Source organism: Nocardiopsis alborubida (assembly GCF_012396365.1).
Taxonomy (GTDB): Bacteria; Actinomycetota; Actinomycetes; order Streptosporangiales; family Streptosporangiaceae; genus Nocardiopsis; species Nocardiopsis alborubida.
In genome coordinates this window covers 109,920-167,022 of record NZ_JAAXPG010000016.1, presented here as the reverse complement: position 1 = coordinate 167,022, position 57,103 = coordinate 109,920, and the positions used below count along the sequence as shown (strand labels likewise).

Below are 57,103 nucleotides of genomic sequence, written 5' to 3'. Positions count from 1 at the left end.
TCCTGGCCCGGGCCCTGGCCCGGAACTCCTTCCCCGCGGCCGTGGTCGTGCGCACCCGCGCCTCGGCCGAGGACGTCGTACGCCTTCCGGCCGAGGCGCGCAGGGCCATGCCCGGCATGCTCGCCGCGCTGGTCGCCGGGGCCGTCGCCCGGGCCCGCCCCAGCGCGCTGTTCTCCAGCGGCGGCGACGTCACCTCCGCCCTGCTCGCCGCCCTGGACGTGCGGGCCCTGGACGTGGGCGGCGAACTCGTCCCGCTGGCCGTGCACGGCCGTCTGGACGGCGGGCCGCTGGAGGGCACCCCGATCATCACCAAGGGAGGACTGGTCGGGGATCAGGACACCATCGCGCGCTGCCTGGCGCGGCTGCGCGACACGGTCAACGACAGGCTGCGCGGGGTGTCCGCGCGGATCCCGAGCGGGAGAAGAGAAGATGACTGAACGCCCGACCCTGGCCGTCACCGTCGGAGACCCCGTCGGCATCGGCCCCGAGATCACCGTGCGCACCCTGGCCGAGGTGGGCGCCACCGCCCCCGCGCGCGGAGTGGTCGTCGCCGACCCCGCCGTGCTGCGCCGCGCGGCCACCGTCCTGGGCCTGGACGTGCGGGTGCGCGCCGTGTCCTCCTGGGACCTGCCGCCGGAGCAGGAGGGGGTGGTCGACTGCTTCGACACCGGCGAACTCGGCGACACCGAACTGGAGTGGGGCAGGGTCGACGCGCGCGCGGGGGCCGCGGCGGTCCGCGCGATCGAGGTGGCCACGCGGGCGGCGATGGAGCGGCGCGTGGACGGGATCGTCACCGGGCCCATCAACAAGGAGGCCATCTGGGCTTCGGGGAGCCGCCACCTCGGCCACACCGAGATGCTCGGCGAGCTGACCGGCGTCACCCGCCAGAACACCATGTTCGTGGTGCGCGGCAAGAAGATCTTCTTCGCCACCCGGCACGTCTCGCTGCGCGGCGCGCTGGACAGGATCAACGAGGAGCAGCAGGTGGGGGCGATCACCGAGGCGCTCACCGCGCTGCGCGTGTTCGGCCACGACGAGCCGACCCTGGCGGTGGCGGCGATCAACCCGCACGGCGGCGAGAACGGCGCCTTCGGCGACGAGGAGATCCGCCACCTGGCCCCGGCCGTGGAGCGGACGCGCGCCTCGGGCGCGAACGTGGTCGGACCGGTCCCGGCGGACTCGGTCTTCCACCGCCTGCTGACCGGCCACTACGACGGGGTGCTCTCGCAGTACCACGACCAGGGCCACATCGCGGCCAAGACCTTCGACTTCGACGGGACGATCTCGGTGACGGTGGGCCTGCCGGTCCTGCGCACGTCGGTGGACCACGGCACCGCCTTCGACATCGCGGGCCGGGGGGCGGCCGACCACGGCACCATGCGCTCGGCCTTCCTGTACGGGGCCGACTTCGCCCGCTTCGCCGACCGCATCCGCGCCGAGTACGGGAGCTGACCGCGGGCGGGGCGCCCGTCGTCCGTCCGTGTGTGGGGCGCGGACGGACGACGGGTCGGCCCCGGCCTCAGCCGTTCCCGACCGTGGCGGGGGAGAGCGACGGGCTCCGCCCGGACGGTCCGGAGCCGCCGCGCGGCGCGGCTCCGCGGAGTCCGGCCGCCGCGCGGACGAGTGAGGCGACCGCCCGGGAGCGGCTGCTCGACGGCCACGCGATCACCGTGGTGGCCTCCGGCGCGTCGACGACGGGCACCGCGACGTGTTCGGGCCACTGCCAGGCGCGGCTGGAGGCGGGGATGACGAGCAGCGTCCTGCCGAGCGCCACGAGCTGGGCGAGCTGTGACTGGGTGCGCACCTCCGGCCCGGGACCGTCCGGGTAGGTCCCGTCGAGCCGGGGCCACCGGGCGATCGGCAGGTCCGGCACGTCGCCGACCTCCGCCAGCGTGAGCTGGTCGCGTGCGGCGAGCGGGTGTCCGGCGGGAAGGATCGCGACCTGGCCCTCGACGAGGAGTTCCTCGGTGTCGAACCCGGTGAGGTCGTCGAAGGGGCGGTGCATGAGCGCCACGTCGGCGCTCCCGTCGCGGAGCAGCCCCGCCTGCTCGCCGACCTCGCACAGGAGGACCTCGACCGGTGCCGCGCCGGGCACGCTCCCCGCCGCGTCGAGGAGCCTGCGCAGCAGCTCATGGGACGCCCCGGCCTTCGTCACGAGCACCAGCGGCCGCTTCGGGTCCCCGGCGCGTCGCGTCCGGCGCGCGGCGGCCGCGACCGCGTCGAGGGCGGATCCGGCCTCCCGGAGCAGCACCCCGCCGGCGTCGGTGAGCGCCACGCCGCGGCTGTCGCGGTCGAGGAGCCGGACGCCGAGCCGACGCTCCAGCTGGCGGATCGCGCGCGAGAGCGGGGGCTGCGCGATACCGAGCCGGTCGGCGGCGCGCCCGAAGTGCAGCTCCTCGGCGACGGCGACGAAGTACCGGAGCTCGCGGGTTTCGAGATCGTCCACACGAGCAGCCTACTGACCGATACCCGGGGGGTATCGCGGCGGACCGAGCCGGTATTGGACGGTATGTGCACGCTCCCACGAGCATGGACCTCGTGAACGACACGAAGACCGCGCTGGTCACCGGCGCGAACAAGGGAATCGGTTTCGCCATCGCCGAGGGCCTGGGGAAGAGGGGCTTCACGGTCGCGGTGGGAGCCCGCGACGACACCAGGCGAGGAGAGGCCGTCGAGCGCCTGCGCGCAGAGGGGGTCGACGCGTTCGGGGTCGCCCTCGACGTCACCTCCGACGACAGCGTCGCCGCCGCGGCGGCGACGGTCGAGGAGAGGGCGGGGCGGCTCGACGTTCTCGTCAACAACGCGGGCATCTCCGGCCGGACCGACGGTGGCGCGCAGGATCCGACCACGCTCGACCTCGACGTCGTCCGCACCGTCCTCGACACGAACGTGTTCGGGGTCGTGCGGGTGACGAACGCGATGCTCCCGCTGCTCAGCCGCGCGGACTCGCCGCGCATCGTCAACATGTCGAGCAACATGGGCTCGTTGACGCTGCGGACCGGCCCGGTCATGGCCGCGTACGCGCCGTCGAAGACCCTGCTCAACAGCGTCACGGCACAGTACGCCCGCCGGTTCGCCGACACGAACGTCATCGTGAACGCCGCCTGCCCGGGCTACGTGGCGACCGACTTCACCGGGTTCAACGCGCCTCGGTCGCCCGAGCAGGGCGCGGCGGTCGCGATCCGGCTCGCCACCCTGCCCGACGACGGGCCGCGCGGCGGCTTCTTCGACGACGAGGGCGCCGTCCCCTGGTGACCCGGGGCGGGCGGCGTGCGGGCGGGAGCTAGACGCCCAGGCCCGACATCAGGTCGGCGAAGGGGACCGGCTCCTCGTAGGGGTCCCCGGCCGCGGGGGAGTGGTCCGCGGCCAGCGCCGCGAGCTGGCGCCCGGCGCGCTCGACGCGCCGGGTCAGCTCGCGGCCGCCGCCCTCGCCCGAGCCCCAGTCCTCCGAGGCCGCGTACACGCCGGTGGGCGCGACCACCGAGCGGGTGTGGGCGAACATCGGCCGCAGCGCGTGCTCCAGCACCAGCGAGTGGCGCGGGCTGCCCCCGGTCGCGCCGATCAGCACCGGCGTGCCGTCCAGGTCCTCGGGGTCGACCACGTCGAAGAAGGACTTGAACAGGCCGCTGTAGGAGGCGTTGAACACGGGGGTCACCGCGATGATCCCGTCGGCTCCGGCGACGTCCTCCAGTACACCGCGCAGCTCACCGGTGGGCACCCGGGTGGTCATCGCGTTGACGATGTCGTGCGCCACCTCGCGCAGCTCCACGGTGCGGGTGCGGACCTCGTCGCCGCGTTCGCGCAGCGACGCCTCGACGGCGGCGGTCAGCCGGTCGGCGAGTAGGCGGGTCGAGGAGGGCGTGCTCATCCCGGCCGAGACGGTCACCAGTGTGCGGGTCGCCATCTGTCCCCCTAGCAAAAAGCTTCTTGAGAAGTAGTTTATTGGCGAAACTACCAGAGGAACGGCGGGCCCGTCACGGCTATTCCCGGCGGGCGCCGTGGCGGGGTGGGAAGTGCGCGCTTCCACTGCGGCGCAGGGGTTCGCCGAGGCCGCAGGACATACCGAACACTGTTCTTTACGGGGTGTTTACATGTGAAGCGACGGCGGTTATTCTCATGGGAGCGCTCCCGAGTGTTTTGGGTCACATGCGACCCGGGTCGCACGCGGGAGCGCGAGCGTCCACGTCCCCCCAGTCCATCCCACCCCCGCGCTCCTGTTTTGGGAGCGCTCCCACTCATGCGGACATCCCCCCGCGTCGCGACACCCTCCCCGGAGAACGACGTGCCCCTCGCACCACCCGCACCACCCGGATTCCACGCAACAGTCGGCGGCCCCCGTCCCGACACTCTCGTCCCTCCGGCACAACCGCCGACCATTCCCCGGTCCTCTTCCACGCGGTCAGGGCCGCGGAGGAGTCGGCGTAGGAGAGCCGTCGCTGCTCGGCGTGCCAAGCGTTGGTGCGTTCGGCCAGAGCACGGTCGTGGACCAGGCGCACGCACCCGAACGTGCGCGACGGCTCAGCCGCCTGCGCGCCGGTCGGGTGGAAGCGGTACCGAAACGCCCGCTTCACGCTCTTCCTGGTCATGGCACACACCGCAGCGACCGCCCTGCGGCCGCGTGGGTCGAATCCAACAGAGAGCGACAGGAAGGAGAGGGTGCATCCTCCCCGCCCCGAAGGATGGGGTGTCCACGCCCGGCGAACAGATGAGCGGAAACCTGCGCGTCCCGGACGGGCGTCCGGACGCGCGGCGCGGTCCCGCCGCGACACCGGCCCTGGCCATGGGTGCCGCATCGGCCGCGGCCGTGTCCGCCCCCGCTGGCGCCGCGGCCGGTTGCGGGGTCGACCACCAGCCCAACGACGACGGTGCGCTGCCCGACGCTCCGATCCCGGGGCACCCGTTCTCCGCGCAGTTCCAGGAGTTGCTGGCCAACGCCCACCCGCCCGTCCAGTAGGACCGGCGGCCGCCACAGGCGGTGCGGTGAGTGTGGGAGGGACCGTCCGACACGGGCGGGCGCCTCCGCTCCGCGCTGCGCCCCAAGGTCTCCCGGGGCGGTCCGGCCCGCCCCGGGGCCCCGGGAACTTAACGAGTAGTCACCACGGTTGCACCCGTTGTCTCCGTGTGTCGTGGATGTTAACTTCGCCCCACGATGCCTGGGAGCGCTCCCGCAAGGTGTGCGCAAAACAGGCGTCCGAATTCCGGAAAACCACCGGACGCACACCGGCCCGACCCTGGGCAACGAGCCGCAGGTCACAGCGTCGTACCCGGCTCCCTCCCCCCACACCCGCACTCCGGTCCCGCCGACTCCCCCTCGGAGAGCTCCGCCCCGACGCCGTCCTCCGGCGAGCGGGGCCCGCGGCGGGGAACGGAGAACCTGTCCGAGGAGGACACGTGACCACCCCCCGCCCCGGCCCGCGCCGCACGGCGCGCTGGCGCAGACCCGCGCCCGCGCTCCTCGGCGCGGTGCTCCTAGCCGCCCTCCTTCCGGCCGCGCCCGCGCAGGCCGCACCGATTTGCTCCGTCGACTACCAGCTCAACGACTGGGGCTCGGGCTTCACCGCCGAGGTCTCGGTCACCAACGAGGCCGAGTCCGTCTCCAACTGGACGCTGGGCTGGGACTTCTCCGGCAACCAGAGCATCAGCAACAGCTGGAACGCGCAGGTCTCCCAGAGCGGCAGCTCCGTGACCGCCAGCGGCCCCTCCTGGGCGTCCGGCCTCGCCTCCGGACAGACCGCGACGTTCGGCTTCCAGGCCACCTACAGCGGCGCCAACGAGGTACCCACGGAGTTCACCCTCAACGGTCTGGACTGCGCGGGCGAGGACGAGGAGCCCGAACCCGAGGACCCGACCCTGGTCGTGGACCCCGACTCGGTCACCCTGGAGCCCGGCGGCGAGGCCGCCTTCGACGTGGCCCTGTCCGAGGCGCCCGCCGAGGACGTCGCCGTCAGCGTGGAGCGCACCTCCGGCAGTGAGACCCTGTCGGTGGCCTCGGGAGCCTCGCTGACCTTCGGCGACGCCGACTGGGACACCGCCCAGGAGGTGACGGTCGCCTCCTCCGGCGACGGCTCCGGCGAACCCGCCCAGGCCGAGTTCACCGTCTCCGCCGAGGGCTACGACCCCGTGGTGGTCACCGTGCGTGAACTCTCCGGCGCCGCCAACGCCTACGAGGAGGAGTTCCTCACCCAGTACGACAAGATCAAGGACCCCGACAGCGGCTACTTCCGCGAGTTCGACGGCCTCCTCGTGCCGTACCACTCGGTGGAGACCCTGATCGTGGAGGCGCCCGACCACGGCCACGCCACCACCTCCGAGGCCTACAGCTACTACCTGTGGCTGGAGGCGACCTACGGCAGGATCACCGGCGACTGGGAGCCCTTCAACTCCGCGTGGGAGTCCATGGAGGCCTTCATCATCCCGGGCACGGCCGACCAGCCCACGAACGGCTCCTACGACCCGTCGGCCCCGGCGACCTACATCCCCGAGTCGCTCGACCCGAGCGACTACCCGATGGCGCTGGACGACTCGGTCGAGGCGGGACAGGACCCGCTCGCCCAGGAGCTGAGCAGCACCTACGGCACCGACGAGGTCTACGGCATGCACTGGCTGCTGGACGTGGACAACACCTACGGCTACGGGTTCTGCGGCGACGGCACCGACGACGCCCCCGCCTACATCAACACCTTCCAGCGCGGCTCCAACGAGTCGGTCTGGGAGACCGTGCCGCACCCGTCCTGCGAGACCTTCGAGCACGGCGGCGAGAACGGGTTCCTCGACCTGTTCACCGACGACGACAACTACTCCGAGCAGTGGCGCTACACCAACGCCCCCGACGCCGACGCGCGGGCCGTGCAGGTGGCCTACCTGGCGCACCAGTGGGCCTCGGAGCAGGGCAACGAGGGCGCGATCGCCGAGAACGTCTCCAACGCGGCGATGATGGGCGACTACCTGCGCTACGCCATGTTCGACAAGTACTTCAAGGAGATCGGCGACTGCGTCGACCCCCAGTCCTGCCCGCCCGGATCGGGCAAGGACTCCGCGCACTACCTCATGGCCTGGTACTACTCCTGGGGCGGCGCGCTGGAGAGCGCCGAGTACCCCTGGGCCTGGCGCATCGGCGGATCCTCCGCCCACCAGGGCTACCAGAACGTGATGGCGGCCTACGCGCTCTCGGAGGTGTCCGCGCTCCAGCCGGAGTCGGCCACCGGAACCGAGGACTGGGGTACCAGCCTCGACCGCCAGCTGGAGTTCCTGGAGTGGCTCCAGTCCTCCGACGGCGGCATCGCGGGCGGCGCGACCAACAGCTGGGAGGGCACCTACGCCCAGCCGCCCTCGGGCACGCCCACCTTCCACGGCATGTTCTACGACGAGAAGCCCGTCTGGCACGACCCGCCGTCCAACCGCTGGTTCGGCTTCCAGGTCTGGGACATGGAGCGGGTCGCCGAGTACTACCGCATCACCGGCGACGAGCGCGCCGGGGGCATCCTGGACGACTGGATCCCCTGGGCGATCGCCAACACCACCGTCGGCGAGAACGGCGAGTTCGCCATCCCCGCCGACATGGAGTGGAGCGGCCAGCCCGACACCTGGACCGGCGAGTCCACGGGCAACCCCGACCTGAGGGTCGAGGTCGTCTCGCACGGACAGGACGTCGGCATCGCCGCGGGCCTGGCCAAGACCCTCATGCACTACGCCGCCGCCACCGGTGACACCGAGTCCCGCGCGATGGCCGAGGGCCTGCTCGACGCCCTCCTGGCCAACCAGGACGACCTGGGCGTCGCCGTTCCCGAGACGCGGGCCGACTACGCCCGCTTCGACGACGAGTTCGGCGCCCCCGACGGCGGCCTCTACATCCCCGGGGGATGGACCGGCCAGATGCCCAACGGGGACCCGGTCAACTCCGACTCCACGTTCCTGTCGATCCGGTCCTTCTACGAGGACGACCCGAACTGGCCCCAGGTCGAGGAGTACCTCAACGGGGGGCCGGTGCCCGAGTTCACCTACCACCGCTTCTGGGCGCAGGTGGACGTGGCCACAGCCCTCGCCACCCACGGCGAGTTGTTCGGCGACGGCGCCTGACCGGCCGTAGCCGCACGGGGGCGGGCGCCGCCGGCGCCCGCCCCCGACCCCCACAGAAGAAAGGAGCACCATGTCGGTCACCAAGGGGCGAAGACGGCTCCGGGGAGGGGCCGCGGCCGCGGTCGCCCTCGCCCTCAGCCTCGTCACAGGCGGTCTGACCGCCGCCGCCCACGCCGAGGACACCGCGCTCACGGCGCAGGAGGCGGCCCGGGCCCAGCAGGCCACCCTGCGCGAACTCGCCGACCAGCGCGGATTGCGCATGGGTACCGCGGTCGCGCCGCAGCACCTGAACCAGGCGGCCTACGCGCAGACCGCCGCGACCGAGTTCAACTCCGTCACCCACGAGAACGACCTCAAGTGGGAGACCGTCCAGCCCCAGCCCGGGCAGTTCAACTGGACCAACGCCGACCGCATCGTGGACTTCGCCCAGCAGAACGACCAGCTGGTCCACGGCCACACGCTGGTGTGGCACAGCCAGCTGCCCCCGTGGGTGAGGGACGGCACCTTCACCGAGGACCAGCTGCTGGACGTCATGGACACCCACATCAGCACCACCGTGGGGCGCTACCGCGACGACATCGCCACCTGGGACGTGGTCAACGAGCCGATCGGGGACGACGCCCGGTTCCGCGACTCGGTCTTCTACCGGACGCTGGGGGAGGACTTCATCGCGGAGGCCTTCCGGATGGCCGACCGGGCCGACCCCGACGCCCGCCTGTTCATCAACGACTACAACATCGACGGGATCAACGCCAAGAGCGACGCCTACTACGACCTGGTCCGGGACCTGCTGGCGCAGGGCGTGCCGATCGACGGCATCGGCTTCCAGGGCCACCTCATCGCGGGACAGGTCCCCTCCAGCATCCAGCAGAACATCCAGCGCTTCGTCGACCTGGGCCTGGAGGTGATGATCACCGAGCTGGACATCCGCATCCAGATGCCCGCCACCCAGCAGAAGCTGGAGCAGCAGGCCAGGGACTACGACCAGGTGGTCAACGCCTGCTACGCGGTCGACGGTTGCTCGGGCGTGATCGTGTGGGGCGTCACCGACGCCCACTCCTGGGTTCCCGGTACCTTCCCGGGCCAGGGCGCGGCGCTGCCCATCGACGAGAACTACCAGCCCAAGCCCGCCTACTGGTCGATCCACGAGGCGCTCGGCGGCGACCCCGGACCCGGTCCCGATCCGGACCCGACCGATCCGCCGTCAGGTGAGTGTGAGGCGGAGTATGTGGTGACCAACCAGTGGCAGGGGGGTTTCCAGGCGCAGGTGACGGTGACGGCGGGTGCTGCTCTGTCGGGGTGGACCGTGGAGTGGACCTTCGGTAGCGGTGAGAGTGTCTCGCACGCCTGGAACGCGTCGGTGTCCGGTAGCGGCGGCAGTGTGACCGCGACCGATGTGGGTTACAACGGCGCGCTGGCGGCGGGGCAGTCGACCTCCTTCGGGTTCGTCGGCAACTCCAGCGGCGGTGTCTCGACGCCCGAGCTCACGTGCAGCGGCTCCTGATCGGCGGCTGACCCCGTCCGCGGGGAGGACCGGAACCGAACGACACTGACGCGACCGCCCCGGAACAGGCCGCGCCTGTGTCAGGACCGGGCGCCGGGGGACCGCAGCCGCCGACCCCCGGCGCCCACCCGGTCCCCGCCCGCGAGGGCGGGAACCCCGCAACACGACAACGTTGTCCGCCCTTCTACCTGGAGCCCCCCATGGTCAAACGCCTGCTGATCGCCCTCGGGTCGGTCATCACCCTGGTGGCCGCACTGCTCGTGCACTCGCTGCCCGCGCACGCCGACACCGGCTTCCGCGTCAGTGACGGCCGCCTCGTCGACGCCGCCGGAAACGACTTCGTCATCCGCGGCGTCAGCCACGCCCACACCTGGTACACCCAGGAGACCCAGTCGTTCGCCGACATCAAGTCCCTGGGCGCCAACGCCGTCCGCGTCGTGCTCAGCAGCGGCCAGCGCTGGACGGAGAACACCGCCGCCGACGTGGCCAACGTCGTCGACGAGTGCAAGACCAACCGGCTGATCTGCGTCCTGGAGGTGCACGACACCACCGGCTACGGCGAACAGGCCGGGGCCGCCACACTCGACCAGGCCGTCGACTACTGGCTGCGCGTCCAGGAGGCCGTCGAGGGCGAGGAGGACCACGTCCTCGTCAACATCGGCAACGAGCCCTACGGCAACGACGCCGCGACCAACCAGAACTGGGCCTCCGACACCAGCGACGCCATCAACCGCCTGCGCGACGCGGGCTTCGACCACACCCTGGTCGTGGACGCGCCGAACTGGGGCCAGGACTGGGCGGGTGTCATGCGCGACAACGCCCAGTCGGTCTTCGACTCCGACCCCGACGCCAACACGGTCTTCTCCGTGCACATGTACGGCGTCTACCAGCAGGAGTCGACGGTCGTCTCCTACCTGGAGCACTTCGTCGACGCGGGCCTGCCGCTGATCGTCGGCGAGTTCGGCCACGACCACTCCGACGGCAACCCCGACGAGGACGCCATCATGTCCCACACCGAGCGCCTGGGGCTGGGGTACATCGGCTGGTCCTGGAGCGGCAACGGCAGTCCCGTGGAGTACCTGGACATGGTGGAGGGCTTCGACGTCAACAGCCTGACCCCCTGGGGCGAGCGCATCTTCAACGGCCCCGACGGCATCGCCGCCACCGCCGAGGAAGCCCCGGTCTACGGCGGCGCCCCCGAACCGACCGACCCGCCCACCGAGGAGCCCACCGACCCGCCGACCGAGGAGCCCACGGATCCGCCGTCGGGTGAGTGTGAGGCGGAGTATGTGGTGACCAACCAGTGGCAGGGGGGTTTCCAGGCGCAGGTGACGGTGACGGCGGGTGCTGCTCTGTCGGGGTGGACCGTGGAGTGGACCTTCGGTAGCGGTGAGAGTGTCTCGCACGCCTGGAACGCGTCGGTGTCCGGTAGCGGCGGCAGTGTGACCGCGACCGATGTGGGTTACAACGGCGCGCTGGCGGCGGGGCAGTCGACCTCCTTCGGGTTCGTCGGCAACTCCGGCGGCGGTGTCTCGACGCCCGAGCTCACGTGCAGCGGCTCCTGACCTGTCCGCGCCTTCGGTAACTCCGTGCCCCTAACCCAGTGCCCCCTAACCCAGTGCCCCCCAACCTAGTGACCCGACGCACCCGCTGGTCCCGCTGAGGGAACAGACGACCCACCCCCGGCCGCACCGACCCGGTGCGGCCGGGCACCCCCCACAGAGATTGGAGTGGCCCATGCGGTCACGCAGCACCCTCGCCATGGCCGTGGCGCTCGGCGGCCTCGCCGTCGGCACCACCGTCGTCGCACTGCCCGACACGGCCCAGGCCCACGGCGCGTTCACCTATCCGGCCAGCCGCACCTACGCCTGCTTCCAGGACGCCACCGGCGGCAGCAGCGGCGGCGCGCTCCAGCCGACCAACGACGCCTGCGCCGACGCGCTGGCCGAGGGCGGCAACTACCCGTTCTGGAACTGGTTCGGCAACCTCATCAGCAACTCCGACGGACGCCACCAGGAGTTCGTGGCCGACGGCGAGCTGTGCGGCCCCACCGACAGCTTCTCGTCCTTCAACGCGGTCCGCGCCGACTGGCCGACCACCGAACTGCCCGCCAACACGACGGTGGAGTTCCACCACAACGCCTGGGCCGCGCACCCGGGCACCTTCTACACCTACGTCACCGAGGACGGGTTCGATCCGGCGACCGACGCGCTGACCTGGGACTCCCTGGAGCTCATCGACGAGGTCACCGACCCGCCGCTGCGCAGCGGCGGCGTCGCCGGAGCCGAGTACTACTGGGACGTGGACCTGCCCGACAAGGAGGGCCAGCACATCATCTACGTGGTGTGGGAGCGCTCCGACAGCCCCGAGGCGTTCTACAACTGCTCCGACGTGGTCTTCGAGGGGGGCACGGGCGGCAACCCGGACCCGGACCCCGAGCCGGAGCCCGAGCCCGAGCCCGAGCCCGAGCCCGAGCCGGAGCCCGAGCCGGAGCCCGAGCCGGAGCCCGAGCCGGAGCCCACGGACCCGCCGCAGGGCGAGTACTGCACGGCCGAGTACACCGTCCTCAACGAGTGGCAGGGCGGCTTCCAGGCCGAGGTCGAGGTCACCGCGGGAGAGAACGGGACCGACGGCTGGATGGTGGACTGGGTGTACGCCAACGGCCAGGCGGTCAGCAGCGCCTGGAACGCCTCGCTCGTCAACCACGGCGCCCACTTCGAGGCCACGAACGCCGCGCACAACGGCTCGCTCGCGGCCGGGGAGAGCACCAGCTTCGGGTTCACCGCCACCTCGGGGAACGTGAACATCGAGCCCCAGGTGTCCTGCCAGGAGCCGTGACCTGACCATCCCGGAGGGACCGCTGCCCCCCACATGAGGGCCGCAGAGGCCCGCGCGGTCCCGGCGCCACGGTACCGAACAGCGTTCGGTACCGTGGCGCCATGGACACCGCGAAGATCTACACCTCCTGCCAGGAGCGCATGCTCGCGCTCGCCGACGACCTGAGCGCGGAGCAGCTCGCCACCCCCGTTCCCGCCCTGCCCGCGTGGACCGTCCAGCAGACCTACGCCCACCTGGCCGGGCTCTGCGCCGACGTGCCCGCGGAACGGGTCACGCCCCCGGCGGACGACGCCGTCACCGCCCGCCAGGTGGCCGAGCGCGAGCACCTGGACATCGCCGGGCTCTGCGCGGCCTGGCGCGAGGACACCCCGGCGCTGCTGGAGGTCTTCGCCACCCGGACCAGGGCCCGCTACTCCCTGCCCGCGGTCGACGTGTGGCACCACGAGAACGACGTCCGGGGCGCCCTGGGGATGCCGGCCCAGACCGGGCACGCCGACGAACTGGCCGCCTTCGTCCTGGGTGCGACGGCCCGCGCGTGGTCCCCGGACCTGCCCGGAGTGCGCGTGGCGGCGACGGACACCGGCCAGGAATGGGTCTTCGGCGAGCGGGCCGACCTGGAGTGGTCGGCCACGGCCTTCGAGCTGCTGCGCGCCGCCACCGGCCGCCGCAGCGCCGCCCAGACGCGCGCCATGGACTGGAGCGGCGACCCCTCGGGCGTCCTGCACCGGTTGTCGGCCTTCCCCTTCCCGAAGGTGGACCTGCGGGTCTGACGGGAGGCGGGCCACACACCGGGTCGGGACCGCTGGCGGACGGTGGCGGCCGCCGGTCAGGGCCGGTACGGGATCCGGTCGACGGCCCGCACCTCGCCCAGCGTGGACCACTCGTTGCGGCCCAGCCGCGCCAGCGGGCGCAGCAGGGTCGCCTCGGGGTGCCCGTCCACCAGCACCGACTCGTCCACGGCCACCCGCACCACCCGTCCGAACACCACCGTCGAGTCGCCCAGGCCCACCGTCGAGTGCAGCACGCACTCCAGCGCCACCGGAGAGCCCGCCACCCGGGGCGGGCGCACCGACGCGCTGGGCTCGCGCCCGATCCCCAGCGCGTCGAACTCGCTCACCTCCGGCGGGTAGGAGGTGCCGCTGGCGTTGACCTGTTCCTGCATGGGCTCCGGGGCCAGGTTGACCACGAACTCGCCGGTCTCCTCCGCGTTGCGCAGCGAGTCCTTGCGTCGCACCGAGGTGAACTGCACGATCGGCGGCTGGGTGCACGCGACGGTGAAGAAGGAGTGCGGAGCCAGGTTGTCCACGCCCGCCTCGGACGTGGTGGAGACCCACGCGATCGGGCGCGGCAGGATCACGGCCGTCATCAGCTGGTAGAACGCTCGTCCGGGCAGGTCATCCGGTGTCCATTCGGTACGCATCGGTATCGATTATCCCGGCCCGGGGCGAGCGGGCCGCACCATCCGGGCGGCGCGGCGGGTGTGATGCCCCGGACGCGGTGCCCCCGCACGCGGGCGCGGCCCCCACCGGGCCGCGCCCGCGCGCCCGGCTCAGGCCGTGCGGTCGAACTCCGCCTGGCGCGGGGCCCCGGCCCGGCGCCACTCCATGCGCGCCCAGGGCAGGCGCAGCTCGGAGGTGCCGGTGACGTCCAGCGGCTTGAGGTCCTCCACCGCCTCGGCCTCCCGGTGGCGGGAGAACACCGACTCGGTGTAGCGGTGGCCGGTGTCGGCCGCGACGAACACCACCGTCCGGCCGGGGGAGAGCCCCAGTTCCCACCGGGCGGCCAGGTAGGCGGCGCCGCTGGAGAGTCCCGCGAACACGGCGTGCCGCCGGAGCAGGTCGACCGTCCCGGCCAGGGCCGCCGTGAAACCCGTCCAGTGCACGGTGTCGTAGAGGGTGTGGTCGACGTTGCCGAAGGGTATGGCGCTGCCGATCCCCGCGATGATGATGTCCCGGTCGGGCACGCCGTCGCTGGCGAAGGTGACGCTCCCGAACGGCTGCACCCCCACCAGGCGGGTCTCCGGATCGGCCTCGCGCAGGTAGGTGCCCAGCGCGCCGGTGGACACGCCGGTTCCCACACCCCCCACGAGCGTGAGGTCCGCGCCCGCCGTCTCCCGTCGGATCATCTCGGCGACCTCGCGGTAGCCCAGGTAGTGGACGGGGTCGTGGTACTGGCGCATCCAGTGGTGGTCCGGGTGGGCGGCCAGGACCTCCCGGACGCGGCGCACCCGGCGGTTCTGGTCCAGGCGCAGGTCGTCGCTGGGCTCCATCTGCTCCAGGCGCACGCCCAGGACCTCCAGCTGTACGCGCAGGGTGCGGTCCACGGTGGTGGAACCGATGATGTGGCAGCGCAGTCCGTACCGGTGGCAGGCCAGTGCCAGCGCGTGTGCGTAGACGCCGCTGGAGCTGTCCACCACGGTGTCGCCGGGGCGGACGGCGCCGGTCTCGACGAGGTGGCGGACGGCGGCCACGGCCGAGAGGGCCTTGAGGGTCTCGAACCGCAGGCACAGCAGTCCGCCGCCCAGGTCGATGAGGTCGGGGCGGCCGATCGCGTCGGAGGCGTGCTCGTCCACGGTCGTTCTCCTTACTGGTGGCTGGGGCGGGCGCGCGCATCGGAACGCGACGGTGCACGCGCCCGCCCGGGGAGGAGGTGTCGTGGGTGTTCAGGCCGCCGGGGTCGCCCGGTAGCGGTAGAGCCTCGTGGGGTCGGCGCTGAACTGGGAGAAGGGGAAGGGCTCGGCGGAGACTCCGTCGACTCCGCGGCCGAGGAAGGCGCGTGCCACCGCGCTCGCGCTCTGGGCGTAGACGTACAGGGGGACGCCGCGCTCCCGGCACCGTGCCAGGATCGGGTCGAAGGTGCCGTTGCCGAGGGTCATGCCGGTGGCCACGACGGCGTCGGCCGCGTCGACCACCTCCTCCATGGACTCCGAGACGGGGTCGCCCCACCGGGTGGTACGCAGGTTGAGGTCGCAGGGCAGGCACTCGCCGCCGCGTTCGCGGATGGCGGCCACGAGGGGGTTGACGACGCCGATCAGCGCGATCCGCGCGCCCTCGGTGATGGGGACGAGGGAGGCGACGGCGGCGTCCCGGGCCTCCGCGCGCTGTTCGGGCGTCCCGGCCGGCAGGGTGACCGGCTCGGCCCGGGGGTCCTCGCTGTGCGGAGCGGTGCGGGCGAGGTGGGCGTCCAGGGCGGCCACCCGCAGGGGGAGGGGGCCCCGCGTGAGCAGTTCGGCCAGCGGGGCTCCCGAGGCCTCGCGGCACAGGTCCGGCGGGATCTGCCCGTCCTCGAAGGCGCAGGCCCCGAAGGCCCCGCCGACGCGGACGGCGACGTAGTGGTTGAGGTAGGTGGTGTCGCCCCCGGCCAGGCGGGTGCCGTGGTGGAGCCAGAAGACGCTGGTGGCCACGGTGTCGCCGACCTGGTCGGCGGCGTCGCGGAGGAGGTCGTCGAGGGTCATCTCGCGGTCTCCTCCCGGAAGCGGAACAGGTAGGTCAGGACCCCGTCGCCCCAGTCGTGCCGGTGGTGCACCTCGCCCCGGAAACCGGTGGCCTCCGCGTGCCCGACGATGCGGCGCAGGTCGGCGGTGTTGGAGGCGATGAGGAAGACCTCCGCGCCGGGGGCCAGGAGCGGGCGCTCGGCCAGCTGGCTGAAGAACTTCTCCGTGACCGGCGCGCCCACGCACACGTTGCGCACGACGTCGGGGTCGGTGCTGACCGCCTGGCTGACCGCGGGCGGGTTGAAGGTGACCACGTCGACCTCGGTCCCGTCCGGAAAGCCCTCGAACATGTCGCCGGTCACCGGGACGAGCTCGGTGGCGGTGCGCCCCTGGAGCAGATGCGCGAAGTTGCGGGCGGCGGCCTCGACGCTGGGGGCGTGGACGTCGGCGGCGTGGACCCGGTCGGCGCCGCGGGCCCCGGCGGCGACGGCCTCCACGCCCAGGCCCACGCCCATGGCGGCGTAGCGCCGTCCGCGCACGTCGATGTCGTCCTCCAGGATGCGCTGGTGGACCATCCTGCTGGTCCCGCCGGGGAGGAAGACGCCGGGCGGCACCTCGAACTCCCATCCGTTCCACGTGTAGGAGCGGGTGGTGTGCAGGTCCTTTCTCGGCGGATTGACGGCGAGGATCTGTTCGGCGGGCAGCGGTGGGGGCAGTTGGTCCACGAGGGAGCGGTCCACGGTCGTCCTTCCAAGGGGATCGGGAGTAACACGGGACACCAACGGGGAGCGCCGGACGTTCTGAGTACCGGAGTCCGCGCGCTATTGTAGATAAAACGATAACCATTGTCATTAGCGGGGTCGGAGTTCGCGTCCCCGGGGTGTGTCCGGTGGACACCGCCCGTCGGGGCGGGCCCTCCCGCGGACGCGCCCGGGCGGGGGCGGCGTCAGCGCGCCCCGCCGGTGACCACCCGCGGAGAGGACGTGGAGAGACGTGGCCCACACCCAGCAGACCGGCGCCGGGCCCACGGCCCCACCGCGCGCGCACGTGCTCTCGGACCCCGCCTTCCTGCGCCTGTGGTCGGGGAGCACCGCCTCGGGGCTGGCCACGTGGGCCATGCCGTTCATCCTCGGCCTGGCCGTCCTGGACGGAACGCTCACCGCCATGGGGCTCGGCCTGCTCCTGGCCACCCGTACCGGCGGGTTCCTCCTCGCGCTGCCGCTCGGCGGCCTGCTGGCCGACCGGCTCTCCCGCCGCGCGGTGGTGCTGTGGGCCGGGATCCTCGCGGCGGCGGCCACGCCGCTGGTCGCCGCGGGGGTGGCGACCGGCGCCCTCGCGCTCGCGGCCGTCGCCGCGGCGGCCGTGGGCGCGGGCCAGGGCGCCTGCAGGCCCGCCTTCCAGGCGCTGACCGCCGAGGTCGTGGACGAGCCGCGGCGCCAGCGCGCCAACGCGGCGCTCACCATCTCCGTGCGGGTCACCACCCTGGTCGCCCCGGGGGCGACGGCGCTGCTCTCCACGGTCCTGGGCGTGGACGCCCTCCTCCTGGTCACCGCCGGGCTGTGGGCGGTCGCCGCCCTGGCACCGCCCAGGGGTCGGGCCGCGCCCGCCCCGGCGGCGGTGCCCGCGCGCGGCCCCTCCCTGGTCGCCGACTTCCGCGAGGGGCTGCGCGAGGCCCGGCGCCACACGTGGTTCCTCGCGGGGCTGGGCGCCCTGACGGCGGTGATCGCCACCGGGTACTCCGCCACGGGCGTGCTGCTCCCCGTGGTCAGCCGCGACACGTACGGCACCGAGGCGGTGCTGGCGGGCGCGCTGACCGCCTACACCGGCGGCGCACTGGCCGGGGCGCTGCTGATCGGGCGCTGGCGCCCCTCCTCCCAGGGGTGGATCGCACTGGCGGGCCTGGCCCTGTACGGCCTCGCGCCGCTGAGCCTGCTCCTCCCGGTGGGCCCGTGGACGGTGTTCGCCGCCTACGCCTTGGCCGGAGTCGGGATCGAACTGTTCAACGTCCCCTGGTTCACCGCCGCCCAGCGCGAGGTCGCGCCCGACAAGCTCGCCCGCGTCTCCTCCCTGGACTTCCTCTTCTCCTACGGTCTGGCCCCGGTCGGACTCGCGCTGATCGCTCCGGCGACCCAGGCCTTCGGCGCGGAGGCGGTCCTCGCCGTGTGCGCCGCCCTCTGCTTCCTGGCTCCGGGAGCCGCGGCGCTCGCCCCCGGCGCACGCCACTTCGCCATGGGGGACCGGAGGGTCCCCCGAGCGGCCTGACCGGAAGGGGCCCGGCGGAGCGGGAACCCGGCGCCGGAACCGCGTCGGCGTCCTCCCCGGCCACGTGCGTCACCGGCCCGGACGCGTGGCCGGACCGGGTACCGGGCATAGAGGGCGCATGGAACTGATCACGGTGGAGGACGTCCGCGCCGCCCGGGAGCGCCTGCACGGGGAGGTGGTGCCCACCCCGCTGACGGCGGGCCCCGCCGGAGGGCCGCCGTTCCTGCTCAAGCCCGAGAGCCTCCAGCCCACCGGGGCCTTCAAGCTCCGCGGCGCCACCAACGCCGTCGCCCTGCTCGACCCCGCCCAGCGCCGGAGCGGCGTGGTGACCCACTCCTCGGGCAACCACGGCCAGGCACTCGCCCACGCCGCCGCCCGGCACGGGGTGCCCTGCACCGTCGTCGTCCCCGAGGGCGCGCCCGAGGTGAAGGTGGACCGCATGCGCGCCCTCGGTGCACGCATCGTCATGGTCGCCCCCCAACAGCGGGAGGCCACCGCCCTGCGGCTCCGGGACGAGGAGGCGCTCGCCCTCGTCCCGCCCTTCGACGACCCGCACGTCATCGCGGGACAGGGCACCGTCGGCCTGGAGATCCTGGAGCAGTCGCCCGAGGTCACGACCGTCGTCGTGCCCGTCGGCGGAGGCGGACTGGCCTCGGGGGTGGCCACCGCCGCGCTGGCCGCCGGAGACTCGCGCCGCGTCCGCGTCGTGGGGGTGGAACCGGAGCTGGCCGCGGACGCCGCCGAGAGCCTGCGCGCAGGGAGCCTGGTCACCTGGCCGCCCGAGCGCACCCACCGCACCATGGCCGACGGGGTGCGCGTGTGCCTGTCCGAGCTGACCTTCGCCCACCTGCGCGCCCGCCTGGACGAAGTCGTCACCGTGACGGAGGAGGAGATCGCCCGCGCCGTCGCGGCCCTCGCCCACGGGGCGCGCCTGGTCGCCGAACCCAGCGGGGCCCTGGCCGCCGCCGCGGTCCTGGCGGGCCGTGTGCCCACCGTTCCCGGCCGCCCGCAGGAGACGGTCGCGGTCGTCTCGGGGGGCAACGCCGACCCGGAGCTGTTCGCCCGCCTGGTGGCGTGAGCGGTGCGACCGGACCGGGCGGACGCCGTCACCGGAGGCAGGGGCCGGAGGCACCTCCCTCCGCGCGGGCGGAGCCGGCCTCAGATGCGGGAGCCCCCGCCGCTGGCGGGCCCGCTCCCGTTCACCCTGTCCCGCTCGTCCGCCCGCGCCGTGACGGGTCCGCCGCGCCCCGCGGAGGTGCGCGCGGCACGGTCCTCGCGGCGGCGCATGGCCATGTCCGACAGGGCGGCCAGCCCGAAGGCGACGACGACCGCGGCGACGACCAGCACGGTCCACAGCGCGGTACCGAAGGATTCGGGGTCGATCATGGGTGCTCCGAGGGGATCGGGGGTTGGGCGTGCCGACAGCACAACCGTAATAGGCGTTAACTTTCGGACCGAGTGTTAGCGGCGGTGAACTGGGTCATACACGCGTCGCCGCACGTCCGCCCGCACACGCACACGGCGAGGGGCTCGGGACGGCGCCGCGGCGCCGTCCCGAGCCCCTGCCGCACAGGCCCGAAGCCCCTACAGGATCGAACCGGGGGAGTAGGCGGCAGCCTCCGGGTGCGCGGCCACGATCTGGTCGATCCGCCCCACCACGGCGGCCACCTGGTCGGCGGCGGCACCGGTGAAGGTGATCCGGTCCGCCAGCAGCGCGTCCAGCTCCGCGCGGTCCAGCGGGAAGCGCCCGTCCTCGGCCAGGCGGTCCAGCAGCCGGTTGCCCACACCCTCCTGGCGCATGGCCAGGGCCGAGCCCACGGCGTGCTCCTTGATCAGTTCGTGGGCGGTCTCGCGGCCCACCCCGGCGCGCACCGCGGCCATGAGCATCTTGGTCGTGGCCAGGAACGGCAGGTAGCGGTCGAGCTCGGCGGAGACCACCGCGGGGAAGGCGCCGAACTCGTCCAGCACCGTCAGCATCGTCTCGACCAGCCCGTCGAAGGCGAAGAACGCGTCCGGCAGGGCCACCCGGCGCACCACCGAGCAGGACACGTCGCCCTCGTTCCACTGGTCCCCGGCCAGCTCACCGGCCATGGACGCGTATCCGCGCAGGACCACGGTCAACCCGTTGACCCGCTCGCAGGAGCGCGTGTTCATCTTGTGCGGCATGGCCGAGGAACCCACCTGGCCCTCGGCGAACCCCTCGGTGACCAGCTCGTGCCCGGCCATCAGGCGGATGGTCTTGGCCAGCGACGAGGGCCCGGCGGCCAGCTGCACCAGCGCGGTCAGCACCTCGAAGTCCAGCGAGCGCGGGTAGACCTGGCCCACGCTGGTGAACCGCCGCTCGAACCCGAGGTGGGAGGCCACCTCGTCCTCCAGCGCGGTGAGCGCGGCGCGGTCCCCGCCCAGCAGGTCCAGCATGTCCTGCGCGGTGCCCACCGGGCCCTTGATCCCGCGCAGCGGGTAGCGGGAGATGAGCTCCTCCAGCCGCCCGTGGGCGACCAGCACCTCGTCGGCGATCGACGCGAACCGCTTGCCGAGCGTCGTGGCCTGCGCCGCCACGTTGTGGGAGCGGCCCGCCATCACCGTCTCGCCGTACTCGGCCGAGAGCCTCCCCAGCCGGGCCAGCAGCGCCACCACCCGGTCGCGCGCCAGCAGCAGGCTGTCGCGCACCTGGAGCTGCTCGACGTTCTCGGTCAGGTCCCGCGAGGTCATGCCCTTGTGCACGTGCTCGTGCCCGGCGAGGGCGTTGAACTCCTCGATACGGGCCTTCACGTCGTGGCGGGTGACCCGCTCGCGCTCGGCGATGGAGGCCAGGTCCACCTGCTCCAGGACCTTCTCGTAGTCCTCGACCACACCGGCGGGGACGTCCACGCCCAGACGCGCCTGGGCGCGCAGCACGGCCAGCCACAGCCGCCGCTCGGCGACCACCTTGTACTCGGGGGACCACAGCCGGGTCAGCTCCGCGGACGCGTAGCGGGCAGCCAGGACATCAGGGATCAGCGGTTTCGCACTCACGTCGTCCGACCCTATCGTCCTGAGCCGCGGCGCACGCGCGGCCACTCCCCCCGAAGGCCCAGGTCCCCTCCCCGGACCCTCCGCGCCGGGGCCCCGGCCGCCCGGGGGTAGGGCCAGCCCCACCCCCGACCCGGTGGCACAGCCGATTCCCGCCTGGGCCGGGTCTGCCTAACGTTGGGCCATGACCACTCCCGCGGAGTCCCCAAGCGTCCCGCGCGCCCTGTTCCAGGCGCTCGGGACACGGCGTTTCCTGCTCACCTCCTGGCCCTGGCGGGGCCTCGCCTACAGCGGCAGCACCGCCCTGGTGGCCTTCGCCCTGTTCTTCGCCGCCTCTCCCGTCCTGGCCCCCTGGGCGGCGCTGTTCATGGCGTGGACCAGAGGGATCGAGGCGTCCGCCGACTACGTCGGAATCGTGCTGGTGCTGGCCCTGGGGCTGGCGTTCACGTTCCTGTTCGGCCCGCTGGTCGCCATCCCCCTGGGCGCGCTGGAGCGCTGGCGCCTGGGCCTGGTCGGGGGCGACCCCCGGGAGAGCGGGCACCGCGAGCCGGTCCCCGGGCTGTGGGGGTGGGTGCGCACCCGCTACACCGAGGCCGCCACCTGGCGGGAGGTGGCCTACGCGGGGCTGATGCTCCCCCTGGCCGGGGCCACCAGCATGCTCACGGGCTTCCTCCTGATGCTCGTGGTCATCCTGGTGTCCGCCCCGTTCCTCCTCGACGACGCTCCCGGCTCCGTCGTCAACCTCGGCCCCGTCACGCTCACCTCCAGTGCCCAGGCGGCGCCCTACACCCTCCTGGCCCCGCCGCTGCTGGTCACCCTGCTCTACGTGTCCGCGGCACTGGCGTGCCTGCACTCCCTGCTGGCCCGCACCCTGCTGGTCGGCCCGCCCAAGGGGGTCCTGCACGCCGAACTCAACCAGGTCACCGAATCGAGGGCGCGCCTGGTCAACGCCTTCGAGTACGAGCGCCGCCGCATCGAGCGCGACCTGCACGACGGCGCCCAGCAGCGGCTCGTCGCCCTGTCCATGGACCTGGGCGTGGCCCGCCTGGACCTGGAGGAGGGCAGCGAGGCCGACCAGCGCGTGGTCGCCGCTCAGACCAAGGCCGACGAACTCATCACCGAGCTGCGCGAGCTGGTGCGCGGCATCCACCCCCGGGTCCTCACCGACCGGGGCCTGACCGCCGCCCTGGAGGAGCTGGCCGACCGCTGCCCCGTGCCCGTGACGGTGCACGCGCGGCTGGGCGGACGCCTGCCCGCCCACGTGGAGGGCACCGCCTACTTCGTGGTCGCCGAGGCCCTCACCAACGTCTGCAAGCACACCGAGGCCAACGCCGCCGCCGTGCACGCCAGCGCGGCCCCCGGCGCACCGGGCCGGTCCGACACCCTGGTGGTCGAGGTCACGGACTACGGCACGGGCGGCGCCGACCCCGCCCGCGGGTCCGGGCTCACCGGCCTCAAGGACCGCGTCGCCGTCATGGGCGGCACAATGGAGCTGTCCAGCCCCGAGGGCGGACCTACCCGAATCCGAGTGGAGCTTCCGTGCGGCCCCGTTCCCCCGACACCGCTGGTGTGATCCCCGACGCACCCCCGGTCCCCACCGTCCTGGCCGAGGACGGCGTCCTGCTCAGAGAGGGCCTGTCCGGAATCCTGGAACGCTTCGGCTTCCCCGTCGTGGCCTCGGTCGGCGACGCCGAGGCGCTGGTGTCGGCCGTCGCCGAGCACGAGCCCGGCCTCGTGGTCACCGACATCCGCATGCCGCCCGGCTTCACCGACGAGGGACTGCGTGCCGCCGTCCGGCTGCGCCGCGAGCGTCCCGGCCTGGCGGTGGTCGCGCTGAGCCAGTACGTGGAGCTGAGCTACGCCACCGACCTGCTCGACTCCGGAAACGGCCAGGGTGTGGGCTACCTGCTCAAGCAGAGGGTGGGCGACGTCCGCGAGTTCGCCTCCGTGCTGCGCCGGGTGGTGGACGGCGCGACCTTCGTCGACCCCGAGGTGGTCCGCCAGCTGCTGCGCCGCCGCGCCGACCCGCTGGAGCGCCTGACCCCCCGCGAGCACGAGGTCCTCGCCCTGATGGCCGAGGGCCGCTCCAACGGGGCGATCGCCCGCCAGCTGGTGGTCAGCGACGCCGCCGTCGGCAAGCACGTGGGCAACATCCTGGCCAAGCTCGACCTGCCCCAGGACGACGGCGTGCACCGCCGAGTCCAGGCGGTCCTGGCCTACCTGCGCGGCCGCCCCTCCTGAACGCGTGGATGCGGCCGTCTCCGTCGCCTCCCGCCGTGTCCGGCACCCGCGCTCCCCCGTGCCCGGGGGAGCGGGGCTGGAGGGCCGCACGGCGGACCTGCCGGGGGACCGGGGAGCGGGGCTGGAGGGCCGCGCGGTGGACCTGCCGGGGGACCGGGGAGCGGGGCTGGAGGGCCGCGCGGTGGACCTGCCGGGAGGCGGGGGAGCACCGGGCCTATCGTGGAGGGGCAGAGCCGTCACGGTGCGAACTCCCCCCGCAGCCCGTAGGAGACCGGATGCAGCCGACCGTCGCCGCCCCCGAGAGCGTCACCTGGAAGATCCACCTGGACCGGTCGATGTGGGTGGCGGGTGTGCGCGCCCTCATGCTCCAGGCCCTGCACCCGGTGGCCATGCAGGGGGTGTGGCAGCGCTCGGACTTTCGCTCCGACCCCACCGGCCGCCTGCTGCGCACCGCCCACTTCGTGGCCGTCACCACCTACGGCAGCCCCGCCGAGGCGGACGCGCTCGGCGAGCACATCCGCAGAGTGCACCGCGCGCTGTCCTTCACCGACCCGGCCAGCGGCCGCCTCCACCGGGTCGACCAGCACGACCTGCTGGTGTGGGTGCACTGCGCGGAGGTCTCCTCCTACCTGGAGAACGCCCTGCGCGCGGGCGTAGCGCTGACCGCCCGCGACGCGGACCGCTACCTTGACGAGCAGTCGCGCACCGCCGCCTACGTGGGTCTGTCGCGCGAGGACGTGCCGCGCTCGGTCGCCGACCTGCGCCGTTACCTGGCCTCGGTCCGGCCGGTCCTGCGCGTCACCCCCGAGGCCCGGCAGGCGGTGCGCTTCCTGCTGTGGCCCAAGGTGCCCGAGCGCCTGTCCTGGCTGGCCCCGCTCAAGCCCCTGTGGTTCCCGGTCGGCGCGTTGTCCTACGCCACCCTGCCCGCGTGGGCGCGCCGCGCCTACGGGGTCCTGCCCGAGATGCCCGGCGGGGACGCGGCGGCCACCGCGTCGTTGCGGACCCTGCGCGCGGTGCTCAACCGGGTGCCCGAGCGGTACTACAACCTCGTCTTCGACGAGTCCACCGTACGCAGCGCCGAGGAGGCCAGGCAGCGGCTGCTGGAGGCCGGGTACGAGATCGAGAACGGGTTCCGGGCGATGCGCGCCCGCACCCTCTTCCGGGCGCCCGCATCCGCGTCCGCGCAACCTGTAGACCGTTGATGGACGGGTGCGTTCTGAGCCGGTGGTCGTAGGCGTTGTTTTCCACAGGTGGTGGTTGGGGCTGGCAGCGGGTGGCGCCGTGATGGTTTCCTGGAAATAGGGGGGATCCCACCCCTGTGCCTTTTGGTGTGCCCTCAAATACCCGACACCTCAAGGGGAGTAATGGATTGAGGGGTAGGGAGGGGCCGCCATCAGGTCTCTCCCCTACGCTGCTCTTGACGGGGGTTGTTGGCAGCGACGAAAGCGCACCCGCTGCCGCGAAGTGGAACGGACTCCGATAAACGGTAGTCGTCCGGTGGGGGTGAGGGGCCCGACGAAAAGCGGCACCAAAGGCGGGAGCGGCTGGCGGAGGGCGACCAACGCCCGGGATTCGGGGACGGCTGGGCTCTGCTGCGTCGGCGCCAACGGCAGGCGGGTCCTCCAGCCTCGGGTAACGCCCCTGGCCCCTGTGATCGGGGGGCGGCGACGATGGCACCCACGGCGAGGGATCATTTCTCCCGCGCCCTTTCTGGCGCCTTTCGGTTTGTCCCAATTGTGACTTATCAATGAAGGACAAGCCTCCCGTGGGGGGAAATCCGGAAGGGCGGGTAATTCGGTGCTGTGAATTCTGGCGCAATGGCTGCCATTGGCTTATAATAAGAGGTATGGAGATGATGCTTGCAGCGCCCGACGCGGCCCCCGGGGTTTGTTCCCCGGGTGTGGCCGCGCTGGCCAGTGCGCGCGAGATCATCGACCAAGTGTTGGATGCCGAGGTGCCGCCGGGGGCGGACGAGGCCGCCGCTGAGGAAGTCGCCGCCCTGTGGGACCAGGTGGAGAAGATCCGCTACCGGGCGCTGGCGCGGATGGCGCGTTTGTACGCGCGCGGTGAGGTGGCCCGCTACAGCGGCTATTCGACCCTGGACAAGTGGATCACCCACCAGTGCAAGGTGCCGACTGGTCAGGCCAAGGATTTGGCCCGTCTGGCCCAGCACGTCCACGAGGAGACCCTGCCCGCCACCGTCCAGGCTCTGGAGGAGAACACGGTGGCCTTGGGTGAGGCCGTCGCGATCGCCAAGGTCACCGACAAAGCCGTCCAGACCCGCGATGCCCAGCATTTCCCCGACGAACAGGGCTACCGGCAGGGGTTCGAAGCGGCTCTGGTGGCGGCCAAGGCAGAGCGTCCCGCGTTGTCGGTCAACCAACTCCAGGCGGTGGCCCGCCAGGTCGCCTACCGTTTGGACCCGCACCGGTTGGACCGCGACCACGAGGCCGCCCACGCCGCCCGTGGTCTGGCTGTGCATGACACGTTCCAGGGCAGTTACCAGTTGCAGGCCTGGGGCGGGGTCGGAGACGCGCTGATCGTGCGCGCGGCCATCGACACCTTCACCACCCCGCCCGGAGAGGGCGAGGAACGGTCCCGATCTCAGCGTGAGCATGACGCGCTCATCGCGGCACTGCGCTTCGCCACCACCCACACCGGATGCACCCACACCCCCGCCCCGTTGGCGCAGATCCGCATCGTGGTGCCCGTGGAGACCTACCTGGACGCCGAAGGCCAGGAGGTTCCAGCTCTGGACGAGCGCGGCCGGGTGGTTCCGGCCGGGCTGGTCCACGAACTGGCTGGGGACTCTGAGGTGGTGCGGATGCTCACTGCCCCGTCCACCGGGCGGGTGCTGGATGTGGCTCCCAGTCGCCGCCTGGCCTCCGCCCGGCAGCGCGCGGCGGCCTTCCATGGGCACGCCACGTGTGCGCACCCGGGTGGGTGTGAGGTGCCGATCACCTGGTGCCAGGCCGACCACATCACCTCCTTCTCGCGGGGTGGGCGCACCGAGGTCGCGAACCTGCAACCGTTGTGCGGCCCGCACAACCGGGCCAAGTATCAACGCGAAACACGAGAACACCACCACACCCGGGCCGGAACGAGAGGGCGGGAGCGAGGATGCCCGCCCGAACCCCACCCACCACCCCGGGAATGAACACCCGGCCCTGGGAAGAAGGCCGCCGCCCACGCCCTCCAGGGCCACCAGGGCCATGCCTACCGTTGCTGCGCCCAACTCCAGCGTGCCCGGGACCCACCAGAGGTGCACCCCCGCGCGGCGACCGTCGCCGCGCCACCATCGCCGTCGTCTCCCGCCCCCGCCACCGGGGCCGGTAGCGCTGCCCGAGGCCGGAGGAACCGCTCGCCTTTGGTGCCGACGCAGGAGCGAGCAACCACCCCTCAACCCCGGGCGTTGGTCGCCATCACGTGCCACTGCGCGGCAGCTGGCGCCGCCGCCTCGGCCACCACCCACGACCAGGGCGTTGAACAGGAACCCCAGACACCCGCTGCCTTCGCTGCCAACGCAGCAAAGCCCCACCACCCCCGAACCCCGGGCGTTGATCGCGGCTCGGACCACTTCGCGGCAGCTGCCGACGCAGGAGCGAGCAACCACCCACGACCAGGGCGTTGAACGAGAACCCCAAACGCCCGCTGCCTTTGGTGCCAACGCAGCAAAGCCCCACCACCCCCGAACCCCGGGCGTTGATCGCACACCCCGGTACCGCACACCCGGCACCGCACGCTCCAGTACCGCACACCCGGGCATCAGGCATTTGGGTGCCCGCGCTGGAGCCTATGGGCCCATACGAAAACACCGCGCCTGAGTAACGTGGAGGCAGTTCCCGTAGGGAAGGGAGCCAGCCGTGAAGCGCCGTGTACGCCAGTACAGCCTCGTCATGGGAGTGTGCCTGCTCCTGTTCGCCGGAGCGCTGCCCGTCTACTACCTCTTCGGTGCCGGGTGGGCGGTGGCCATGTGCGCGGTGGCGTCGGTCCTGCCGCCGGTGGCCGCGGCCCTGGGCAGCATCGCCGACCCCGACGACCCGGCGGACCGCGACAACAGGTACGGGCCCAACGCCGACTGACCGCCTGCGCCGACTGACCGCCCGCGCAGCCACGGCGGGGCGCACGGCCCGTGTCACGGGTCCGATGATCCCGCACGTAGTATTTCGGCGGGACCGGGTATTTCGGCGGAACCGGGTGTTCCGGCGGAACCGGGCACCGCACGCCGCCACGGCGGCGCGGAGGCTCCGTCGGCCACGGGAGGAACGCGTGACACACACCAGCGCCGAAGGCGTCGCGGCGGACCCGCGGACCAGTGCGGTCCGCATGCTGCGCGTGCGCCACGACGACCCGCGGGTGCGGGGACTGCTCGCCGGGCTGCTGGAGGAGTACACCGAGCGCTACGGCGCCGAGGGCGCGGCCAGTGAGCTCGCGCGCTACCCGGTGACCGAGTTCGCCGCTCCCCACGGCCGCCTCGTGCTGGCCGAGCTGGACGGGGAGATCGTCGCCGGAGGGGCCGTGCGCCCCTACAAGAAGGACCGGGCGGCCATGGCCGACACCGCCGAGTTCAAGCGTGTCTGGACCTCGGGGCGCCACCGCCGCCTCGGACTGGCCAGCCGGGTGATGACCGCCCTGGAGGAGGCCGCCCGCGACCTCGGCTACACCCGGGTCCTGCTGTTCACCGGTCCCGCCCAGCCCGAGGCGGTCGCCTTCTACACGCGGATCGGTTACCGGCCGGTCGACCCGGCCGACATCGACGAGCTGCCCCACCGCACGGCCATCCCCTTCGCCCACGACCTCGTCTGAGGCGGCGGGAGTCCGCTGACCGGAGGGGCTTCTCCCGGGGGCCGCGTCCAGAGCCGGTGCGGCCCGCCGTGCCGCGGTCGGACCGGCCGGGCGCGTTATGGCTTCCGGTATGTCCGCGCGACGGCCGTGCCTCGGGGCCTCCCCGTACGATGGGTGGCCAGGGCCGCCACAAGCGGCCGCTACGCCGAATCCGACGAGGAGACGCACGACGTGAGCGAGCAGCAGCGCCCCCAGGACGAGACGAACGCCCCCGTGTTCAGTCCCCGTAAGAACGGGCAGGCGCAGTCGGTCTCCGACGAGCTCGCCGCGTGGATGAGCACCGGGTGGGCCGACACCGAGCGGCGCGACCTGGAGCCCGTCGAGCAGGCCGGGCACACCGCCCGCCGCCGCGCCGCGCTCAGCGCGGCCTTCCCCGGCGACCGCCTGGTCGTTCCGGCCGGACAGCTGCTCACCCGCTCCAACGACACCGAGTACCCGTTCCGGGCGGCCACCGACTACGCCTACCTCACCGGCGACACCTCCGACGGCGGCTGCCTGGTGTTCACGCCCCGCGCCGAGGGCGGGCACGACGTGGTCCTCTACCTCAAGCCCCGCTCCAACCGCGACAACGGCGAGTTCTGGCTGGGCGGCTACGGCGAGCTGTGGACCGGCCGCCGCAACAGCCTCTCCGAGGCCGCCGACCTGCTGGGCGTGGCCACCGCCGACGTGACCACGCTGTCCGGCGTGCTGCGTGCGGGCGGCGCGACCACCCGCATCGTGCGCGGCCACGACGCCGGGCTCGACGCGATCGTCGACGGGCTGCGCGCCGACGCCGACGAGGAGGCCCGCGCCAAGTACGCCCAGCTCGACGAGGACCTCTCCGTCACGCTGGCCGACCACCGCCTGGTCAAGGACGAGTGGGAGGTCGCCCAGCTCCAGCTGGCCGTGGACGCCACGGTGCGTGGCTTCGGCGACGTCGTCAAGGCGCTGCCGCAGGCCAAGGACACCTCCGAGCGCTTCATCGAGGGCACGTTCTTCCTCCGGGCCAGGGTGGAGGGGAACGACGTCGGCTACGGCACCATCGCGGCCTCCGGCGCCAACGCCACCACCCTGCACTGGACCCGCAACGACGGCCCGGTGCGCGAGGGAGACCTGCTGCTGCTGGACGCGGGCGTGGAGACCACCACGCTGTACACCGCCGACGTCACCCGCACCATGCCGGTGTCGGGCACCTTCACCGACGTGCAGCGCCGCGTCTACGACCTGGTCTACGCCGCCCAGGAGGCCGGTATCGCCGCCGTCGCCCCGGGCAGGCCGTTCGTGGCCTTCCACGAGGCGTCCCAGCGGGTGCTGGCCGAGGGCCTCGTCGAGTGGGGCCTGCTGGAGGGCCCGGTCGAGCGCGTCCTGGAGCTGGGCCTCCAGCGTCGGTACACCCTGCACGGCACCGGCCACATGCTGGGCATGGACGTGCACGACTGCGCGGTCTCGCGCCAGGAGGTCCACCTGTACGGGGACCTGGAGCCGGGCATGGTGCTCACCGTCGAGCCGGGCCTGTACTTCCAGCCCGACGACCTGACCGTCCCCGAGGAGCTGCGCGGCATCGGCGTGCGCATCGAGGACGACGTGCTGGTCACCGAGGAGGGCCGCACGGTCATGTCTGCCGCTCTGCCGCGCTCCTCCGCCGAGGTGGAGGCCTGGCTGGCCGAGCGCCTGCCGCGCTAGCCCTTCCCCGCACACGACGACGGGACCGCCTCCTCGGGGGCGGCCCCGTTTCCGTTGTCCCGGGGAGCGGGGGGCGTGTACCCGCTGCGGGCCTGCGACGGCGGAGCCCGTCCCTCCTCGCGCCCAAGAGTGGCCCATGCCTCGCCACAACACGTTTGGGCAGGTCGGTACACGGCCAGCGGGGAGGGGAAGGGAAATCCACCGATCAGGAGGTTCCACCCCATGGCAGAGCACACCCACGGGACCCGGCCGCGCGTCTTCGCCTCACCGGGACGCTACGTCCAGGGGCGGGGCGCCCTGGCCCGGCTGGGCCCGCTCGTCCGCGACCACGGCTCCCGCCCGCTCGTCCTGGTCGACGACGTCGTCCGCGGGTTGACCGAGGACGTCCTCACCGCCTCCTTCCGAGAGGCGGACCTGCCCCTGGTCTTCGAGCGCTTCGGCGGTGTTCCGACCAGGGCCGAGGCCGAACGCGTCTCCGGGACGATCCGGGACGGGGGCCACGACGTGGTCATCGGACTGGGCGGCGGGGCCGCGATCGACACCGCCAAGGCCGCGGGGGACAACACGGGAATCCCGTGGGTCAGCGCGGCCACGGTGGCCTCCACGGACGCGCCCACGTCGGCGCTGTCGGTGGTCTACACCGAGTCCGGGGCGTTCGAGTCCTACCGCTTCTACGACCGCAATCCGGCGCTGGTGGTGGTCGACACGCAGTTCGTCGCCGAGGCGCCCACCCGCTTCCTGGCCGCCGGGGTCGGCGACGCCCTCGCCACCTGGATCGAGGCGCGCGCGGTGGAGCGGGCGCACAGCACGAACATGGTGGAGGGCCTGCCGACCCGGGCGGGTACGACCCTGGCGCGCCTGTCCTGGGACATCCTGTGGGAGTCGTCCCTGCCCGCGCTGGAGGCGGTGGACCGCGGCCTGGTGACCCCGGACGTGGAGGCCGTCGTGGAGGCCACCACGCTGCTGTCCGGCCTGGGCTTCGAGTCCGGCGGGCTGGCCGCCGCGCACGCGGTGCACGACGGACTGACGGCGGTGGACGAGACGCACCACCTCGCCCACGGGGAGAAGGTCAACATCGGGTCGCTCACCCAGCTGCTGCTGGAGGGCGCCCCGGCCTCGGAGGTGGACGGGTTCGCGCGGTTCACGGCGCGCGTGGGCCTGCCGACCACCCTGACCGAGGCGGGGCTGGGCGACGCGGACGACGAGGTGCTCGACCGGGTCGTGGCCGCGGCGACCGCGCCGGAGGAGACCATCCACAACCTGGCGTTCACGCCCTCGGCCCGGGACGTGCGCGACGCCCTGCGCGCGGTGGAGGGGGTGGGCCGCCGCGCCCGCCGTGAGGCCGGGCTCGGGGAGCCGCAGGCGCCCGGGGGCCACTGAGCGCTCCGCAGGCCTTCTCAGTCCACCGGCTCGGCCAGCCGGGCCAGGTCGGCCTCCAGGTGCCCGGCCAGGAACGCGCGGGTCCGGGCCGCCGACCCGGGGGCGTGCCCGCGCGGGGTGAGCTCGGTGAACATGATCAGGTACAGGTAGACCCGGTACAGCGCGAGTCTGCGCAGCAGCCCGGGGGTGAGGTCGACGCGGCCCCCGGCCTCGCGGTAGCCCGCCAGGAGCGCGGTGTCCTCGCGGACGTCTCCGAAGAGCGCCAGGGACACCAGTTCGGCCGCCGGGTCGCCCCAGAAGGCGCGCTCGGCGTCGACGATCCCGCTGAGGCGGGGCGCGCCCCCGTCGTCGCCGGTCCCGGTGAGCAGGACGTTGCCGTCCCACAGGTCGAAGTGGACGAGCACCGGCGTGCGCACCGGGGCCAGGTGCGCGAGGTTGGCCGAGACCAGCCGCAGGATCCGCGCGCCGCCGCCGGGCAGCGCGACCGAGAAACGGTCGGCGTCGGCCACCACCGCCTCCGCCATCGCCCGGAAGGCCTCCGGCCAGGTGGGCGCGCGCAGTCCGTCCTGTCCGGGGTAGCCGAACCCGCTCCCGGTGACGGTGTGCAGCGCCGCCACGGCCCGTCCCAGCTCCCGGCGGACCCGGGCGGTCCGCTCCGGCGCCAGACCGGAGCGGACCCCGTCCAGGGGGACTCCGGGCAGGTGGCTGAGGAACAGGTACGCGCGGCGCGGGTCCCCGGGAACGGCGCCCAGGTGCAGCACCTCGGGCACGAGCGGGCCGCACACGGGCCGGGCCCGCGCGTAGGCCATGGCCTCGGTGGCCGTGATGCCGTGTTCATAGGTGAGCCGGGGCCGGCCGGAGGGGGGTGCGAGCTTGAGCACCGACCGGCGGCCGTCGGCCAGGACCACGCGGTGCACGGAGTTGTAGGTGCCGCCGGTGAGCACCGCCCGTTCGCGCACGCGGGCGCCGTCGCCGAACGCCGCGCGCACGAGCGTGTCCAGGAGGGCGTCGTCGGGGTCGGTCGCTGGGGAGGGGAGGGGCATGTCCACACCCTAGGCCTCCTCGGCCCGAAGCCGTCGGCTGACGACTGTCGGCAGACGGACGCGGACAGTCGTCAGCGGGCGGCGCCCGCCGGGACGGTCCGGCTGACCTGGGCAGCGCCCCGCGCCGAAACCACCGCCGGGGACCGGAAGGCCACCGGAGCGGGAACCCCGCAGATCACACCTTCAACGTTTCCGGTCAGCTTTCCCGGACGGGTTCCCGGAGAAGGCGCACGCACCCGCGCAACCGTCGTCCGAGGTCGCCCCGCGGGCCCGACCGGCCCTGCGGCCTCGGAAGCCGTGAGCGCCGGCTGGCCCCGTCCGCGCGAGGTTTCGTGGGGGGCGAACGGGATAGCCGGGATAGCACCCGGCCGCGTGCGGCGGCCGACGTACGAAGGGACACGGACATGGGCGCATCGTCGGGCGCGGCCCGCGCGCTGCTGCTGGGGCTGGCCGCGGGGTCGCGGAGCACGCTCGGGGGCGCACCGCTGTGGCACTCCGCGGGGAAGGGCAAGCGCGTGCTCCTGGCGCTGGCCGCGCTCGGGGAGTTCTCCGGGGACAAGATTCCCGGCATCCCCAGCCGCACTGCCACGCCGAGCCTGACGGCCAGGGTGGTGAGCGCGGGCACCGGCGGCGCCCTGCTGGCCCGGGGGGCGGGCGCGTCGCCCGTGCTCGCCGTCGTCCTCGCCGCCGCGGCCGCGCCGGTCGGCACCCTGGCGGGGGTGGGGTGGCGGCAGTACTGGAGCGCTACCGGCCGCCCGGCCTGGATCGGCGGCGCCGTGGAGGACGCCTGCGCGCTCGCGCTCGCGTGCGCCGCCTGCCGGGGCCTGTCCGCGGGCGGCTCCGCGCGCGCCTGAGGGGCGGCCCGCTCCGGTCACAGCCTTCCTGGCTTCGGGCAGGGCCCGGCGCACGCTCCGGTCACACTTCGTTTTCGGTCAGGTTGAATCCGTCATAAGCGCCGGTCACGCCCCGTCTGCCGTGAACCCGGAAGCGGCACGGGGGCGCCGGCGGCGGGTTTGCTGCGCGGATGGCGCGGTTATGGTCCAGAACACACCGCTGTTCCGGGAACGGGCGGATGGTCCGGAGCGTTGGGGTAGCTCTGGGGAGGTTCCGCGAACCCCCGGACGAACCCTTTCGAACACCACAACCTGAGGACATCTGTGACCGGGCAGCCCACTCCATCCACGGCCGAGACCGCTTCGGCCCCACCACAGGACGACAAGAGTGCGCGGGCGGGGCGCCTCATCATCCCCTTGCTCCTGGTCTCGGCGTTCGTGGTGATCCTGAACGAGACGATCATGGGTGTGGCGCTGCCCGCGCTCAACCGTGACCTCGGCATCTCCGTCTCCACCGGACAGTGGCTGACCTCGGCCTTCATGCTCGTGATGGCCGTGGTGATCCCCGCTACCGGGTTCCTGCTCCAGCGCTTCCACGTGCGCCAGGTGTTCATCACCGCGATGACGCTGTTCAGCGTCGGCACGCTGCTGTGCTTCCTCGCCCCCGGCTTCGGCTTCCTGCTCGTGGGCCGCGTGGTCCAGGCGGCGGGAACGGCGATCATGATGCCGCTGCTCATGACCACCGTGCTGAACCTGGTCCCGTCGGACCGCCGCGGCCGCACCATGGGCAACATCTCCATCGTCATGTCGGTCGCGCCCGCCGTCGGCCCGACCCTGGCGGGTCTCATCCTCAGCGTGCTCGACTGGCGGTGGATGTTCGGGCTCATCCTGCCCATCGCGGTCCTGGGCCTGGTCCTGGGCGCCCTCTTCATCCGCAACGTCACCGAGCCGCGCACCGCCAGCATCGACGTCCTCTCGCTCCTGGTGTCGGCGGTGGCCTTCGGCGGGCTCGTCTACGGCTTCTCCGGCCTGGGAGAGGGAGAGGCCACCGCCGTGGTCCCGCCCGTCGCCTCGATCGGGGTCGGCGCCGTCGCGCTGGTGCTGTTCGTGTGGCGCCAGCTGCGCCTCCAGCGCCGCGACCGCGCCCTGCTGGACCTGCGGGTGTTCCTCTCCAGGCAGTTCTGCGTCTCGATCGGCTTGGTCCTGATCAGCTTCATGGCCCTGTTCGGCACCCTCATCCTGCTGCCGGTCTACATGCAGAACGTCCTGGGCCACGACACGCTCGTCACCGGCCTGGCCCTGCTTCCCGGCGGTCTGGTCATGGGTCTGCTCGCCCCGGTGGTCGGCCGCCTCTACGACCGCGTCGGCCCGCGCCCCCTGGTCATCCCGGGCTCGGCGCTGGTGTCCCTGGTGCTGTGGGGCATGACCCTGCTCGACGCCCAGACGCCGGTCGGCTTCGTCGTCGCCGCCCACGTGACGCTCAGCATCGGCCTCGGCTTCATGTTCACCCCGCTGCTCACCGGTGCGCTGGGTTCGCTGCGGCCCGAACTGTACTCGCACGGCAGCGCCGTGGTCGGCACCGTGCAGCAGGTCGCGGGCGCGGCCGGTACGGCGATCTTCGTCGCGATCATGTCCGCCACGTCGGCGGGGCTGCTCACCGACGGGCTCACCGAGGTCAACGCACAGGCGGGCGGCGTCCACGCGGCCTTCCTGCTCGGCGCGGTGGTCTCCGTCGTGGCCTTCGCACTGACCTTCCTGGTGCGGCGTTCGCAGGCCGCCGCTCCTCAGGACGCGCCCGCCGCCGTCCACTAGGAGGTCGCGGGGCGCCGCGGGGTCGCGGACACCGAAGAGGGGTGTCGGGGGACAGGTCTTCACGGATCGGCCCCCCGGCACCCCTCTCGGCTTCGCGCCTCCCCGCGCGGTCGGCTGTCCGCCCGGGCCCGCCCGGTTACGACGTGCGGGGCCGTACGGTGTCGGCCGCCAGCGTGCCCAGCAGGGACAGCGACTGCGCGCTGGGCGAGCCCGGTTCGGCGTGGTAGACCACCAGCTCCTGGCCCGGCGCCGACCTCACGTCGAAGGCGTGCAGGCTCAGCTCCAGCGGGCCCACCTCCGGATGGGCGAGGCGCTTGCTCTCCAGGCTCTTGCCGCGCACGCCGTTGCGCCGCCACAGCCGGGCGAAGTCGGGGCTCCGCGCCTCCAGTTCCCCGACGACCTCGCGGACGCGGGGGTGGTCGGGCCAGGCGCCCTCGGCCAGGCGCAGGCCCTCCACCGTGTTCGCGGCGACGGCCGGCCAGTCGGGGTAGAACGCGCGTGACCCGGGGTCCAGGAACACCGCCCTCGCCAGGTTCCGCGAGAAGGGGAAGCCCCGGAGGAGCCGTTCGGCCAGGGGGTTGCAGGCCAGCACGTCGTAGGCGCGTCCCAGGACCAGCGCCGGGGTGTCGTGCCAGGTGTCCATGAGGCCGAGGAGCGAGGGGTCGGCGCGCTCCTCGGGGGCGGGCGCCTCCGGCCGCGGAACCAGACCGGCGAGCCGGTACAGGTGCAGGCGGCCGTCGCCGTCCAGGTGCAGGGCCTGTCCGAGCGCGTCCAGGATCTGCGGTGAGGGCCGGGTCTCGCGGCCCTGTTCCAGCCGGGTGTAGTAGTCGGCGCTCATTCCGGCCAGCAGCGCCACCTCCTCGCGCCGCAGCCCGGCGACGCGGCGGTGTCCGTGGACGGGCAGACCCACCGCACGCGGTGTGAGCCGCGCGCGTGCGCTCCGGAGGTAGTCGCCCAGTGATGGGGAGTCCATGACGACCAGGGTAGGGCTTCGCGGCCCGGTGTTCCTGGGTGCGCTCCACCCAGGAACACCGCGGTCTTCCTGCCCCGTGGTGGCCCGTCCAGAGTGGGGTGCGTCCAGTCGACCCAGGAGGAGGACGGTCATGAACGACCAGATGGCGGCCACGAGCGGCCAGGACCGGGAGACGGCCCGCAAGGTGATCGTCGTGACGGGGGCCAGCAGCGGGATCGGCGAGGCCACGGCGCTGCGCCTGGCCGCCGAGGGGCACCACGTGGTGCTCGGGGCGAGGCGGGAGGAGCGCCTGCGCGCACTCGTCCGGGACATCCGCGGCTCCGGCGGCAGCGCCGAACACCGGAGCCTCGACGTCACCGACCCCGACAGCGTCCGGGAGGCGCTCGACGCCACCGTGCGCGGACAGGGGCGCGTGGACGCCCTCGTCAACAACGCCGGGGTCATGCCGCTGTCGCGGATGGACGCGCTGCTGGTGGACGAGTGGGACCGGATGGTCGACGTCAACGTCAAGGGGCTGCTGCACGGTGTGGCCGCGGCGCTCCCGCACTTCCAGCGCCAGGGTTCGGGGCACTTCGTGACCGTCGCCTCGATCGGCGCGCACGAGGTCGTGCCCACGTCGGCGGTGTACTCGGGGACCAAGTTCGCCGCGTGGGCGATCACCGAGGGGCTGCGGCTCGAACTCGACCCGGGCATCAGGGTGACCACGGTCTCCCCGGGTGTGGTCGAGAGCGAGCTGGCGGACCACATCACCGACCCGGGCGCGCAGGAGGCGATGCGCACCTACCGCAGGAACGCGCTGTCCGCCGACGCGATCGCCCGGGCGGTCGCGTTCGCCCTCGGCCAGCCCGCGGACGTGGACGTCAACGAGATCATCGTCCGGCCCGCCGCCCAGCGCTGAGCGGGGCCCGGACGCGGGCGGCCCCGGCTACGGGCGCGGCTCCGCGGGGCCCTCGGCGGGGGAGGGGCCGGGCCCGTCGCCGACGTGGTCCTGCACCCACTCCACCATCGGCAGCAGCAGGTCGGTGACCTCGCGGCCGTCCTCGGTGAGGCGGTACTCCACGTAGGGCGGCACCACCGGCCTGGCGTCGCGCAGCACCAGGCCGTCCGCCTCGAAGGTGCGCAGGGTCTGGGCGAGCATCTTCTCGCTGATCCCGCCGATCGTGCGCAGCAGCTCGCTCCAGCGCAGCGGTCCGCGGGACAGGGAGACCAGCACGAGGACCCCCCACTTGCTGGTGATACCGGCCAGCAGCCGCCGGGAGGGGCAGTCGGCGGACAGGACCTGTCCGCGGGGAGGGGGCGGGGAACCGGAGGGCACGCTCATGGAGACAACTTACCAAAAGGTGGGTACCCGACTTTTGGAATGTGTCAGTGAGCGGGAGGGTTGGGACGCGTGGACGGCCGGAACGCCCGGCCGCAGCGAAAGGAAGTCCCCATGTCCGTCGTCATCACCGGTGCCACCGGCCACCTCGGCCGCCTCGTCGTCGAGGACCTCCTGGACAGGGGCGTCCCGGCGGAGCGGATCACCGCCACCGCGCGCGACACCGCCGGACTGGCCGGCCTCGCCGACCGGGGCGTGCGCACCGCCCGCGCGGACTTCGACGACCCCGCCTCGCTGGGGGAGGCCTTCAAGGGAGCCGACACCCTCCTGCTGGTCTCGGGCACCGCGATCGGCGAGCGGGTGCGCCAGCACGGCGCCGTGATCGAGGCCGCCGCGGAGGTCGGCGTCGGACACCTCGTCTACACCAGCGCGCCCAGGGCCACCGACACCACGCTGGTCCTGGCGCCCGAGCACAGGGCCACCGAGGAGCTCCTCACCGCCTCCGGTCTGGCGTACACGATCCTGCGCAACGGCTGGTACAACGAGAACTTCGCGCAGCAGCTGGAGCAGGCGCGCGCCACCGGCGCCTTCGTCGGCAGCGCGGGGCGGGGCCGCACCGCCAGCGCCTCGCGCCGGGACCTGGCCGAGGCCGCCTCCGTCGTGCTGCGCGACCCGGCGGCGCACGCGGGCGCCGTCCACGAGCTCTCCGGCGACACCGCGTGGACCTATGACGACCTCGCCGCGACCCTGGGCGAACTGCTCGGCCGCGAGGTCGTCTACCGCGACCTGACCACGGAGGAGCACGTGGCTGCCCTGACCGGGGCCGGACTGGACGAGGACACCGCGCGCTTCGTGGCCGCACTGGACGCCAACACACGCGACGGGGAGCTGTCCGCCACCACCGGTGAGCTGTCCCGCCTCATCGGGCGCCCGACCACCCCGGTTGGTGAGACCCTGCGCACGCTGCTCTGACCCGCGACCCGTCCTCTCCGCCCGGGAGGGGACGGGTCCCTCAGCCGGAGGCCGGGTCCGAGGGGGTCAGCGCCAGGGGCGGGCCGGCGGACGGCCGCGGGACGGGGTCGGCCACGATGTCGGACCAGGGCAGGTCCACCGCGGAGGTCCCGGCGGCGAGGGCGGCCGCGGCCAGCCTCAGCGTCAGCGGCAGTCGTCCGCAGCGGTCGGCGATCCGGGCGACCAGCGCCAGTTCCGCGGCCCGGGCCCACATTCCGGCCACGGACAGGAACAACTCGACCGAGGACTCCTCCGAGAGCACGTCGAGCGGCAGGGGGCGGGCGCCGAACAGCGCGACCAGCCCCGTCAACGGGTGCCGGCTGGTGACCAGCACCACGCTGCCCCGGCCGGTGGGCAGCAGGGGAACGAGCTGTTCGGCCGAGGCGGCGTCGTCGAACAGGAACAGCAGGCGCTGGTCGGCCGTCACCGACCGGAAGAGCTTGGCGAGCTCGCCGGCGCCGGTCGGCAGGCCCCGGGGGTCCGCGCCCAGGCCGCGCAGCAGCTGGCGCAGCGCGTCGTCGGGCCGGGTGGGCTCCTCCCCGGAGGCGGACCCGCGCAGGTCCACATAGAGCTGGCCGTCGTGGAAGTGGTCCCGGACGGTGTGGCTCCAGTGCAGGGCCAGCGCGGTCTTGCCGACGCCGGAGACCCCGGTGAGCAGGAAGACCGCGGGCCAGCGGTCGGCCTTCCGGTCGTCGTCCAGCGCCTGGTCGAGCACGGACAGCTCCGCCGAGCGGCCGACGAACTCACCGACCCCGTAGGGCAGCTCGGCGGGGCGGACCCGGCGGACGCCGTGCGCACCGCCGCGCGTGCGCCCGCCGTCCGGTTCGGCCGTGAGCAGGTCAAGGTGCAGCTGCCGGAGCCGGGCTCCGGGGTCGGTGCCCAGTTCGTCGGCCAGCCTCTCGCGCAGCGCCGCGTAGACCTCCAGCGCCTCCCCGGTGCGTCCGCAGGCGTGCAGGGCCGACATCAGCAGGCCGGTGAAGCGTTCGTGGGTCGGGTGCTCCGCGCACAGCGAGAGCAGTTCGGGGACGGCGGCGGCCCCGCGGCCGAGGTCGATCTCGGTGCCGTACAGCTCCACCAGGGCGTGCAGCCGCCTCTCCTCCAGGGCCGGGCGCGCGTGGGCGGCGAGCGCCGGTGTGACGCCGCCCAGCGCGGGGCCCGTCCACAGTGACAGCGCGGTGCGCAGGGTCCGGACCGCGTCGGCGGGGCGGTCGGCGGCCCGCTCGGAGTGCGCGCGCACCAGGAGCCGCTCGAACACGCCGCTGTCCGTGGCCTCGGCCGCCACGGTCATCCGGTAGCCGCAGGTGCTCCGGACGATCGTGTCCGCGTCCAGGACCTTACGGAGTCCGTGCACGTGCGCCTGAAGCTGGGACCGTGCGCTGCGCGGCGGGTGTTCGCCCCAGACCAGGTCGATGAGCCGGTTGTCGGGGACGACGGTGTCGGGCTGCAGGAGGAGGGCGGCCAGGACGGTACGCCTCTTGGGCCCACCCGTGCTGACCGGACGACCTTCGGAGTGCACCTCGACAGAACCGAGCATTCGGTACCGAATCCCTGACAGATCGGTCTCCACTCATGAACTCCCTGACGCACGATGAGTACTCCGCTGCGCAACGTCGCGGAGCATACGACACTCGTCGGCGCACCGTCCACCTGTACGGGGGAGAGCGCGGAGAGTGCCCGGGGCGGCTCTGAGATGACCTGGGGCTTTGGATTTCGGTCCATTGAGGACTTGTTTCGCTAATGGTCGCAAACCATATGAAGAAGGGCGGGCGTCGGGCGGCCCCGGCGAGAACCGGCCGGGGCCGCACGGAAGCGGGCCGGTCAGCCGCAGTTGGTGCCCTCGTCGCCGCCCTGGGTGCCGCTGATGCGGCCCATCCAGTCCACGCACCTGCCTGCCGCGTTCAGGTAGATCGGACCGGCGTAGGTGGTGAAGTAGCCGCCGTCGTAGACGTCCCAGTGGTTTCCGGCCGGGCTGATCGACAGGCCCGCCTCCACCAGTACGGCCGAGCCTGGGTTGTTGCGCTTGGCCACGACGCAGTTGTAGCCGTTGGAGCTGTTGTAGGTCAGGAAGACCGTGCCCTTGCTGCCGATGTTGTCCTGGTTGACGATGCCGTACCCGGAGCCGCACTCGCCGCCGTAGGTGGCCGCCGCGGCGGGGGAGGCGCTGACGAGCAGACCGCCCAGGCCGATACCGGCGGCGGCGACGGCCGCGGCCCTCTTCGCGAGCTTCTTCATGTCATGTCCGATCACGGGTCGAGAGGATGTGGAGCGAGGGGGAGCGGGACGTCGAACGGGCGTCTCAGCCGCAGTTGGTGCGGGGGACGGTCTTCGTGATCGTGCCGATCGTGCCGCCCCAGTCGACGCACTGGCCCGCCGCCGACAGGTAGACGGGACCGGCGTAGGTCGTGTAGTTGCCGCTGTCCCGCTTCCACGACGAGGTGCCCGAGACCCGGACGAACGCCTCCATCGGCGCGGCCGCGCCCGGGTTCGTGCGCACGGTGACCACGCAGTTGTAGCCGTTGGAGTTGTTGTAGGTCAGGAAGGTCGTCCCGCGGTTGTCGGGGAACTCGACCTTGTTGACGACGCCGTACCCGGACCCGCACGCCCCGTTGTAGGAGGCGGCGGACGCGGGCGCGGCGGTGGCCATCAGACCCGCCGCGGCGATCCCGGTGGCCGCGGCGAGGGTGGCGGCCTTCTTCAGGAGGTTTCTCATGGTGCTCCCAGTCGTGCGTCGACGCGCCGCCCGTCGCGGCGCGAGGGGTGTCAGCCGCAGTTGGTCTCGTTGTTGTTCACGTTGGTGCCGCTGATGTTGCCGAACCAGTCCACGCACGCACCGGCCGCGCTGCGGTAGACGGGACCGGCGTAGGTCGTGTAGTAGCCGCTGTCCACCCGGGCCTGGCTGGCGGGGTCGCTGGTGCGCTTGAGGCCGACCGTCATCTCCACGGCCGCGCCGGGGTTGGCCCGCACGGTGACCGCGCAGTTGTAGCCGTTGGAGTTGTTGTAGGTCAGGAAGAGGGTGCCCTTGGAACCGATGTTGCTGTGGCCGACGACGCCGTAGCCGCTGCCGCAGACGCCGTTGTAGGCAGCCACGGGAGCCGCCGCCGACGCCGGTGAGGCCAGTGCCAGCGAGCCGGTGGCCAGGGCCGCCGTGAGCAGGGCGGCGGTCCGGAACTTCTTGAACATGGGGGAGTCTTCCGTCCTAGGTACCGGCACCCGCTCCGTGCGGACGCCGGGAAGGACTGTGACACGGTCCGCTTCGAACCGGCTTCGGTTCCGCTTCGCACCGGCTTCGTGCGCCGCTTCCGGGCCCGGGACGATCCCTAGAACGCGGCGCTGTCGAAGGAGGCCTCATCCTCGCCCCCGTCACCGGTGATCCACCAGCGCACGGGCGTGTCCCGGGTGCCTTCGAGGTCGTGGGCCAGGGCGAGTTCGTCGGCGCCGTCCGCGTCGTAGTCCGCGCAGGAGAAGAGGCCGGCCACCCGTCCGGCCGCGTCTCCGGCGGCGAGGGGGCCGTCCTCGGGGCCCCGGCGGACCAGCGGCTCCGCGCCGTCCACCTCGATCCCGTCACCGGTGTGGCGCAGCAGGTCGACGCCGTGGCCGTCGCGGCCGACCGCGAGGACGTCGGTGCCGTCGCCGTCCAGGTCGCACATGGCCATGGCGCGACTGGCGCCGTAGCCGGGGGAGGAGTCGCCCGTGGGCATGTCCGCGGCGAGGGGGGCGGCCGCCTCCGCGTTGAGGGGGCCGAGGTAGACGTTCACCCGTTGGTCGACCTCGGGCGGCTCCGTCCTGTACCCCGGTTCGTCGTTGCGGCTGCCGCTGTCGCCCAGGGCCAGGTCGCCCTCCCCGTCGCTGTTCAGGTCGCCGAAGGCGGCCAGCGAACCGGAGACCAGCTCCACCGACTCCCACCGCGCGGGATCGCCGGGGCCGGTCAGCAGCAGTGTGTTCTCGGACTGCCCTCCGTCGTCGCCGTGCTGGAACAGCAGCCGTGACGTGCCGCCGCCGGGGGCGGGGGGTTCGGCGACGAGGCCGCCGACCTGTGCGTCCACCGTCCGCTGTGCGCTGCGCGCCGGAGTGCCGTCCCGGTCGAAGGGACCGTACATGACCATGAGGCGCGAGGCCTCACCGTTCGCCGACGCCTTGGCGGCGGCCAGGTCGGGGGCGCCGTCGCCGTCGAAGTCACCGTTCGCCAGGGCCGTGAAGGCGTCCTGCCACCCCTCCCCGGCGAGGAGCGTGATCGGGGTGGGAGGGGTTTCGGAGTCGGGGCCCGAGGGGCCGCCCCACACGATCGCCCCGGGTCCTCGCCCGCTGGCGGCCATGCCGAACCCCAGTTCGTCGTCGGCGTGGACCAGGACCGGGATGTCGGCGAAGCCGTCGCCGTCCAGGTCGGCCGTGCCGGGCCGGGCGCCCTCTCCCCCGGTCCCGGAGGAGGTGGCGGGGAGCACCGTGTACGGGCTCCAGACGGTGCGGGTGGCCGGGTCCGGGCCCTCGGGTGAGCCGTGGACGGTCATCAGGCGATGGGAGGGGAACCCCGCCTCGGGGTCCGGGTCGTAGCGGGTCGTGAAGAGCAGATCGGGGAAGCCGTCGCCGTTGACGTCGTCGGGCACGGCACTGCCCTCCCCCTCGGGCACGGGCGCCGTCTCGTACTCCCGGACCTCCTCGGGGGCGGCCGTTTCCGTCTCCGCCCCCGTCCCCGGGGCCGGGGCGCCTCCGCACGCGGACAGCAGGAGGACGCAGGGGAGCAGAACGAGACGACGGGGAAGCATGGGACTCCGAACCTGGCGGCGCGCCGGACCGCCCGTGCGGCGGGGCACGCTGCGAGGGTAGCCGCGCCGGTGGCGGGGCGCGACCGGGCCGCCGGGACCGCCGTGCCACTGGAACACCGCGCTGTCGGGAACACCGTGCCACCGGTACTACGTACGTCCCTGCTCGTAGACGCCCAGGTGCGTGTACGCCAGGGAGAACAGCGGCGTGGGCACGCCCAGTTCCCGTCCCCGGGAGACCAGGTCGCCGATGATGTGGTCGGCCTCCACCGGGTTGCCGTGGGTCAGGTCCCAGTACATCGAGGTCGTGGTCGAGGCCGTGGTGTCGGCGATGACCGCGTCGGCCCTCTCGCGGGCCGCCTCGCCCGGCGGGTGGCCGGAGGCGGTGGCCACGGCGATGGCCTCGGCGAACACCGCGGCGGTGAACTCCTGGCCGCCGGGCGCGCTGTTGACCCGGCCGATGGGGCCGCGCATCAGGCAGGTGCACGCGCCCAGGGTCGCCAGGAACACCCACTTGTCCCACAGCTCCTGGCGGATGTCCGCGGCGGAGGTGGCGGTGTGGTCCCCGGTGTCCAGCGCGGCGTGCACGTCCTGCGGTGCGACGACGGGGCGCCCGCCCAGCGGCCCGTAGACCAGTTGGCCCATGGTGCCGACCTGGACGATCTCCCCCAGGTCGCCCAGGCGCGTCATCACCATGGCGACGCCGCCGTAGACCCGGTCGGCGCCGAAGCGCTCGACCAGGGCGTCGACGTGGCGCATGCCGTTGAGGAAGGGCAGCACCGCCGTCCGGGGGCCCACGGCGGGGGACAGGTCCTTGAGGGCCTCGTCGAACCCGTACGACTTGACGGCCACGACCACCAGGTCGTAGCCGGGGCCCACCTGGTCCGCGGTGACCGTGCGGACCGGCACCGCCTCCACCCGTCCCCGCACGTCGCGCACGCGCAGGCCGTGCTTGCGCAGGAGCGCGGCGCGGGCGGGGCGGACGAGGAAGTCCACGTCCCGGCCCGCCCTGACCAGGTGCGCTCCGAAGTAGCCGCCGACCGCTCCGGCTCCCACGACAAGAATCCTCATGCTGCTCCCGCCCGGTGGTTGCACGACAACCGACAACGTAGGGCCATGGGATCCGCCGTGGCAAGGGGTGCGCTCCGTCCCCGTGCGGGCGGGGCGACCCGGGTGCCACCGCACTCTCGCAAAGCCTGCGCCATGCTTGCGGAACCGGGGTTTTCACAGGTCAGCGCGGAGGGAAATCTGGACGTGGCCCGTGCGCCCCGTCCCGGGGGTGAGCACGGCGCGACCCGGGGCGAGGCCCCATCCGCACAAGGAGACAGTTCTCATGGCCTACGTGACCACCCGCGACGGCGTCGACATCTTCTACAAGGACTGGGGGAGCGGCCGTCCGGTCGTCTTCGTCCACGGCTGGCCGCTCAACGCCGACGCGTGGGAGGACCAGATGAAGTGGGTGGCCGACAACGGCTTCCGCGGCCTCGCCCACGACCGCCGCGGCCACGGCCGCTCCGGCCAGCCCTGGAACGGCTACGACTTCGACACCTTCGCCGACGACCTCAACGACCTCATGAACCACCTGGACCTCCAGGACGCCACGCTGGTGGCCCACTCCATGGGCGGCGGCGAGCTCGCCCGCTACATCGGGCGCCACGGCACCCGGCGCGTGCGCCAGGCCGTCCTGCTGTCCGCGGTCCCGCCGGTCATGGTCAGGTCCGACACCAACCCCGAGGGCGTGCCAGAGGAGGTCCTCACCGGGATCAAGGACGGCGTCCTCAGGGAGCGCTCGCAGTTCTGGAGGGAGACCGCGGAGGGTTTCTTCGGCGGGAACCGCCCCGGCAACAGGGTCACCCAGGGCAACAGGGACGCCTTCTGGTTCATGGCCATGCACCAGGCCATCGAGGCCGGCGTGAGGTGCGTGGACGCCTTCGGCCACACCGACTTCACCGAGGACCTGCGCCGCTTCGACGTCCCGACCCTGGTGGTGCACGGCGACGACGACCAGGTCGTGCCGATCGACGCCACCGGCCGCAAGTCCGCGGAGATCATCCCGGACGCCACCCTGAAGGTCTACGAGGGCGGCTCCCACGGCATCGCCCTCGTCCCGGGCGACAAGGAGAGGTTCAACCAGGACCTGCTGGAGTTCCTCAAGAGCTGACCCGTGCCGCCACGGCGGTACCGCGTACGGGCGCGGCGGGGCCTGCCCGCCGCGCGCCTCGCCATGGCGGGCACCGGACACGGCCGGGTGTTGCCAGCGCGGCCCGGCGCGCCGCAGGATGGGTGCTGCCGACGGCCCCAGGGGCCGTACCTACGGTCGGGAGGCAGGACATGACCGGTTCGACGACATCCAGCACCGTGGACGACATCCTCCGGCGCAGCGCGGCACGCACCCCCGGGCGTACCGCGCTGGTCTTCGGCGGGCGCACCTGGACCTATGCCGCCCTGGACGCCGCGGTCACCCGCGCCGCCGCACGCCTGCTCGGCCTCGGCGCGGTCCGGGGCGACCGGGTCGCGGCCTACGGCAGGAACTCCGACGCCTACCTCGTCGGGTTCCTGGCCTGCGCCCGGGCGGGGCTGGTCCACGTGCCGGTCAACTTCGCCCTCCAGGGAGAGGAACTGGCCTACCTGCTGGAGCAGTCGGGCAGCACCATCGTCCTTGCCGACCCCGCCCTGTGCTCGGCCGTGGACGCGCTGCGCGCCGAGACCGGTGTGGAACAGGTGCTGGAGCTGCGGGAGGGCCCCGGCTCGCTGCTCGCCGACAGCCTGGAGGGGCCGGTGCCCGAACTGGACGCCGAGGTCCGCGACACCGACCTGGTGCAGCTGCTGTACACGTCCGGCACCACCTCCCGCCCCAAGGGCGCGATGATGACCCACCGGGCGCTCGTGCACGAGTACCTGTCCTGCGTGGCGGGCCTGGACCTGTCCGCCGACGACGAGCCCCTGCACGCCATGCCGCTCTACCACAGCGCGCAGATGCACGTCTTCCTCATGCCGTGGCTGGCGGTCGGGGCGCGCAACACCCTGGTGGAGTCCCCCGACCCCGCCGACCTGCTGGAGCGGATCGAGACGGCGGGGCACGGGGCCTTCTTCGCCGCGCCCACGCTGTGGGTGGCGATGGCGGGCCACCCCGACTTCGCCCGGCGCGACCTGTCGAGCCTGCGCAAGGCCTACTACGGGGCCTCGGTCATGCCCGGCCCGGTGCTGGACAGGCTGCGCTCGACCCTGCCCGGACTGGGCTTCTACAACTGCTTCGGGCAGAGCGAGATCGGCCCGCTGGCCACCGTCCTGCGCCCCGAGGAGCACGACGCGCGCCCCGCCTCCGCGGGCCGCTCCGCCCTGTTCGTGGAACTGCGGGTGGTGGACGGTCAGGGGCGCGACGTCGCACCGGGCGAGCTGGGCGAGGTGGTGTACCGGTCGCCGCAGCTGTGCCAGGGCTACTGGGACAAGCCCGAGGAGACCGAGGAGGCGTTCCGGGACGGCTGGTTCCACTCCGGCGACCTGGTGCGCGCCGACGCCGAGGGCTACATCGAGGTGGTGGACCGGATCAAGGACGTCATCAACACCGGCGGCGTGCTGGTGGCCTCCCGTGAGGTGGAGGACGTCCTGTACACCCACCCCGGAGTGGCCGAGGCCGCGGTGGTCGGTGTGCCCGACGCGAAATGGATCGAGGCGGTGACCGCGTTCGTGGTGCCCACCGGGGAGGCCGACCCCGAGACCCTGCCCGACGACCTGGTGAAGCACGTGCGCGCCCGACTGGCGGCCTTCAAGGCGCCCAAGGAGGTGCGGGTGGTGGCCGGGCTGCCGCGCAACGCCTCCGGCAAGATCCTCAAACGCGAACTGCGCGAACGCATGGCCTGACGGACGACGCGCCGGGGCCGTGCCGCCCCGGGCCCCGCAGCCGCTCCGCGCGGTGCCGGACCAGCGGCCGGGGGCGGAGGCTGGTCGCCGGCGGCTCAGGCCGTGTGGTCGGTCGCCTCCCCGGCGTAGCGGGCGGCCAGGGTGTGGAAGGCCAGCTTGGGCTCCCAGTGGCCGTCGTCGGGGGACAGCCCCGACTCCAGCGGAGGCGGGCGCACGATTCCGAAACTGGCCATGTCCTGGTCACGGGTGGGATCGGGGGAGTAACGGCAGTCCCCCTCGATGAACATGCACACGAACGCCCCGTGCACCTCCTCGGTCTCGAACACGTCCAGCAGGTCGCCGATGAGGTCGGCCTGCACCCGCTCGTCGCGGACGTGCCCGCCACTGACCCTGCGGTCCTCCGGGTCGCTCCAGTCCAGGATGTCCGAGCCCGAGCCGCCCCTGTCCCGGGCGCCCGCGTAGGAACAGCAGCCGAACTCGGTGACGACCACCGGTTTGCCGTGGGCGCGCAGCCGTCGCAGCCCCTGCCGGTAGGTGCGGCGGGTGAGTTCGTCCAGGTAGTAGTCGACGCCGACCACGTCGAACGGTGTCCAGTCCACGGTCTCCCAGGCGCCGGAACCGTAGGTGAGCGGCCCCTGGAACCTCGCGCGCGCGGTGCCTGCCAGCTCGCGCAGCAGCCGGTTGAGCCTGCGGTCGAACCACGGCAGCAGGGGGAAGAGCAGCCCCAGCGCGCGCGTGCGTCGGTCGAAGTCGCGGCCCGGCAGCACTCCGGTGGCGAACACGCTGATCTCGCAGCCCACGTTGAGGCCGACCCGCCCGGGGTGGTCGCGGCGCAGCCGTTCGGCCGCCTCCGCGGTCCGGCCCAGGTGGGCCGCGAGCTCCCCGGGCGCCGCGTCGACCAGGCGGGGCTGGATCCACACGTACAGCCCCCGGTCCAGCGCCAGGCCCGCCGCCTCCTCCAGCCGCCCGGGGTCCTCGCCGAACACGGTGACCGCCGTGCAGTGCAGGTCCTCGCGGATCACCCGCATCTCCCGGTCCACCACATCCGGACGCCACCGCTGCCGGGAGCTCTGGCCGGGCAGGTAGCTGGAACCGACGTCGTACAGGATCCCCTTCTGGACCAGGGGGCGGCGCGGCCCGCCCGCATCCGGGAAGGGGTCGTCCGCCCGGCCCCGGACGCGGCCGTGCAGCAGGTGCACGACCCAGAAGGCGACCAGGGCCGGGACGAAGGAGAGCAGCGCCTGCCACAGCTCCGGAGCGGAGGACAGGCGCAGGCCCAGGCCGTCGGAGAGCACACCGACGGCGGTCAGGGCCGTTCGCGCGGCCAGCGGCGTCCACACCTCCCCGGCGGTCGTTCTCAGGGCTCCGAGGAACAGGCCCAGGAGGAACACCTCGCCGGAGAGTCCCGGCGTGCCGGTGACCGCGGCGACGAAGAGCGTGTACAGGACGGCCTGGCCCAGAAGGGCCGCCCAGGGGGAGAACCGGTGGTCCAGGTGGTGCTGCGCGTAGCCGCGGAAGACCAGCTCCTCGGGCAGGATCTGGGCCGCCAGGAGCAGGGGGAGGAGGACGACCAGGGTCAGGACGGCCTCCCCGGTCGCACCGGTGTCCAGGGAGGCCGCGCCCAGGGCCGACGCCGCGCCCAGGAGCACGGACGAGGCGAGGAGGACGGCGAGCGCGCCGGCCGGCGGGACGAACCGTCTCCCGGGTGCGAGGCCGAACGCGGGAGTCGGCGCGCGGTCCAGGAAGCGGCGGGCGGCCCACAGCAGCGGCGGGACCAGCGCGGTGAAGAGGGCGGCCCGCACGGCCAGGGCGGAGAGGGAGTCGGGGTCTCCGGCGGAGCCCGGAGCCAGCGTCGAGGCGGCCGCGGCGAGCACACCGACCAGGGTGGCGGCACCGAACACCAGGACGGCCGAGGCCACGGGGCCCACCCGGGGGCGTGCGGCCTTCGGGGCGGGGGACCCGGTGCCGGATGGGGGCGTGGAGTGGGGCTTGTCCGGCATGGCCGCCTTCCCGGGGGTAAACTCCGTACACTGTTCGACCTTGTCCGAACAGTGTACGGAGTTTTTTCGAGGAGGCAAGAGTGGCGTACGCCCACGACCCCACGGCCACGCTCGAACTGCTGTGGAACGGCCCTCGGCGGCCCCGGCGCGGCCCCCGGCACAACCTCACCGCGGAGCGCGTCGTCGAGGCCGCCATGGAGGTCGCGGAGCAGGAGGGCGTCGACGCGTTGTCCATGCGCAGGGTCGCCGCCCGGCTCGGTGTGGGCGCCGCCACGCTCTACACCTACGTTCCCGACAAGTCGGCCCTGATCGCCCTGATGGTGGACACGATGGTCGGCCAGGCGGTCCTGCCCCACACCCGCACCGGCACCTGGCGGGAGAAGGTCTGGTCATGGGCCCACGAGGACCTGCGCTCCTACCGCGAGCACCCCTGGCTCGTCGAACTCACGGGCACGGGGCAGCCGGTCGGCCCGCACACCTTCGCCTGGGCCGACTCCGCCGTGCGGGTCTTCGACGGCACCGGGCTGAGCGGCCACGAGGCGTTGACCGTCGTGGAGGCCGTGGACGGCTACGTCCGCGGGCACGTCGCCCTGGTGGTCCAGGCTGACCGGGCCGAGGCCTGGACCGCTCCCGACGGGCGTACGTGGGACACGGTCCAGGAGGCCTTCCTGGCCGCCCGCGCGGGCGGGGCGGGGCGCTACCCGGCCATCGAACGCATGACCACCGCGGGCCCGACTCCGGAGGAGGCCTTCTCGCAGGGGCTGGACTGGCTCCTGGACGGAGTCGAGCTGCGCGTGCGCTCCCGCGCCGCCGAACGGTCCTAGAGCTCCGACAGCGCCCCCGCGGCCCGACACGGCGGCGGGGGTGCTTGCGCGTGCACCGGCCTCCCCGGAACCTGGGACGGTTCGGGGTGAGGCCCTGGCCGCCGCGGGCGACCAGGGCCGATACGGCCGCGCGGACCACCCCCTGTCTCCGGGCCGGGCGGTCCGCGGCTGACGAGGGGGCGACGCCGTGAGTGGCGAGGACAGCACGAGGGCCGTGGTCATGGCGTTGGCGGCCAATCTCGGGATCGCCGTGACCAAGTTCGTCGCCTACCTCCTGACCGCCTCGTCGGCGATGCTCGCGGAGTCGGTGCACTCCGTGGCCGACTCGGGCAACCAGCTCCTGCTGCTGGTCGGCGGGCGGCGGGCCAGGCGCACGGCCACACGGGAACACCCCTTCGGTTTCGGCCACGAGCGCTACGTCTACGCCTTCCTGGTGGCGATCGTGCTGTTCACCCTCGGCGGGCTGTTCGCCCTGTACGAGGCCTGGGAGAAGATCCGCGACCCGCACCCGATCACCTCCTGGCAGTGGGTCCCCGTCGTGGTGCTGCTGGTGGCCGCCGTCCTGGAGTCGACGGCGCTGCGCACCGCGATGCGCCAGACCAGGACGGCGCGCGCCCGGGTGGGGTGGTTCGGCTTCATCCGCCGCACCAAGGCCCCGGAACTGCCGGTGATCCTGTTGGAGGACACCGGCGCCCTCATCGGCCTGGTCTTCGCCCTGGCCGGGGTCAGCCTCACACTGATCACCGGCAACGGAGTCTGGGACGGGCTCGGTTCGGGGGCCATCGGCCTGCTGCTCATGGTGTTCGCGGTGGTCCTGGCGGTGGAGATGAAGAGCCTGCTCATCGGTGAGTCGGCCAGCGAGGAGCACATCCGCCGCATCCGCGGGGCCATCCTGGACTGCGCGGACATCGACGCGGTCATCCACATGCGCACGATGCACCTGGGACCGGAGGAGCTGCTGGTCGCGGCCAAGGTGGCCGTGGACGCCGAGGACGACGCCCGCCGCGTCACCGCCGCCATCGACGAGGCGGAGCGGCGTATCCGCGAGGCGGTGCCCATCGCCACGATCATCTACATCGAACCCGACCTGCTGCGTCCGCAGCCGGCGGACTGAGACGCCCCGGAACCGCGGGAGCAGTGCCCTCCCCGGAGCCCCACGGAGGTCCCCGGTGTCCGGGGACGGCGGGCGGGCCCGGCAGGGAACACGCCCGCCCCCGGGGTCGGAGCGCCCTTTCCCGAGGCGCGTCCACCCGGTGCCCTGGTTTTTTAGGCAGCGTTTATATTCGCCGGAAAAACGAATCGAACTCACGTTCGAGTAAAATCAACATTGCCCAGGGAAGTGTGGTCGGTGCGTGGGGGCGGGGTCGGTGCCGACAGGTGGGACGCCAATGAGCGGGGAGGTCTGGCCGCTGTGACCAGCGGAGGTGTGGGGCTCCCCGTGGGGCGCGGGCGCTTTTTCCGTGCTTTCCGGTCGCCGTGAGCGAGCGCGGGATGATTTCTTCCCCATGTCGAAAAATTTTCTCTCCGCGGCTTTTGAGTCCATTCCTGAGGGAACGTACTCCTCACATCGAGATCATCCCCCGCCGGATCCCAGTCTCCTACCTCGACCGACAGCGCGGCCGCGCCGTCGGCCCACTGCCCTCCGGGCAGACACCAGGAACCGAACAGGACACGACACCGGGGGCTTCCTCTTGTCCATCAACGTTCCCCAAACGACACACAAGACCTCTGACCACACACCCGTCATTCCCGGACCACGCAGACCGGCCTGGGACGAGGACCCCTCCGCGGAGGACATACTCGTCGAACTCCACGGCCTGGACAGGGGCGATCCGCGGGCCGACGACCTGTGCGAGCAGGTGGTGGTCCTCTACCAGCCGCTGGTCAACAAGCTCGCGCGCCGTTACAACGGCCGCGGCGAACCGCTGGACGACCTGCAACAGACCGCCATGCTCGGGTTGGTCAAGGCCATCCACGGCTACAACCCCGACCGCGGCAAACCGTTCATCTCCTACCTGATGCCCACGGTCACCGGCGAGATCAAGCGGCACTTCCGCGACCACACCTGGGCCGTGCGCGTGTCCAGGCGCCACCAGGAGAACCGGATCAGGCTGCGCCGGGCGCTCAACGACTTCCAGCAGGCCCACGCGCGCACGCCCGCGCTCCGCGAACTCTCCGAGGAGATGGGGCTGCCCGAGGCCGAGGTCAGCGAACTCATCCAGGTCTCGGAGTCCTACCGCTCCCTGTCGCTGGACGCCCCGGACACCTCCGACGCCGACGGCCAGGAGGGCACCCGGCTGGAGGACCACCTGGGCAGCGAGGACGGGGACCTGGAGCTGGTGGTCCAGCGCGAGTCGCTCAAGCCCGCCCTGGCCCGCCTGCCCGAACGCGAGCGCGAGATCCTCAGGCTCCGCTTCTTCGGCGACCACACCCAGTCCGAGATCGCCGACTGCCTCGGCTACTCGCAGATGCACGTGTCCCGGCTCCTCAACGGCGTCCTGGGGCAGCTGCGCGAGGAGATGGGACAGGACAGGCGCGACCGCGGATGAGGCGCGCGGCGCCGCCGTGAGGACGCCGCGGGGGCCGTCCTCTCGCGGACGCCGTCCGCGCCGAGCGTCACCGGGACCGTCTACCGTGCCGTCATGGCCACCGCACCGCTTCGCGCTGTCAGAGATGCTCCTGGGCGACGCCCACGAACTGGTGCAGAAGGCGGTGGGGTGGACGCTGCGCGCCGCGATCGAGAAGCTCGACTCCGGTCGGCGCGCCCACTACCGTTCCCTGCGAGCGCGCCGACCGACGAGTGAGGAACGCCGCCATGCCCCCGACGCGACCCGCGCGAGCAGACGGCGGCGTGCCTGCGGCTGGACCGTCCCACGGTGTTCGACAAGGGCGCGCACCTGCTGCCCGCCGGGTTCACCGCCTCCCCGGAGGCCACACTCGTCCGCGCGCTCACCGGGGAGGAACTGCTCCGGGCCCTCGGCGCCCTGACAGCGCTGCTGGTCACCGAGGTCGCGCGGATCCGGCCGGAACCGGCGGACGCGTTGGAAACCGAACTCCGGCGCGCCGTCCCGGTCGGCGGGCGCCGAACGGCGCCGCGCCCCGACGGGGGCACGGCGCCGGATCCGCTACTCGGAGGGCTCGGGCAGGGGCGGGCACTCGATGGTCGGATTGACCCCCATGTAGTTCAGCGGCCCGACGAAGATGGTGCCGACGGTGTGGCCCAGCGTCGAGCACGAGGTCTCGTCATCGCTGAAAAGACCGCGCTGGAACGCGGCGATCAACCCGATGAGCAGCCACAGGACGACGAGGGTCGAAAGAACGATGCGTACTCGCACTCTCTGCCTCCAGGGGATTGGGGGTGGGAGGTCGTGTTGTCTTCGCCGGAGACCTACCCGCGAGACGCGACGTTTCACCCGGTCCCGTCTCCCGCTTCTCCGGAGACCCGCCCCTCCGCCGGGTCCGCGCCGTCCCCGGCTCACGGCCACACGTCGAACCGCCACCTGGTGGGGCCGTGCGGCAGTTCCGAGACCGGGAAGGCGAACACCGTCGACGGGGGGATCGTGAACACCCGGTAGGGCGGCGGCCCCGCGGTCGGCGCCCCCTCCGGGCCGGTCAGCCCGCCGTCCCCGGAGGCCGGAGCCCACCCGTGGCGTTCGGCGTAGGCCGCGGCCACCCGGCCCAGCAGGCCGGGGTCCTGTACCCGCTCGGCGGTGCCCTCCACCACCACGTCCATGAGACCGGTGGTGAAGGCCAGGCTCACCTGCGGGGAGGCGGCCAGTAGCCGGGACTTGGCGGTGCCCTCGCCCGACGCGAAGAAGGGCTGCCCGTCCACCCACACCGCCAGCAGCGGCCGGGTGTGCGGGTGGCCGTCCGCGCGCGTCACGGTCAGCCAGCACGTCGCGGCCGACTCCGCCAGGTGGGGGAGCACCTCCTCCCACACACCGGGTGCCTCGTTGGTCAGGGACTGCGCCTGGGGGCTGGGGAACACGTCGCGCTCCTTGGATCTGGCCTGAACGAGCGGATCACACTAGCCGTGCGCACCGACACTCAGGCGGCGGCCAGCGCGGTGTGTCGCGTGCGCACCGCGAAAGCGGTGAACACCACCGCGGCGGCCACGGCCGTGGCGAGCATGACCGTGGTCATGCTGGCCAGACTCACCGGGCCGGTCAGCCCCGCGGTCGAGGCCAGGCCGGAGCCGATGCCGAACTGGAGCGTGCCCAGCAGGGCCGAGCCGCTTCCGGCGACCTTCGGCGGCTGCCCGTCCAGGGCCAGCGCGGTGGCGTTCGGCGACACCAGCCCGGTGAACACCATCATCACGAACAGCGCGGCGGTCACCGTCGCCAGGCTCGCTCCGCCCGAGGCACCCAGGGCCGCCAGCGCGGTCACCGAGGCGATCGACCCGGCCAGGCCCAGGAACAGGCGGCGGTGGATCTCGACCCGGCGGATCAGGTAGGCGTTCAGCTGGTTGCCGATGATCATCCCGAGCGTGGTCACGGCGAACACCAGGCTGAACTCCTGGGCGCTCGCCCCGAAACGGGAGTTGGCCACGAACGAGAACGTCGAGATGTAGGTGAAGCTCATCCCGAAGCTCAGCGCGAGCGTGAGCGTGGGAGCGGTGAAGCGGACGTCGCGCAGCAGGCGGCCGAACACGCGCAGCTGCGCCCGCGGGCTGACCCGCTCGCGCTGCTCGGGCGGCAGGCTCTCGGGCAGGCCGAACAGCACCAGGGCGAAGGTCGCCAACCCGGTCGCGCCGAGCACGGCGAAGAGCAGCTGCCAGGGCCCGAAGAAGAGCAGCTGGCCGCCCAGGATCGGACCGAGCATGGGTGCCAGACCGGAGAGCAGCACCAGCCGGGAGAAGAAGGTGGCGGCGGCGTCGCCGTCGAACACGTCCCGCACGATCGCGCGGGAGATCACCAGTCCGGCCGCGGCCGACAGCCCCTGGCCGAAGCGCAGCAGGCTGAACATCTCCACGCTGCCCACCGTCGCGATGGCCAGGGTGGTGGCGGTGAACACGCCGATGCCGACCAGCAGCGGCGCGCGGCGCCCCCACCGGTCGCTGAGCGGACCGATGACGAGCTGGCCCAGGGCCAGACCGGCCATCACCGAGGTCAGGGTGAGCTTGACGCTGGCCTCGCTGGTGCCCAGGTCGGAGGCGATCTGGGGCAGCGCGGGCAGGTACAGGTCCGTGGCGAGCGGGCCGATCGCGGACAGCACGCCGAGGACGATGACGAGCAGCAGCGTGCGGCGGCGCGTCCGGGCCGTGGCGGCGGTGGTGTCCTGGCGGGCCGGTCCGGCCTGCGCCGGCACGTCCTGGTGGTTCAGGGGGTCGTGGGTGGACGGGACGTTCTGGGTGTCCGGGAGGACCTGGACGTCCGTGGTGATCGGGGCACGACGGTTCGGACGTGCGGAAGCAAGGGTCACCGAGGCTCCAACGCGGGGAGAGGTATCGACAGGCGGTGCGCGGTACGCGGGGGCGCCGTGAACCGCCTTCGGGCGGGGCGCCAGCAGAAGTCCCATGAGGGGACCAGAGGGTCCCGGGATCACTTCCGCCTCCAACACAAGGCTAGGAGCAGGCAATCCCCGCTTTACCCAACACGTCGAGTGATCCGAATTACGGTGCTTGAACGCCCTGCTGGTAAAGGGATTCGGTTCGCTGTGACGACGCCCATGAGGGGAGGGGGCGCTATCGGGTCGCCGGGTTCCGCTCGTCCTCCCGGTCGCGTGGTGCTCGATTCGTCATGGTTACTCGATGGTAGTTCCGCTGGGCGAAACGCGCTTTTCGGTGTCGCGCGCCCTGTGAAGAAAAGGGCGGACGCGGAGGGTGTTTCCCGGGAGCTCACAGAATTCCGTGCGCGGGGTCCCGCTCCTCGGTTCCGCCGTCGTGCGACGGCCGTGTGCGGGCGGGAGCGCCGACCGGTGTTTCGGGGCGGTGCGGGCCGCGCGGCGTGGAACGCTTCGCCGAAGAAGGCCTTTCGCGGCCGGGAGGCGCCCTCGGCGCCTCCTCTCCGAGGGCTTTTCGCGGGGGGCTTTTGACGGGGATCTCTCCCCGCCGCAGCCGACTCCGCCGCGTACGAAGACGCGGGGACTCCCGGGAGGGCGGGGCGACCGCTCCGGAGCGGGCCGGCGAACGGGCCGCTGGCGCGATTGCCGGAACGCCCCGATCGAAGCGCGGCGGCGCGGAACCCCCGCCGTTCCCCGGTGCGTCCGTATGCCGGGAACAGCGGAATGGCAATTCACATAAGACGTGTGCTACTCTGGCCGGGTAAGGGTTTATTGGGGAAGAAAAATTGTTTCCCCGGGCCTTGTGGGCGGCCGTTTTCCGGTTATTCTCGACATATGCCAAACCCCCTTTCCTCCGTCGTGCTGTCCGCGTCCGTCATGACCCACCCCCGCAGGATCGCCGACGCGCGCCGCGTCCTGGACTCCCTGGGGATCGCGGACGCCTGCCTCGCCGTGGACCCCGAGCCCGACGGGCCGCCCAGTTCCCTGCGCGCCTCCCAGGTCGCCTTCTCCAGCGCGGAACGCTTCGACTCCACCCACCACCTCGTCCTCCAGGACGACGTCCGCGTCTGTGCGGATTTCGCCGGTTCCGTGCGCGCCGCGGCGGAAAGGCATTCCGGGGCCGCGCTCTCCCTTTTCGTGGAATGGGGTTCGCGCACCGCCTGTCTGGCCCGGTGGGCGGTGTTCACCGGTGCCGGAGCCGTCCCGGTGGTCAACCCCTACATGCCCACGCTGGCCCTGCTCCTGCCGCGGGACCTGGCCGTGGACATGGGCCGCTTCATGGCGGACGCCGAGGGCCGCTCCGACGACCGCGCCGCCCTGCGGTTCCTGCGGGAGCGGGGCACCTCCACCCTGGTCGCGGCGCCCAACCTGGTCGAGCACGAGGACCTGCCCAGCATCAAGGGCAACGACGGCCACGGGCTCCGGCGCTCGGCCTGCTTCGCCGCGGAGGGCGCCCGCTTCGACGGGCAGGTCCTGGACCTGCCCCCGCTGCTGCCGTTCCTGCGCTGGAACACCGGAGAGGCCGTGGTCATCGACACCGGCAACGACGTGCCCGAGGCGCACCGGCCCACAGCGGACGTCCTGGCGGAGTGGGGCGCGGCGCCGGAGGAGCTGCGCCGGGACTGCGCCGAGCACCTGGGCAGCGACTCCGGTCCGCTGTTCGCGCTCTGGACCACCGCCGCCGCCTTCGGCGCGGTGCAGCAACAGCACTGGCCGGGCACGGTGGCCGGGCTGCGCGCGCGCCGGGACGATCCCCTGGTCGGGCGCGCGCTGGCCACCTTCGCGCCGGGGGCGCTGCGCGTCGCCCTGGACCCGGACCGGCTGGCGCGGCTCTCCGGGCGGCTGGTACCGGCGGTGCTCGCCGCCGTGGAGTACGGGGCCCGCCTCACCACCGCTCGCCGGGCCTGAGCGGACGG

General features: G+C 73.0%; 50 protein-coding genes and 1 pseudogene (1 of these 51 running past the window's edge). 29 read left to right on the top strand and 22 right to left on the bottom strand.

The genetic code is table 11. The features are described 5' to 3' along the window. Both HGB44_RS18215 and pdxA read left to right on the top strand, forming a co-directional pair. On the top strand, window positions 1-437 hold the final stretch of the coding sequence (locus HGB44_RS18215; protein WP_061081117.1) for a four-carbon acid sugar kinase family protein. 883 nt of this gene lie to the left of the window's left edge; the window shows 437 of its 1,320 coding nt (coding positions 884-1,320); the start codon falls outside the window, past its left edge; its stop codon occupies window positions 435-437. Beyond that, window positions 430-1,452 carry a 4-hydroxythreonine-4-phosphate dehydrogenase PdxA gene (gene pdxA, locus HGB44_RS18210; RefSeq protein WP_061081116.1) on the top strand — a complete coding sequence of 341 codons (1,023 nt, stop codon included), beginning with the start codon at window positions 430-432 and terminating at the stop codon, window positions 1,450-1,452. The genes HGB44_RS18215 and pdxA overlap by 8 nt, the downstream gene beginning before the upstream one ends. A 67-nt stretch (window positions 1,453-1,519) precedes the next feature. On the opposite strand, the gene HGB44_RS18205 is transcribed toward pdxA, so the two are convergent. Continuing rightward, window positions 1,520-2,446: a LysR family transcriptional regulator gene (locus HGB44_RS18205; protein ID WP_061081115.1), complete on the bottom strand. Its 927-nt coding sequence runs from the start codon at window positions 2,444-2,446 to the stop codon at window positions 1,520-1,522. A gap of 83 nt (window positions 2,447-2,529) precedes the next feature. Here HGB44_RS18205 and HGB44_RS18200 point away from each other — a divergent pair, with 83 nt between their 5' ends. Beyond that, complete coding sequence (locus HGB44_RS18200) at window positions 2,530-3,255, top strand: SDR family oxidoreductase (RefSeq protein ID WP_061081114.1); 726 nt, start codon at window positions 2,530-2,532, stop codon at window positions 3,253-3,255. 28 nt (window positions 3,256-3,283) lie between these two features. Here HGB44_RS18200 and HGB44_RS18195 read toward each other — a convergent pair whose 3' ends face one another. Then, window positions 3,284-3,904, bottom strand: coding sequence for an FMN reductase (locus tag HGB44_RS18195; protein WP_061081113.1), 621 nt, complete (start codon window positions 3,902-3,904; stop codon window positions 3,284-3,286). Window positions 3,905-4,370: 466 nt separating this feature from the next. Beyond that, window positions 4,371-4,586 (bottom strand): annotated as a pseudogene (locus HGB44_RS18190) (helix-turn-helix domain-containing protein); the annotation flags it as partial. Window positions 4,587-4,684: 98 nt separating this feature from the next. Between HGB44_RS18190 and HGB44_RS18185 the strand changes: the two are divergent. From HGB44_RS18185 to HGB44_RS18160, 6 genes are all read left to right on the top strand, one after another. Then, complete coding sequence (locus HGB44_RS18185; RefSeq protein WP_061081112.1) at window positions 4,685-4,954, top strand: hypothetical protein; 270 nt, start codon at window positions 4,685-4,687, stop codon at window positions 4,952-4,954. 437 nt (window positions 4,955-5,391) lie between these two features. Next, the gene (locus tag HGB44_RS18180) at window positions 5,392-8,076 is read left to right on the top strand and encodes a glycoside hydrolase family 48 protein (RefSeq protein ID WP_061081111.1); all 2,685 of its coding nucleotides are present in this window, start codon (window positions 5,392-5,394) and stop codon (window positions 8,074-8,076) included. 70 nt (window positions 8,077-8,146) lie between these two features. Continuing rightward, entirely contained in the window at window positions 8,147-9,580 is a 1,434-nt protein-coding gene (locus HGB44_RS18175; protein ID WP_061081110.1) for an endo-1,4-beta-xylanase, read from the top strand. Window positions 9,581-9,780: 200 nt separating this feature from the next. Beyond that, entirely contained in the window at window positions 9,781-11,145 is a 1,365-nt protein-coding gene (locus HGB44_RS18170; RefSeq protein WP_061081109.1) for a cellulase family glycosylhydrolase, read from the top strand. 172 nt (window positions 11,146-11,317) lie between these two features. Next, window positions 11,318-12,418: a lytic polysaccharide monooxygenase gene (locus tag HGB44_RS18165; RefSeq protein WP_061081108.1), complete on the top strand. Its 1,101-nt coding sequence runs from the start codon at window positions 11,318-11,320 to the stop codon at window positions 12,416-12,418. A gap of 101 nt (window positions 12,419-12,519) precedes the next feature. After that, window positions 12,520-13,188, top strand: coding sequence for a maleylpyruvate isomerase family mycothiol-dependent enzyme (locus HGB44_RS18160; RefSeq protein ID WP_061081107.1), 669 nt, complete (start codon window positions 12,520-12,522; stop codon window positions 13,186-13,188). Window positions 13,189-13,244: 56 nt separating this feature from the next. Here the strand turns inward: HGB44_RS18160 and HGB44_RS18155 are convergent, their stop codons facing one another. The 4 genes from HGB44_RS18155 to HGB44_RS18140 form a co-directional block, all read right to left on the bottom strand. Continuing rightward, the gene (locus HGB44_RS18155) at window positions 13,245-13,838 is read right to left on the bottom strand and encodes a flavin reductase family protein (protein WP_061081106.1); all 594 of its coding nucleotides are present in this window, start codon (window positions 13,836-13,838) and stop codon (window positions 13,245-13,247) included. Window positions 13,839-13,967: 129 nt separating this feature from the next. Continuing rightward, a complete protein-coding gene (locus tag HGB44_RS18150) occupies window positions 13,968-14,990 on the bottom strand; it encodes a pyridoxal-phosphate dependent enzyme (RefSeq protein ID WP_061081105.1) in 1,023 nt (340 codons plus the stop codon). Window positions 14,991-15,080: 90 nt separating this feature from the next. Then, on the bottom strand, window positions 15,081-15,872 hold the full coding sequence (locus HGB44_RS18145) for a Rossmann-like domain-containing protein (protein WP_061081104.1): 792 nt from the start codon (window positions 15,870-15,872) through the stop codon (window positions 15,081-15,083). Beyond that, the gene (locus tag HGB44_RS18140; RefSeq protein WP_061081103.1) at window positions 15,869-16,591 is read right to left on the bottom strand and encodes a class I SAM-dependent methyltransferase; all 723 of its coding nucleotides are present in this window, start codon (window positions 16,589-16,591) and stop codon (window positions 15,869-15,871) included. Before HGB44_RS18140 ends, HGB44_RS18145 begins: the two co-directional genes overlap by 4 nt. A gap of 253 nt (window positions 16,592-16,844) precedes the next feature. Between HGB44_RS18140 and HGB44_RS18135 the strand changes: the two genes are divergently transcribed. Both HGB44_RS18135 and HGB44_RS18130 read left to right on the top strand, forming a co-directional pair. Next, on the top strand, window positions 16,845-18,113 hold the full coding sequence (locus tag HGB44_RS18135; protein ID WP_061081102.1) for an MFS transporter: 1,269 nt from the start codon (window positions 16,845-16,847) through the stop codon (window positions 18,111-18,113). Window positions 18,114-18,231: 118 nt separating this feature from the next. Further along, a complete protein-coding gene (locus tag HGB44_RS18130) occupies window positions 18,232-19,191 on the top strand; it encodes a threonine ammonia-lyase (protein WP_061081101.1) in 960 nt (319 codons plus the stop codon). Window positions 19,192-19,271: 80 nt separating this feature from the next. Here the strand turns inward: HGB44_RS18130 and HGB44_RS18125 are convergent, their stop codons facing one another. After that, window positions 19,272-19,499 carry a hypothetical protein gene (locus HGB44_RS18125; protein WP_061081100.1) on the bottom strand — a complete coding sequence of 76 codons (228 nt, stop codon included), beginning with the start codon at window positions 19,497-19,499 and terminating at the stop codon, window positions 19,272-19,274. Between the two features lie 198 nt (window positions 19,500-19,697). After that, a complete protein-coding gene (purB, locus tag HGB44_RS18120; RefSeq protein ID WP_061081099.1) occupies window positions 19,698-21,128 on the bottom strand; it encodes an adenylosuccinate lyase in 1,431 nt (476 codons plus the stop codon). Window positions 21,129-21,309: 181 nt separating this feature from the next. Here purB and HGB44_RS18115 point away from each other — a divergent pair, with 181 nt between their 5' ends. From HGB44_RS18115 to HGB44_RS18075, 8 genes are all read left to right on the top strand, one after another. Then, window positions 21,310-22,698, top strand: a complete 1,389-nt coding sequence (locus HGB44_RS18115; RefSeq protein ID WP_061081098.1) for a sensor histidine kinase — start codon at window positions 21,310-21,312, stop codon at window positions 22,696-22,698. Next, a complete protein-coding gene (locus HGB44_RS18110) occupies window positions 22,665-23,366 on the top strand; it encodes a response regulator (RefSeq protein ID WP_061081097.1) in 702 nt (233 codons plus the stop codon). Before HGB44_RS18115 ends, HGB44_RS18110 begins: the two co-directional genes overlap by 34 nt. 275 nt (window positions 23,367-23,641) lie before the next feature. After that, window positions 23,642-24,568: an oxygenase MpaB family protein gene (locus HGB44_RS18100; protein ID WP_061081096.1), complete on the top strand. Its 927-nt coding sequence runs from the start codon at window positions 23,642-23,644 to the stop codon at window positions 24,566-24,568. A 653-nt stretch (window positions 24,569-25,221) separates the two neighbouring features. Then, window positions 25,222-26,523, top strand: coding sequence for an HNH endonuclease signature motif containing protein (locus HGB44_RS18095; protein ID WP_061081126.1), 1,302 nt, complete (start codon window positions 25,222-25,224; stop codon window positions 26,521-26,523). Between the two features lie 706 nt (window positions 26,524-27,229). Then, window positions 27,230-27,448: a DUF3099 domain-containing protein gene (locus HGB44_RS18090; protein WP_061081095.1), complete on the top strand. Its 219-nt coding sequence runs from the start codon at window positions 27,230-27,232 to the stop codon at window positions 27,446-27,448. Between the two features lie 187 nt (window positions 27,449-27,635). Continuing rightward, a complete protein-coding gene (locus HGB44_RS18085) occupies window positions 27,636-28,172 on the top strand; it encodes a GNAT family N-acetyltransferase (RefSeq protein WP_061081094.1) in 537 nt (178 codons plus the stop codon). Between the two features lie 210 nt (window positions 28,173-28,382). Next, window positions 28,383-29,873, top strand: coding sequence for an aminopeptidase P family protein (locus HGB44_RS18080; RefSeq protein WP_061081125.1), 1,491 nt, complete (start codon window positions 28,383-28,385; stop codon window positions 29,871-29,873). A 222-nt stretch (window positions 29,874-30,095) separates the two neighbouring features. Beyond that, a complete protein-coding gene (locus tag HGB44_RS18075; protein ID WP_061081093.1) occupies window positions 30,096-31,253 on the top strand; it encodes a glycerol dehydrogenase in 1,158 nt (385 codons plus the stop codon). 17 nt (window positions 31,254-31,270) lie between these two features. Here HGB44_RS18075 and HGB44_RS18070 read toward each other — a convergent pair whose 3' ends face one another. Continuing rightward, on the bottom strand, window positions 31,271-32,296 hold the full coding sequence (locus HGB44_RS18070; protein ID WP_061081124.1) for a phosphotransferase family protein: 1,026 nt from the start codon (window positions 32,294-32,296) through the stop codon (window positions 31,271-31,273). A gap of 404 nt (window positions 32,297-32,700) precedes the next feature. Here HGB44_RS18070 and HGB44_RS18065 point away from each other — a divergent pair, with 404 nt between their 5' ends. Together HGB44_RS18065 and HGB44_RS18060 are read left to right on the top strand one after the other, a co-directional pair. Further along, window positions 32,701-33,150 (top strand): hypothetical protein, encoded by a 450-nt coding sequence (locus HGB44_RS18065; protein WP_061081092.1) that lies wholly within the window; start codon window positions 32,701-32,703, stop codon window positions 33,148-33,150. A 303-nt stretch (window positions 33,151-33,453) separates the two neighbouring features. Further along, the gene (locus HGB44_RS18060) at window positions 33,454-34,941 is read left to right on the top strand and encodes an MDR family MFS transporter (RefSeq protein WP_061081091.1); all 1,488 of its coding nucleotides are present in this window, start codon (window positions 33,454-33,456) and stop codon (window positions 34,939-34,941) included. A 136-nt stretch (window positions 34,942-35,077) separates the two neighbouring features. On the opposite strand, the gene HGB44_RS18055 is transcribed toward HGB44_RS18060, so the two are convergent. Continuing rightward, a complete protein-coding gene (locus tag HGB44_RS18055) occupies window positions 35,078-35,914 on the bottom strand; it encodes a helix-turn-helix transcriptional regulator (RefSeq protein ID WP_061081090.1) in 837 nt (278 codons plus the stop codon). Window positions 35,915-36,044: 130 nt separating this feature from the next. Here HGB44_RS18055 and HGB44_RS18050 point away from each other — a divergent pair, with 130 nt between their 5' ends. Continuing rightward, complete coding sequence (locus tag HGB44_RS18050; RefSeq protein WP_061081089.1) at window positions 36,045-36,812, top strand: SDR family oxidoreductase; 768 nt, start codon at window positions 36,045-36,047, stop codon at window positions 36,810-36,812. Window positions 36,813-36,839: 27 nt separating this feature from the next. On the opposite strand, the gene HGB44_RS18045 is transcribed toward HGB44_RS18050, so the two are convergent. Beyond that, window positions 36,840-37,235, bottom strand: a complete 396-nt coding sequence (locus HGB44_RS18045) for a winged helix-turn-helix transcriptional regulator (protein WP_061081088.1) — start codon at window positions 37,233-37,235, stop codon at window positions 36,840-36,842. 111 nt (window positions 37,236-37,346) lie between these two features. On the opposite strand from HGB44_RS18045, the gene HGB44_RS18040 reads away from it, so the two are divergent. Next, the gene (locus HGB44_RS18040) at window positions 37,347-38,204 is read left to right on the top strand and encodes an SDR family oxidoreductase (protein ID WP_061081087.1); all 858 of its coding nucleotides are present in this window, start codon (window positions 37,347-37,349) and stop codon (window positions 38,202-38,204) included. 40 nt (window positions 38,205-38,244) lie between these two features. Here HGB44_RS18040 and HGB44_RS18035 read toward each other — a convergent pair whose 3' ends face one another. From HGB44_RS18035 to HGB44_RS18010, 6 genes are all read right to left on the bottom strand, one after another. Then, a complete protein-coding gene (locus tag HGB44_RS18035; protein ID WP_082768405.1) occupies window positions 38,245-39,777 on the bottom strand; it encodes an AfsR/SARP family transcriptional regulator in 1,533 nt (510 codons plus the stop codon). Window positions 39,778-40,061: 284 nt separating this feature from the next. After that, on the bottom strand, window positions 40,062-40,475 hold the full coding sequence (locus HGB44_RS18030; RefSeq protein ID WP_061081086.1) for a hypothetical protein: 414 nt from the start codon (window positions 40,473-40,475) through the stop codon (window positions 40,062-40,064). 64 nt (window positions 40,476-40,539) lie between these two features. After that, complete coding sequence (locus tag HGB44_RS18025) at window positions 40,540-40,953, bottom strand: hypothetical protein (protein WP_061081085.1); 414 nt, start codon at window positions 40,951-40,953, stop codon at window positions 40,540-40,542. Window positions 40,954-41,003: 50 nt separating this feature from the next. Continuing rightward, the gene (locus HGB44_RS18020; RefSeq protein ID WP_061081084.1) at window positions 41,004-41,423 is read right to left on the bottom strand and encodes a hypothetical protein; all 420 of its coding nucleotides are present in this window, start codon (window positions 41,421-41,423) and stop codon (window positions 41,004-41,006) included. 137 nt (window positions 41,424-41,560) lie between these two features. Continuing rightward, on the bottom strand, window positions 41,561-43,003 hold the full coding sequence (locus HGB44_RS18015; protein WP_061081083.1) for a hypothetical protein: 1,443 nt from the start codon (window positions 43,001-43,003) through the stop codon (window positions 41,561-41,563). Window positions 43,004-43,150: 147 nt separating this feature from the next. Then, window positions 43,151-44,071 (bottom strand): ketopantoate reductase family protein, encoded by a 921-nt coding sequence (locus tag HGB44_RS18010; RefSeq protein ID WP_210751815.1) that lies wholly within the window; start codon window positions 44,069-44,071, stop codon window positions 43,151-43,153. A 262-nt stretch (window positions 44,072-44,333) separates the two neighbouring features. Between HGB44_RS18010 and HGB44_RS18005 the strand changes: the two genes are divergently transcribed. Together HGB44_RS18005 and HGB44_RS18000 are read left to right on the top strand one after the other, a co-directional pair. Beyond that, window positions 44,334-45,161 carry an alpha/beta fold hydrolase gene (locus HGB44_RS18005; protein ID WP_061081081.1) on the top strand — a complete coding sequence of 276 codons (828 nt, stop codon included), beginning with the start codon at window positions 44,334-44,336 and terminating at the stop codon, window positions 45,159-45,161. Between the two features lie 170 nt (window positions 45,162-45,331). Beyond that, window positions 45,332-46,861: an acyl-CoA synthetase gene (locus HGB44_RS18000; protein WP_061081080.1), complete on the top strand. Its 1,530-nt coding sequence runs from the start codon at window positions 45,332-45,334 to the stop codon at window positions 46,859-46,861. Window positions 46,862-46,956: 95 nt separating this feature from the next. Here HGB44_RS18000 and HGB44_RS17995 read toward each other — a convergent pair whose 3' ends face one another. Then, window positions 46,957-48,861 carry a CPBP family glutamic-type intramembrane protease gene (locus tag HGB44_RS17995; RefSeq protein WP_061081079.1) on the bottom strand — a complete coding sequence of 635 codons (1,905 nt, stop codon included), beginning with the start codon at window positions 48,859-48,861 and terminating at the stop codon, window positions 46,957-46,959. An 80-nt stretch (window positions 48,862-48,941) separates the two neighbouring features. Here HGB44_RS17995 and HGB44_RS17990 point away from each other — a divergent pair, with 80 nt between their 5' ends. The 3 genes from HGB44_RS17990 to HGB44_RS17980 all read left to right on the top strand — a co-directional run bounded on the left by HGB44_RS17990 (window position 48,942) and on the right by HGB44_RS17980 (window position 52,234). Then, window positions 48,942-49,685 carry a TetR/AcrR family transcriptional regulator gene (locus tag HGB44_RS17990; protein ID WP_061081078.1) on the top strand — a complete coding sequence of 248 codons (744 nt, stop codon included), beginning with the start codon at window positions 48,942-48,944 and terminating at the stop codon, window positions 49,683-49,685. A gap of 187 nt (window positions 49,686-49,872) precedes the next feature. Beyond that, window positions 49,873-50,799, top strand: coding sequence for a cation diffusion facilitator family transporter (locus tag HGB44_RS17985; protein WP_061081077.1), 927 nt, complete (start codon window positions 49,873-49,875; stop codon window positions 50,797-50,799). Window positions 50,800-51,376: 577 nt separating this feature from the next. After that, window positions 51,377-52,234, top strand: coding sequence for a SigB/SigF/SigG family RNA polymerase sigma factor (locus HGB44_RS17980; RefSeq protein ID WP_061081076.1), 858 nt, complete (start codon window positions 51,377-51,379; stop codon window positions 52,232-52,234). Between the two features lie 576 nt (window positions 52,235-52,810). On the opposite strand, the gene HGB44_RS17970 is transcribed toward HGB44_RS17980, so the two are convergent. The 3 genes from HGB44_RS17970 to HGB44_RS17960 form a co-directional block, all read right to left on the bottom strand. Further along, window positions 52,811-53,020: a hypothetical protein gene (locus tag HGB44_RS17970; protein ID WP_017567061.1), complete on the bottom strand. Its 210-nt coding sequence runs from the start codon at window positions 53,018-53,020 to the stop codon at window positions 52,811-52,813. Window positions 53,021-53,160: 140 nt separating this feature from the next. Further along, a complete protein-coding gene (locus tag HGB44_RS17965; protein WP_061081075.1) occupies window positions 53,161-53,673 on the bottom strand; it encodes a pyridoxamine 5'-phosphate oxidase family protein in 513 nt (170 codons plus the stop codon). A gap of 59 nt (window positions 53,674-53,732) precedes the next feature. Next, window positions 53,733-55,106: a multidrug effflux MFS transporter gene (locus tag HGB44_RS17960; RefSeq protein WP_061081074.1), complete on the bottom strand. Its 1,374-nt coding sequence runs from the start codon at window positions 55,104-55,106 to the stop codon at window positions 53,733-53,735. A 915-nt stretch (window positions 55,107-56,021) separates the two neighbouring features. On the opposite strand from HGB44_RS17960, the gene HGB44_RS17955 reads away from it, so the two are divergent. Further along, a complete protein-coding gene (locus HGB44_RS17955; RefSeq protein WP_061081073.1) occupies window positions 56,022-57,095 on the top strand; it encodes a hypothetical protein in 1,074 nt (357 codons plus the stop codon). Window positions 57,096-57,103: the final 8 nt, after the last annotated feature.

Bases quoted from the DNA above. Each gene is read 5' to 3' on its own strand.
- HGB44_RS18030 (WP_061081086.1), bottom strand. From the start codon at position 40,475: ATGAAGAAGCTCGCGAAGAGGGCCGCGGCCGTCGCCGCCGCCGGTATC.
- HGB44_RS18170 (WP_061081109.1), top strand. From the start codon at position 9,781: ATGGTCAAACGCCTGCTGATCGCCCTCGGGTCGGTCATCACCCTGGTG.
- HGB44_RS18175 (WP_061081110.1), top strand. From the start codon at position 8,147: ATGTCGGTCACCAAGGGGCGAAGACGGCTCCGGGGAGGGGCCGCGGCC.
- HGB44_RS18045 (WP_061081088.1), bottom strand. From the start codon at position 37,235: ATGAGCGTGCCCTCCGGTTCCCCGCCCCCTCCCCGCGGACAGGTCCTG.
- HGB44_RS18200 (WP_061081114.1), top strand. From the start codon at position 2,530: ATGGACCTCGTGAACGACACGAAGACCGCGCTGGTCACCGGCGCGAAC.
- HGB44_RS18015 (WP_061081083.1), bottom strand. From the start codon at position 43,003: ATGCTTCCCCGTCGTCTCGTTCTGCTCCCCTGCGTCCTCCTGCTGTCC.
- HGB44_RS18050 (WP_061081089.1), top strand. From the start codon at position 36,045: ATGAACGACCAGATGGCGGCCACGAGCGGCCAGGACCGGGAGACGGCC.
- HGB44_RS18075 (WP_061081093.1), top strand. From the start codon at position 30,096: ATGGCAGAGCACACCCACGGGACCCGGCCGCGCGTCTTCGCCTCACCG.
- HGB44_RS18025 (WP_061081085.1), bottom strand. From the start codon at position 40,953: ATGAGAAACCTCCTGAAGAAGGCCGCCACCCTCGCCGCGGCCACCGGG.
- HGB44_RS18035 (WP_082768405.1), bottom strand. From the start codon at position 39,777: ATGCTCGGTTCTGTCGAGGTGCACTCCGAAGGTCGTCCGGTCAGCACG.
- HGB44_RS18095 (WP_061081126.1), top strand. From the start codon at position 25,222: ATGCTTGCAGCGCCCGACGCGGCCCCCGGGGTTTGTTCCCCGGGTGTG.
- HGB44_RS18125 (WP_061081100.1), bottom strand. From the start codon at position 19,499: ATGATCGACCCCGAATCCTTCGGTACCGCGCTGTGGACCGTGCTGGTC.
- HGB44_RS18145 (WP_061081104.1), bottom strand. From the start codon at position 15,872: ATGACCCTCGACGACCTCCTCCGCGACGCCGCCGACCAGGTCGGCGAC.
- HGB44_RS17955 (WP_061081073.1), top strand. From the start codon at position 56,022: ATGCCAAACCCCCTTTCCTCCGTCGTGCTGTCCGCGTCCGTCATGACC.
- HGB44_RS18000 (WP_061081080.1), top strand. From the start codon at position 45,332: ATGACCGGTTCGACGACATCCAGCACCGTGGACGACATCCTCCGGCGC.
- HGB44_RS18020 (WP_061081084.1), bottom strand. From the start codon at position 41,423: ATGTTCAAGAAGTTCCGGACCGCCGCCCTGCTCACGGCGGCCCTGGCC.
- HGB44_RS17995 (WP_061081079.1), bottom strand. From the start codon at position 48,861: ATGCCGGACAAGCCCCACTCCACGCCCCCATCCGGCACCGGGTCCCCC.
- HGB44_RS18065 (WP_061081092.1), top strand. From the start codon at position 32,701: ATGGGCGCATCGTCGGGCGCGGCCCGCGCGCTGCTGCTGGGGCTGGCC.
- HGB44_RS18115 (WP_061081098.1), top strand. From the start codon at position 21,310: ATGACCACTCCCGCGGAGTCCCCAAGCGTCCCGCGCGCCCTGTTCCAG.
- HGB44_RS18130 (WP_061081101.1), top strand. From the start codon at position 18,232: ATGGAACTGATCACGGTGGAGGACGTCCGCGCCGCCCGGGAGCGCCTG.
- pdxA (WP_061081116.1), top strand. From the start codon at position 430: ATGACTGAACGCCCGACCCTGGCCGTCACCGTCGGAGACCCCGTCGGC.
- HGB44_RS18195 (WP_061081113.1), bottom strand. From the start codon at position 3,904: ATGGCGACCCGCACACTGGTGACCGTCTCGGCCGGGATGAGCACGCCC.
- HGB44_RS18005 (WP_061081081.1), top strand. From the start codon at position 44,334: ATGGCCTACGTGACCACCCGCGACGGCGTCGACATCTTCTACAAGGAC.
- HGB44_RS18100 (WP_061081096.1), top strand. From the start codon at position 23,642: ATGCAGCCGACCGTCGCCGCCCCCGAGAGCGTCACCTGGAAGATCCAC.
- HGB44_RS18070 (WP_061081124.1), bottom strand. From the start codon at position 32,296: ATGCCCCTCCCCTCCCCAGCGACCGACCCCGACGACGCCCTCCTGGAC.
- HGB44_RS18155 (WP_061081106.1), bottom strand. From the start codon at position 13,838: ATGCGTACCGAATGGACACCGGATGACCTGCCCGGACGAGCGTTCTAC.
- HGB44_RS18055 (WP_061081090.1), bottom strand. From the start codon at position 35,914: ATGGACTCCCCATCACTGGGCGACTACCTCCGGAGCGCACGCGCGCGG.
- HGB44_RS18010 (WP_210751815.1), bottom strand. From the start codon at position 44,071: ATGAGGATTCTTGTCGTGGGAGCCGGAGCGGTCGGCGGCTACTTCGGA.
- HGB44_RS18040 (WP_061081087.1), top strand. From the start codon at position 37,347: ATGTCCGTCGTCATCACCGGTGCCACCGGCCACCTCGGCCGCCTCGTC.
- HGB44_RS18165 (WP_061081108.1), top strand. From the start codon at position 11,318: ATGCGGTCACGCAGCACCCTCGCCATGGCCGTGGCGCTCGGCGGCCTC.
- HGB44_RS18160 (WP_061081107.1), top strand. From the start codon at position 12,520: ATGGACACCGCGAAGATCTACACCTCCTGCCAGGAGCGCATGCTCGCG.